At 72.0% G+C, this 55,059-nt stretch carries 62 protein-coding genes (2 of these 62 only partly in view); 30 read left to right on the plus strand and 32 right to left on the minus strand.

The features are described from left to right. Positions 1–1,188: the 3' portion of an FAD-binding protein gene (locus tag EDF48_RS08575; protein ID WP_131879369.1), read on the plus strand. It extends 60 nt beyond the left edge of the window; the window shows 1,188 of its 1,248 coding nt (coding positions 61–1,248); its start codon lies off the left edge, out of view; its stop codon occupies positions 1,186–1,188. 198 nt (positions 1,189–1,386) lie between these two features. Here the strand turns inward: EDF48_RS08575 and EDF48_RS08580 are convergent, their stop codons facing one another. Next, on the minus strand, positions 1,387–1,881 hold the full coding sequence (locus EDF48_RS08580) for a 2'-5' RNA ligase family protein (protein WP_131879371.1): 495 nt from the start codon (positions 1,879–1,881) through the stop codon (positions 1,387–1,389). A gap of 146 nt (positions 1,882–2,027) precedes the next feature. On the opposite strand from EDF48_RS08580, the gene EDF48_RS08585 reads away from it, so the two are divergent. From EDF48_RS08585 to EDF48_RS08595, 3 genes are read left to right on the plus strand one after another with little or no spacing between them, the layout of a single operon-like run. Beyond that, positions 2,028–2,981: a MetQ/NlpA family ABC transporter substrate-binding protein gene (locus EDF48_RS08585; RefSeq protein WP_123672400.1), complete on the plus strand. Its 954-nt coding sequence runs from the start codon at positions 2,028–2,030 to the stop codon at positions 2,979–2,981. Next, on the plus strand, positions 2,981–4,051 hold the full coding sequence (locus EDF48_RS08590; RefSeq protein WP_131879373.1) for a methionine ABC transporter ATP-binding protein: 1,071 nt from the start codon (positions 2,981–2,983) through the stop codon (positions 4,049–4,051). Before EDF48_RS08585 ends, EDF48_RS08590 begins: the two co-directional genes overlap by 1 nt. 50 nt (positions 4,052–4,101) lie before the next feature. Continuing rightward, positions 4,102–4,719 carry an ABC transporter permease subunit gene (locus tag EDF48_RS08595; protein WP_111084480.1) on the plus strand — a complete coding sequence of 206 codons (618 nt, stop codon included), beginning with the start codon at positions 4,102–4,104 and terminating at the stop codon, positions 4,717–4,719. Positions 4,720–5,045: 326 nt separating this feature from the next. On the opposite strand, the gene EDF48_RS08600 is transcribed toward EDF48_RS08595, so the two are convergent. Continuing rightward, positions 5,046–5,822, minus strand: a complete 777-nt coding sequence (locus tag EDF48_RS08600) for an endonuclease/exonuclease/phosphatase family protein (protein ID WP_111084345.1) — start codon at positions 5,820–5,822, stop codon at positions 5,046–5,048. A gap of 164 nt (positions 5,823–5,986) precedes the next feature. Beyond that, positions 5,987–7,396, minus strand: a complete 1,410-nt coding sequence (locus tag EDF48_RS08605) for an MFS transporter (RefSeq protein WP_207913237.1) — start codon at positions 7,394–7,396, stop codon at positions 5,987–5,989. Positions 7,397–7,555: 159 nt separating this feature from the next. On the opposite strand from EDF48_RS08605, the gene EDF48_RS08610 reads away from it, so the two are divergent. Genes EDF48_RS08610 through EDF48_RS08630 form a run of 5 tightly spaced genes read left to right on the plus strand, consistent with a single transcriptional unit; the run spans position 7,556 to position 12,980 of the window. Further along, positions 7,556–8,776 (plus strand): alanine racemase, encoded by a 1,221-nt coding sequence (locus EDF48_RS08610; protein WP_165932357.1) that lies wholly within the window; start codon positions 7,556–7,558, stop codon positions 8,774–8,776. Then, the gene (locus EDF48_RS08615; protein WP_131879380.1) at positions 8,776–9,621 is read left to right on the plus strand and encodes an IclR family transcriptional regulator; all 846 of its coding nucleotides are present in this window, start codon (positions 8,776–8,778) and stop codon (positions 9,619–9,621) included. Before EDF48_RS08610 ends, EDF48_RS08615 begins: the two co-directional genes overlap by 1 nt. Next, complete coding sequence (locus EDF48_RS08620; protein ID WP_131879382.1) at positions 9,618–10,595, plus strand: sugar kinase; 978 nt, start codon at positions 9,618–9,620, stop codon at positions 10,593–10,595. The genes EDF48_RS08615 and EDF48_RS08620 overlap by 4 nt, the downstream gene beginning before the upstream one ends. Before the next feature lie 55 nt (positions 10,596–10,650). Then, complete coding sequence (locus tag EDF48_RS08625; protein WP_123938569.1) at positions 10,651–11,310, plus strand: bifunctional 4-hydroxy-2-oxoglutarate aldolase/2-dehydro-3-deoxy-phosphogluconate aldolase; 660 nt, start codon at positions 10,651–10,653, stop codon at positions 11,308–11,310. Next, positions 11,307–12,980 carry an amidohydrolase family protein gene (locus tag EDF48_RS08630; RefSeq protein WP_131879384.1) on the plus strand — a complete coding sequence of 558 codons (1,674 nt, stop codon included), beginning with the start codon at positions 11,307–11,309 and terminating at the stop codon, positions 12,978–12,980. Before EDF48_RS08625 ends, EDF48_RS08630 begins: the two co-directional genes overlap by 4 nt. A gap of 101 nt (positions 12,981–13,081) precedes the next feature. Here EDF48_RS08630 and EDF48_RS19410 read toward each other — a convergent pair whose 3' ends face one another. Continuing rightward, a complete protein-coding gene (locus EDF48_RS19410; protein ID WP_235035960.1) occupies positions 13,082–13,483 on the minus strand; it encodes a Rid family hydrolase in 402 nt (133 codons plus the stop codon). 226 nt (positions 13,484–13,709) lie between these two features. On the opposite strand from EDF48_RS19410, the gene EDF48_RS08640 reads away from it, so the two are divergent. Further along, positions 13,710–14,951, plus strand: a complete 1,242-nt coding sequence (locus EDF48_RS08640) for a hypothetical protein (protein ID WP_131879386.1) — start codon at positions 13,710–13,712, stop codon at positions 14,949–14,951. A 133-nt stretch (positions 14,952–15,084) separates the two neighbouring features. On the opposite strand, the gene EDF48_RS08645 is transcribed toward EDF48_RS08640, so the two are convergent. The 3 genes from EDF48_RS08645 to EDF48_RS08655 form a co-directional block, all read right to left on the minus strand. Further along, positions 15,085–15,576, minus strand: a complete 492-nt coding sequence (locus EDF48_RS08645) for a pyridoxamine 5'-phosphate oxidase family protein (protein WP_123292028.1) — start codon at positions 15,574–15,576, stop codon at positions 15,085–15,087. A gap of 360 nt (positions 15,577–15,936) precedes the next feature. Then, a complete protein-coding gene (locus tag EDF48_RS08650) occupies positions 15,937–16,566 on the minus strand; it encodes a hypothetical protein (RefSeq protein ID WP_131879388.1) in 630 nt (209 codons plus the stop codon). A 149-nt stretch (positions 16,567–16,715) separates the two neighbouring features. After that, positions 16,716–17,825, minus strand: coding sequence for an LLM class flavin-dependent oxidoreductase (locus EDF48_RS08655; protein ID WP_243698067.1), 1,110 nt, complete (start codon positions 17,823–17,825; stop codon positions 16,716–16,718). Between the two features lie 88 nt (positions 17,826–17,913). Between EDF48_RS08655 and EDF48_RS08660 the strand changes: the two genes are divergently transcribed. Continuing rightward, entirely contained in the window at positions 17,914–18,822 is a 909-nt protein-coding gene (locus tag EDF48_RS08660) for an SDR family oxidoreductase (RefSeq protein ID WP_131879390.1), read from the plus strand. A gap of 50 nt (positions 18,823–18,872) precedes the next feature. On the opposite strand, the gene EDF48_RS08665 is transcribed toward EDF48_RS08660, so the two are convergent. Next, positions 18,873–19,664, minus strand: a complete 792-nt coding sequence (locus tag EDF48_RS08665; protein ID WP_131879392.1) for an NRDE family protein — start codon at positions 19,662–19,664, stop codon at positions 18,873–18,875. 63 nt (positions 19,665–19,727) lie between these two features. On the opposite strand from EDF48_RS08665, the gene EDF48_RS08670 reads away from it, so the two are divergent. The 7 genes from EDF48_RS08670 to EDF48_RS08700 all read left to right on the plus strand — a co-directional run bounded on the left by EDF48_RS08670 (position 19,728) and on the right by EDF48_RS08700 (position 26,091). Next, positions 19,728–21,002 (plus strand): bifunctional phosphopantothenoylcysteine decarboxylase/phosphopantothenate synthase, encoded by a 1,275-nt coding sequence (locus EDF48_RS08670; protein WP_131879575.1) that lies wholly within the window; start codon positions 19,728–19,730, stop codon positions 21,000–21,002. A gap of 29 nt (positions 21,003–21,031) precedes the next feature. Then, complete coding sequence (locus EDF48_RS08675; RefSeq protein WP_123938564.1) at positions 21,032–21,430, plus strand: hypothetical protein; 399 nt, start codon at positions 21,032–21,034, stop codon at positions 21,428–21,430. Beyond that, entirely contained in the window at positions 21,427–22,218 is a 792-nt protein-coding gene (locus EDF48_RS08680) for a DUF2071 domain-containing protein (protein WP_165932358.1), read from the plus strand. The genes EDF48_RS08675 and EDF48_RS08680 overlap by 4 nt, the downstream gene beginning before the upstream one ends. 141 nt (positions 22,219–22,359) lie before the next feature. After that, the gene (locus EDF48_RS08685; protein ID WP_131879396.1) at positions 22,360–23,010 is read left to right on the plus strand and encodes a GntR family transcriptional regulator; all 651 of its coding nucleotides are present in this window, start codon (positions 22,360–22,362) and stop codon (positions 23,008–23,010) included. 186 nt (positions 23,011–23,196) lie between these two features. Next, entirely contained in the window at positions 23,197–23,652 is a 456-nt protein-coding gene (locus EDF48_RS08690) for a MarR family transcriptional regulator (RefSeq protein WP_111084361.1), read from the plus strand. Positions 23,653–24,064: 412 nt separating this feature from the next. Then, positions 24,065–24,832, plus strand: coding sequence for a hypothetical protein (locus tag EDF48_RS08695; protein ID WP_131879398.1), 768 nt, complete (start codon positions 24,065–24,067; stop codon positions 24,830–24,832). 92 nt (positions 24,833–24,924) lie between these two features. Next, positions 24,925–26,091 (plus strand): low temperature requirement protein A, encoded by a 1,167-nt coding sequence (locus EDF48_RS08700; protein ID WP_243698068.1) that lies wholly within the window; start codon positions 24,925–24,927, stop codon positions 26,089–26,091. Between the two features lie 166 nt (positions 26,092–26,257). On the opposite strand, the gene EDF48_RS08705 is transcribed toward EDF48_RS08700, so the two are convergent. The 4 genes from EDF48_RS08705 to EDF48_RS19080 are packed head-to-tail and all read right to left on the minus strand — an operon-like array spanning position 26,258 to position 27,932. Then, complete coding sequence (locus tag EDF48_RS08705) at positions 26,258–26,566, minus strand: hypothetical protein (RefSeq protein ID WP_123938560.1); 309 nt, start codon at positions 26,564–26,566, stop codon at positions 26,258–26,260. Then, entirely contained in the window at positions 26,563–27,201 is a 639-nt protein-coding gene (locus tag EDF48_RS08710; protein ID WP_123938559.1) for a hypothetical protein, read from the minus strand. The genes EDF48_RS08705 and EDF48_RS08710 overlap by 4 nt, the downstream gene beginning before the upstream one ends. Further along, positions 27,198–27,752 (minus strand): RNA polymerase sigma factor, encoded by a 555-nt coding sequence (locus tag EDF48_RS08715; RefSeq protein WP_111084365.1) that lies wholly within the window; start codon positions 27,750–27,752, stop codon positions 27,198–27,200. Before EDF48_RS08715 ends, EDF48_RS08710 begins: the two co-directional genes overlap by 4 nt. A 9-nt stretch (positions 27,753–27,761) precedes the next feature. Then, positions 27,762–27,932: a hypothetical protein gene (locus EDF48_RS19080; RefSeq protein WP_165901117.1), complete on the minus strand. Its 171-nt coding sequence runs from the start codon at positions 27,930–27,932 to the stop codon at positions 27,762–27,764. 103 nt (positions 27,933–28,035) lie between these two features. On the opposite strand from EDF48_RS19080, the gene EDF48_RS08720 reads away from it, so the two are divergent. Beyond that, positions 28,036–28,701, plus strand: coding sequence for an MOSC domain-containing protein (locus EDF48_RS08720; RefSeq protein WP_123292016.1), 666 nt, complete (start codon positions 28,036–28,038; stop codon positions 28,699–28,701). On the opposite strand, the gene EDF48_RS08725 is transcribed toward EDF48_RS08720, so the two are convergent. Then, a complete protein-coding gene (locus EDF48_RS08725) occupies positions 28,702–29,076 on the minus strand; it encodes an MmcQ/YjbR family DNA-binding protein (RefSeq protein WP_123292015.1) in 375 nt (124 codons plus the stop codon). A 155-nt stretch (positions 29,077–29,231) separates the two neighbouring features. Between EDF48_RS08725 and EDF48_RS08730 the strand changes: the two genes are divergently transcribed. After that, positions 29,232–29,531, plus strand: a complete 300-nt coding sequence (locus EDF48_RS08730) for an excalibur calcium-binding domain-containing protein (protein WP_235035941.1) — start codon at positions 29,232–29,234, stop codon at positions 29,529–29,531. A gap of 64 nt (positions 29,532–29,595) precedes the next feature. Here EDF48_RS08730 and epsC read toward each other — a convergent pair whose 3' ends face one another. Continuing rightward, entirely contained in the window at positions 29,596–30,180 is a 585-nt protein-coding gene (gene epsC, locus EDF48_RS08735) for a serine O-acetyltransferase EpsC (RefSeq protein ID WP_243692431.1), read from the minus strand. Further along, complete coding sequence (gene cysK / locus EDF48_RS08740; RefSeq protein WP_123292013.1) at positions 30,177–31,115, minus strand: cysteine synthase A; 939 nt, start codon at positions 31,113–31,115, stop codon at positions 30,177–30,179. Before cysK ends, epsC begins: the two co-directional genes overlap by 4 nt. Before the next feature lie 165 nt (positions 31,116–31,280). Between cysK and EDF48_RS08745 the strand changes: the two genes are divergently transcribed. Further along, positions 31,281–31,952, plus strand: coding sequence for a DUF899 family protein (locus EDF48_RS08745; RefSeq protein ID WP_123938556.1), 672 nt, complete (start codon positions 31,281–31,283; stop codon positions 31,950–31,952). A gap of 53 nt (positions 31,953–32,005) precedes the next feature. Here the strand turns inward: EDF48_RS08745 and EDF48_RS08750 are convergent, their stop codons facing one another. Continuing rightward, entirely contained in the window at positions 32,006–33,043 is a 1,038-nt protein-coding gene (locus tag EDF48_RS08750; protein WP_131879400.1) for a dipeptidase, read from the minus strand. Between the two features lie 43 nt (positions 33,044–33,086). Between EDF48_RS08750 and EDF48_RS08755 the strand changes: the two genes are divergently transcribed. Both EDF48_RS08755 and EDF48_RS08760 read left to right on the plus strand, forming a co-directional pair. Continuing rightward, positions 33,087–33,662: a GNAT family protein gene (locus tag EDF48_RS08755; RefSeq protein WP_131879402.1), complete on the plus strand. Its 576-nt coding sequence runs from the start codon at positions 33,087–33,089 to the stop codon at positions 33,660–33,662. Continuing rightward, positions 33,659–34,165: an SRPBCC family protein gene (locus tag EDF48_RS08760; RefSeq protein WP_131879404.1), complete on the plus strand. Its 507-nt coding sequence runs from the start codon at positions 33,659–33,661 to the stop codon at positions 34,163–34,165. Before EDF48_RS08755 ends, EDF48_RS08760 begins: the two co-directional genes overlap by 4 nt. Here EDF48_RS08760 and EDF48_RS08765 read toward each other — a convergent pair. From EDF48_RS08765 to EDF48_RS08790, 6 genes are all read right to left on the minus strand, one after another. Further along, positions 34,132–34,965, minus strand: coding sequence for a MurR/RpiR family transcriptional regulator (locus EDF48_RS08765; RefSeq protein ID WP_123292009.1), 834 nt, complete (start codon positions 34,963–34,965; stop codon positions 34,132–34,134). The genes EDF48_RS08760 and EDF48_RS08765 overlap by 34 nt on opposite strands. Further along, positions 34,962–36,221: an allantoate amidohydrolase gene (locus tag EDF48_RS08770; protein ID WP_131879406.1), complete on the minus strand. Its 1,260-nt coding sequence runs from the start codon at positions 36,219–36,221 to the stop codon at positions 34,962–34,964. The genes EDF48_RS08765 and EDF48_RS08770 overlap by 4 nt, the downstream gene beginning before the upstream one ends. After that, positions 36,218–37,450 (minus strand): alanine--glyoxylate aminotransferase family protein, encoded by a 1,233-nt coding sequence (locus EDF48_RS08775; RefSeq protein WP_131879408.1) that lies wholly within the window; start codon positions 37,448–37,450, stop codon positions 36,218–36,220. The genes EDF48_RS08770 and EDF48_RS08775 overlap by 4 nt, the downstream gene beginning before the upstream one ends. Before the next feature lie 43 nt (positions 37,451–37,493). After that, positions 37,494–38,918: an allantoinase AllB gene (gene allB, locus EDF48_RS08780; protein WP_131879410.1), complete on the minus strand. Its 1,425-nt coding sequence runs from the start codon at positions 38,916–38,918 to the stop codon at positions 37,494–37,496. Beyond that, the gene (locus EDF48_RS08785; RefSeq protein WP_131879412.1) at positions 38,915–39,679 is read right to left on the minus strand and encodes an aspartate/glutamate racemase family protein; all 765 of its coding nucleotides are present in this window, start codon (positions 39,677–39,679) and stop codon (positions 38,915–38,917) included. Before EDF48_RS08785 ends, allB begins: the two co-directional genes overlap by 4 nt. Positions 39,680–39,743: 64 nt before the next feature. Beyond that, the gene (locus EDF48_RS08790) at positions 39,744–41,303 is read right to left on the minus strand and encodes an NCS1 family nucleobase:cation symporter-1 (protein WP_131879414.1); all 1,560 of its coding nucleotides are present in this window, start codon (positions 41,301–41,303) and stop codon (positions 39,744–39,746) included. Positions 41,304–41,476: 173 nt separating this feature from the next. On the opposite strand from EDF48_RS08790, the gene EDF48_RS08795 reads away from it, so the two are divergent. Both EDF48_RS08795 and EDF48_RS08800 read left to right on the plus strand, forming a co-directional pair. Continuing rightward, a complete protein-coding gene (locus tag EDF48_RS08795; protein WP_200849207.1) occupies positions 41,477–42,232 on the plus strand; it encodes an SGNH/GDSL hydrolase family protein in 756 nt (251 codons plus the stop codon). A gap of 117 nt (positions 42,233–42,349) precedes the next feature. Next, positions 42,350–42,937, plus strand: coding sequence for a VOC family protein (locus EDF48_RS08800; protein WP_123292003.1), 588 nt, complete (start codon positions 42,350–42,352; stop codon positions 42,935–42,937). Between the two features lie 4 nt (positions 42,938–42,941). Here the strand turns inward: EDF48_RS08800 and EDF48_RS08805 are convergent, their stop codons facing one another. The 3 genes from EDF48_RS08805 to EDF48_RS08815 form a co-directional block, all read right to left on the minus strand. Beyond that, positions 42,942–43,445, minus strand: a complete 504-nt coding sequence (locus EDF48_RS08805; protein WP_123938546.1) for a GNAT family N-acetyltransferase — start codon at positions 43,443–43,445, stop codon at positions 42,942–42,944. A gap of 4 nt (positions 43,446–43,449) precedes the next feature. Further along, positions 43,450–44,853 carry an LLM class flavin-dependent oxidoreductase gene (locus EDF48_RS08810; protein WP_279432381.1) on the minus strand — a complete coding sequence of 468 codons (1,404 nt, stop codon included), beginning with the start codon at positions 44,851–44,853 and terminating at the stop codon, positions 43,450–43,452. Positions 44,854–44,919: 66 nt separating this feature from the next. After that, positions 44,920–45,288, minus strand: a complete 369-nt coding sequence (locus EDF48_RS08815) for a VOC family protein (RefSeq protein WP_131879418.1) — start codon at positions 45,286–45,288, stop codon at positions 44,920–44,922. Positions 45,289–45,349: 61 nt separating this feature from the next. Here EDF48_RS08815 and EDF48_RS08820 point away from each other — a divergent pair, with 61 nt between their 5' ends. The 4 genes from EDF48_RS08820 to EDF48_RS08835 all read left to right on the plus strand — a co-directional run bounded on the left by EDF48_RS08820 (position 45,350) and on the right by EDF48_RS08835 (position 47,248). Further along, a complete protein-coding gene (locus EDF48_RS08820; protein ID WP_131879420.1) occupies positions 45,350–45,832 on the plus strand; it encodes a MarR family transcriptional regulator in 483 nt (160 codons plus the stop codon). A gap of 52 nt (positions 45,833–45,884) precedes the next feature. Beyond that, on the plus strand, positions 45,885–46,127 hold the full coding sequence (locus tag EDF48_RS08825) for a hypothetical protein (protein ID WP_131879422.1): 243 nt from the start codon (positions 45,885–45,887) through the stop codon (positions 46,125–46,127). A gap of 52 nt (positions 46,128–46,179) precedes the next feature. After that, entirely contained in the window at positions 46,180–46,755 is a 576-nt protein-coding gene (locus EDF48_RS08830; RefSeq protein WP_165918789.1) for a DUF308 domain-containing protein, read from the plus strand. 61 nt (positions 46,756–46,816) lie between these two features. Beyond that, a complete protein-coding gene (locus EDF48_RS08835; RefSeq protein WP_207906675.1) occupies positions 46,817–47,248 on the plus strand; it encodes a GNAT family N-acetyltransferase in 432 nt (143 codons plus the stop codon). A gap of 29 nt (positions 47,249–47,277) precedes the next feature. Here EDF48_RS08835 and EDF48_RS08840 read toward each other — a convergent pair whose 3' ends face one another. The 7 genes from EDF48_RS08840 to EDF48_RS08870 form a co-directional block, all read right to left on the minus strand. Continuing rightward, complete coding sequence (locus tag EDF48_RS08840; RefSeq protein ID WP_131879426.1) at positions 47,278–47,745, minus strand: GNAT family N-acetyltransferase; 468 nt, start codon at positions 47,743–47,745, stop codon at positions 47,278–47,280. Between the two features lie 123 nt (positions 47,746–47,868). After that, on the minus strand, positions 47,869–48,318 hold the full coding sequence (sufU, locus tag EDF48_RS08845) for a Fe-S cluster assembly sulfur transfer protein SufU (protein WP_123291997.1): 450 nt from the start codon (positions 48,316–48,318) through the stop codon (positions 47,869–47,871). Then, entirely contained in the window at positions 48,315–49,607 is a 1,293-nt protein-coding gene (locus tag EDF48_RS08850) for a SufS family cysteine desulfurase (protein ID WP_123938764.1), read from the minus strand. The genes sufU and EDF48_RS08850 overlap by 4 nt, the downstream gene beginning before the upstream one ends. A 134-nt stretch (positions 49,608–49,741) precedes the next feature. Next, a complete protein-coding gene (locus tag EDF48_RS08855; protein WP_123292323.1) occupies positions 49,742–49,954 on the minus strand; it encodes an antitoxin in 213 nt (70 codons plus the stop codon). Positions 49,955–50,050: 96 nt separating this feature from the next. Continuing rightward, positions 50,051–51,334: a chloride channel protein gene (locus EDF48_RS08860; RefSeq protein ID WP_123338757.1), complete on the minus strand. Its 1,284-nt coding sequence runs from the start codon at positions 51,332–51,334 to the stop codon at positions 50,051–50,053. A gap of 60 nt (positions 51,335–51,394) precedes the next feature. Further along, positions 51,395–53,509, minus strand: coding sequence for an alpha-galactosidase (locus EDF48_RS08865; protein WP_207913238.1), 2,115 nt, complete (start codon positions 53,507–53,509; stop codon positions 51,395–51,397). A gap of 14 nt (positions 53,510–53,523) precedes the next feature. Beyond that, positions 53,524–54,507 carry a magnesium and cobalt transport protein CorA gene (locus tag EDF48_RS08870; RefSeq protein ID WP_243698069.1) on the minus strand — a complete coding sequence of 328 codons (984 nt, stop codon included), beginning with the start codon at positions 54,505–54,507 and terminating at the stop codon, positions 53,524–53,526. Positions 54,508–54,671: 164 nt separating this feature from the next. On the opposite strand from EDF48_RS08870, the gene EDF48_RS08875 reads away from it, so the two are divergent. Continuing rightward, a protein-coding gene (locus tag EDF48_RS08875; protein ID WP_123292320.1) for a tryptophan-rich sensory protein crosses the window boundary here: on the plus strand, positions 54,672–55,059 show its beginning. Its footprint extends 413 nt past the window's final position; only the first 388 of its 801 coding nucleotides appear in the window; its start codon is at positions 54,672–54,674; the stop codon falls past the right edge of the window.

Consider the following 55,059-nt stretch of genomic DNA (forward strand, 5'->3'; position numbering starts at 1 on the left):
GTGCTCCGACCGGGCTCGATCGACGAAGCAGCCGAGGTCGTCGCACGCTCCCCGCGGGTGCACGGGCTCGGCACCCGGCACTCGTTCAACGACTCCGCCGACGCCCCGGGGGTCCTGCTCGACCTGACCGCGATCCCCACCGACCTGGTCGTCGACCCCGAGCGGCGGACGGCGACCCTGGGAGCCGGTACCCGCTACGGAGTCGTCGCTCCCGACCTCGACCGCGCCGGGTTCGCGCTGCACAACATGGGCTCGCTCCCGCACATCTCCGTCGGCGGCGCGGTCGCCACCGGCACCCACGGCTCCGGCACCGCCCTCGGCTCGCTGACCACCGCGGTCCGGTCCCTCGAACTGCTCGGCCCCGACGGTTCGCTCCGGACCGTCGACCGCACCGACCCGGCGTTCCCCGGCACGGTCCTGCACCTCGGGCTGTTCGGCATCGTGACCCGGGTCACGCTCGACCTCGAACCCACGTACCGGATGCGGCAGGACTCGTACGGGCCGTTCCCGTGGAGCACGTTCACCGACCACGTCGCCGCAGTCCACGCAGCCGGGTACTCGGTGTGCGCCTACACGGTCTTCGGCGACGAGATCAGCGAGGCGCTCGTGAAGTCCCGGCTGCCCGACGGCGCCGACGACACCGCCGTGCCGGACGACCTGTTCGGCGCTCCCCGGCTGCCCGGCTCCCCCGGCGACGGCCACCACACGGCGCGCGACGGCTCGGTGGGCCCCTGGTGGGACCGGCTGCCGCACTTCCCCATCGAGTCCGTGCCGAGCCACGGGTCCGAGGTGCAGAGCGAGCACTTCGTCCCGCTCCGGCACGCGGCGGCGGCGCTCGACGCCCTGCGCGGGCTGGCCGACCGCATCCAGCCGCACCTGCACGTGTGCGAGCTCCGGACGATGGCGGCCGACGACCTCTGGCTGAGCCCGACCCAGGGCGAGGACGTGCTCTGCATCGCGTTCACCTGGCAGAAGCACCCGGAGGCGGTCGCCGCGCTGCTGCCCGACCTCGAGGCGCGGCTCGCTCCGTTCGACGGGCGACCGCACTGGGGCAAGATGAGCTCGCTCGACGGCGACGCGATCGCGGAGCTGTACCCGAGGGTGGCGGACGTCCGTGAGCTGATCGCACGAGCCGACCCGGACCGGACGTTCGCATCCGCGTTCGGCGAGCGGGTGCTGCGGGCCTGACCCGCGCCTCCAGTCCGACGCCCCCGCGCCCCGCGCACCCGCGCATCCGCGCACCTGCGCCCCGGAACCAGGTTCCGGACACAGCACCACGCGATCGCGCAGTTCCGTGTCCGGAACCTGGTTCCGCGGGCCCTTGCCGACCTTGCCGACCGTGCCGACCTCGCGTCCGGGAGGCCCGGTGCCGGTCCGCAGCGCGCGTCAGCGCAGGCGGGTGACCACCTTCGCACCCCCGTCCCAGTGCCGGAGACCGCCCACGGTGAGCACCTCGGGCAGGGGCCCGTCCGCAGCGAGGACCCGGAGCGCGGCCGGCAGGTCGACGTCGCGGATCCGCCGAGCGAGGGTGACGTGCGGTGCCCACCGACCGGGCAGCGACGAATCGACCGAGCCCGGAGCGGCGGCGTCGACCGCGCGGTGGAAACAGGCCAGTGGCTCGTCGACGACCACACCGAGGCCGAGCACGTGCCGACCGGGGCCGGCGGGGAAGAGCAGGACACCGGCGACGCGCAGGGCCTCGGGCACGTCGACGTCGACGTCCGTCGGCACGGGAACGGCCTCGCCGGCCACGAGGGTGACGTGCGGGTCGTTCGTGCCCGAGTGGCCGAGGCTCGGCAGCTCCGCGGCGACGAGGGTCTGCCAGAGCGACCGGACCGCTGCGTCCGAGCGGCCGTCGAGGACGAGTTCGATGCTGCGCACGTACCGAGTGAACCAAGGCACCCCGTGACGGCGATGTAACACGGCGGAACGGAACTCGCACCGGGGACTCGCGCCCGTCACACTCGACTCCACGCCGCGGACCACCGCGGCTCCCCCGCACAGCACGGCCCACGAGGAGCACCAGCATGTCCGCAGCCCCCGCACTGCCCGAGAAGCCGAAGGGCAAGCGCCCGATCGGCTGGATCATCGCCGCCGTCATCGTCGTCGTGGCGATCGTCGTCGCCGTCATCGTCGGAGTCGTGCGCTCCGGTGGCGACAGCGGTGGCGCTGCCGCCGGTGACGCTGCGCCGAAGACCGTCACCATCGGTGTCTCGGACAAGTCGCTGCCCTACTGGAACACGTACGTGAAGGCCGCCAAGGAGCAGCTCAACGTCACCGTGAAGCTCCAGAACTTCTCGGACTACTCGCTGCCGAACCCTGCGCTCAAGGACAAGCAGATCGACATCAACCAGTTCCAGCACATCCAGTACCTGGCGAACTACAACGTCACCTCGGACGACGACCTGCAGCCGATCGGCGCGACGGCCGTCTACCCGCTGCCGCTGTACTCGACGAAGGTCTCCGACGTCGCGGACTTCGAGGACGGCGCGAAGGTCGCGATCCCGAACGACGCCATCAACGAGGCCCGTGCGCTCCTGGTCCTGCAGGCCGCTGACCTGCTCGAGCTCAAGGACGGCGGCAACGCCTTCTCGACCACGGCCGACATCACCTCGCACAAGGTCGACGTGCAGACGCTCGACGCCTCGCAGACCGCGAACGCCCTGCAGCAGGGCTCCGTCGAGGGCGCGATCGTCAACGTGAACTACGCCACCTCGGCCGGGCTCGACACCAAGGACGCGATCTTCCAGGACGACCCGAAGAGCGCCTCCGCCGCCCCGTACGTGAACGTCTTCGCCGTCCGCGACGCCGACAAGACCAACAAGACGTACCTCGACCTGGCGAAGCTGTTCCAGGACGACGCCGTGCAGAAGGTCTTCGCGAAGGACTACCCGGACGCCGTCCCGAGCGACGAGAGTGCCGCCTCGCTGCAGAAGGAGCTCACCACGGTCGAGTCCGACGCGAAGGCGGCAGCGGAGTAGTGCCGGTCCTCGTCGAACTCCGCGGCGTCTCGAAGCACTACCGCCGCGCCGACACCGGCGAGACCGTGGTGGCCGTCGAGGACGTCTCCCTGGACGTGCACCAGGGAGAGGTCCTCGGCGTCATCGGGTACTCCGGTGCCGGCAAGTCCACCCTGGTCCGTCTGGTGAACGCCCTCGAGCTCCCCAGCTCCGGGACCGTCACCGTGGCGGGCAAGGAACTGACGGCGATCCCCGAGCGGGATCGCCGTCTGGCGCGTCGCAACATCGGGATGATCTTCCAGCAGTTCAACCTGTTCCGGTCCCGCACCATCGCCGGCAACGTCGCGTACCCGCTCAAGGTCGCTGGTGTGCCGAAGGAGGAGCGGGACCGTCGCGTGGCCGAGCTGCTCGACTTCGTCGGGCTGCTCGAGCGCGCCCACGCCTACCCGGAGCAGCTGTCCGGCGGTCAGAAGCAGCGCGTCGGCATCGCGCGGGCCCTCGCGGCGTCGCCCGACCTGCTGCTCGCCGACGAGGCCACCAGCGCCCTCGACCCGGAGACCACGTCCGAGGTGCTCGGGCTGCTCCGCCGGGTGAACAAGGAACTCGGCGTGACGATCATCGTCATCACGCACGAGATGGACGCCGTCCGGCAGATCGCCGACCGCGTCGCCGTGATGGAGCAGGGACGCGTCGTCGAGGTCGGGGACGTCTACGACGTGTTCTCCGCGCCGAGGACGGGCGCTGCGCAGCGGTTCGTCCGCACCGCGCTGCACGACCGCCCCTCGGTCGACACGCTCGCTCGCCTGCGCGAACGCCACCCCGGTCGTCTGGTGACCGTGCAGATCACCGACGAGGCCGGGCTGCAGAACCGGATCGACGCGGTGTTCCGCTCCGCTGGGGTCACCGCCGAGCTCGTCTACGGCGGGGTCGGCGAGATCCGCGAGCGCCGGATCGGTTCGCTCACGTACGAGCTGACGGCCGGCGGGGTCGCCGACGCCGGTGCTGGTGCTGGTGCATCGGACGCCATCGATCGCGCCGTCGCCGCCCTGCGCGCCGACGGCGTCACGACCGACGAGGAGGCAGCAGCGTGAACAACTCGTTCCAGAGCGTGATCGACACGTTCGACGTCTTCCTCGCCGCCATGCGCGACACCATCGTGATGTCGCTCGTGTCGCTCGTCATCGCCGGCGTCATCGGGCTCGCCCTCGGGCTGCTGCTCTACGCGACCCGGCCCGGCAACCTGCTCGGCAACCGCACCGCGTACACGATCATCAACGTCGTCGTGAACCTGGTCCGGCCGATCCCGTTCGTGATCTTCCTCGCCGCGATCGCCCCGCTGTCGCGCGTCGTGGTGCAGACCACGATCGGCGTGCCCGCGGTGACCTTCGCGATCTCACTGGCAGCGGCCTTCGCGGTGTCGCGCATCGTCGAGCAGAACCTGCTCGCGGTCGACCCCGGCGTCGTCGAGGCAGCTCGCGCATCGGGTGCGCACCCGATCTCGATCCTGCTGACCGTCCTGATCCCCGAGGGCCTCGGGCCGCTCATCCTCGGCTACACGTTCATCTACATCGGCATCGTCGACATGACGGCGCAGGGTGCGTTGATCGGTGGCGGTGGACTCGGTGAGTACGCGATCACCTACGGATCGCAGCGGTACGACTGGTGGATCGTGTACGTGTCGGTGGCGGCGATCGTCGTCATCGTGCAGCTCGGCCAGTTCGTCGGCAACCGGCTGGCGCGCGCGACCCTGCGTCGCTGACTGGTCGCGACTCCCCGCTCACGTCCGCCGAGTGGTCACGACGTGTCGCTCGGCGGAACGCTGGCCGACAGTTCGTGACCACGCGACGGCGGGCGCGGCGCGTTTCGCCGCCTCGCCACGTGCTGTGGCCGCAACCGCCTGGAGGCCCGGTGCCGGTACACGAGACCGGCACCGGGCTTCCAGTGCGTTGCCGGCTCCACCGGCGCGCCCAACGTCGCCCGCCGAGCAGTCACGACTTCCCGCCGTCGCCCGCGGAGTGGTCGCGACGTGTCGTCTGCCGGACCGCCGGCCGACACTTGCTGACCAGTCGACGACATGCCCGCGGGTCAGGCGGCCGGGGACTCCACGGTCTCGATCGTGCCGGTCGCGCCGGGGTGCTCGTAGTGCGCGCGCACCAGGATCGGACGGTGGTCAGAGATGCCCGCCGGCAGGGTCTCGACGCCGGCGATGTGCAGCCCGACGCTCGTCGCGAAGTCGAAGTGGCCCGTGAACTTGCGGTACCGCAGGTACGTCGGCTGGTCGGACAGCGACAGTGCGAACCCGCCCTGCTCGATCTTCCGACGCAGGTTCGTCTGGAACCAGGGGTAGTTGAAGTCGCCGACCATGACCGCGGGGACGTCCTTCGCGAGCTCGCGGAGGAACTGGTGCGCCGCCTCGATCTGCTTGCGGCGCAGGGAGTTCGTCGCGGTCAGCGGTGAGGCGTGGAACGAGGCGACGACGACCTCGGCGTCGGCCTCGGTGTCGCGCAGGTGCATCGCGATGAGCCGTTCGTGCGCGGGTGCGAGGACCCGGTCGTGCAGGGACTTCTGCAGCGAGTGGATGCTGAAGTCCTGCACCTCGAAGCGGTCGTCGCGCTTGTAGATGGCGAGCCCGAGGCGGTTCGTGCGGGTCGACGCGGCGAGCGAGAGCCCACCGATCGACGGGGCCAGGTCGTTGCTGTCGCACTCCTGCACGCAGAGGACGTCGGCGTCGGAGGCCTCAGCCAGGGCGGCGAGTTCACCGTTCGCAGTGTGCTCCCGGAGGTTGTAGCTGACGACCCGGAGGGCAGTGGGCGGCACGCCTGCGTCGGTGGCGATCGTGCTCTGCTGTTCTGGCGCGGCCATGCTGCCTTCCTGTCCGGGTGGTCCGGGTCACCCTGCCGCGGCAACCGTACTCGGCGTTCGCAAACGGATGCTGAGACTGTAACGCCTGTCGGGTTTCGCGCGTGTGACCGTGACGGAAACGGACAGTCGCGGGCCGCGCGCAGGGCTGCGTGGAACCGCCCGGGTCAGGCGCGGACCCGGCGGGCGGGTCGGACGGTGTCCCCCGCTGTGCGGCTCATCAGGATGCCCTCGACGCACGCGACGGCGAGCAACGCCGCGATGACCCAGAACGCGACGGAGTACGGGCCGTCGCCACCGAGCCCGCCGGCCGCGCGGATCACGACCGCGGCGACGGCGACGCCGAACCCGGCGGCGGTCTGCTGCAGCGTCGACGAGAGCGTGTTGGCCGGGGTCATGTCGGCCTGCTCGACGTCGGCGAAGGCGATGGTGTTGTACGCCGTGAAGCCGACGGAGCGGGCGGCGCCGCTGACGACGAGCAGGACCGCGAGCAGCCAGAACGGGGTGTCCTCGGTCATGAACGCCATCGCGACGACGGTCAGCGCCGCGATCGCACTCGACACGACGATCACCGGGCGGTAGCCGAACCAGCGCAGGAACGGCGTCGTCATCGGCTTGATGCCGAGGTTGCCGACGAAGACCCACAGCACGGCGGACCCGGCGAGCACGGCGCTCCAGCCCCAGGCGTCCTGGAACAGCAGTGGGAGCACGAACGGCACCGCGGAGACCGCGAGGCGGAACAGGCTGCCGCCGGCGTGCGACACCCGGAACGTCTCGAGCCGGAACGCCTCGAGCCCCATGATCGGGTGCGGTGCCCGGCGGAAGTGCCGGATCGCGAACCAGCAGCAGACGGCGCCGACGACACCGGACACCACGACGGCCAGGACCGGGATGACGTCGAGCGCGAGCAGCGACGCCATCACGACGAGCGACCCGAGGCCGAAGCACGCGAGCAGCGACCCGAACCAGTCGAACGGCACACGCTGCGCGGCGCGCTCCTGCGGGACGAGCACGAGCGCGGCGACGAACGCGATGACGCCGAGCGGGATGTTGATCAGGAAGATCCAGTGCCACGTCAGGGTGTCGACGAGCACGCCGCCGATGAACGGGGCGATGATCGGCGCGGCGAGGGCGGGCCAGGTGAGGATCGCGATGGCCGTGACGAGCTGCTCGCGACCGGCGCTCCGGAGCACCACGAGCCGGCCGACGGGCACCATGAGCGCACCGCCGAGCCCTTGCAGGATGCGCCAGAGCGTCAGGTCGACGAGGCCGGTCGACATCGCGCAGAGTGCCGATGCGATCGTGAAGAGCGCGATCGCGCCCGCGAAGACGGTGCGGGACCCGATCCGGTCGGTGAGCCAGCCGGACACGGGGATGAAGACCGCCAGGGTGACCAGGTACGCGGTGATCGCGACGCCCACCGCGGCCGAGTCGACGCCGAGGTCGCGTCCCATCGCGGGCGCTGCGGTCGCCAGGATCGTGCCGTCGAGGAGCTCCATGAAGAAGGTCCCCGCCACGAGCACGGCGACCGCCGTGCTGCCCGTCCGCCGTCTGGGTGTCGTCATCGTCGTCGCCATGTCGCGTCAAAGGCTATGCCCGGTGCCGGGTCGCGGGGGGATCGTGTCAGGAGGTTCCGCGATCGTGTTGTGCATTGCAGAATGATGCGCACCAGCGCGTTGCCCTGCGGGTCCGCCGAGCGGGAGCGTGGAGGCTGCGCGACGACAGGAGGCTCACCGATGACCGACGCCGACCCGACGACCGGGACCGTGACCACGAAGGGCGCCTGGGACCCGGCAGCGGGCACTCCGCACCACGTCCTCGACCGCGCCCACCTGCCCGTGATGACCCTGCGCGAGTCCGCCCTGGCGAACAACACCGCCGTCATGCAGGCCTACGTCGACCGCCACGGGCTGCTCTTCGCACCGCACATGAAGACGCACATGGCACCCGACCTCGCCGCGCGGCAGATCGACGCCGGAGCGTGGGGTGTGACGGTCGCGTCCGTCCAGCAGGCGATGGTCGCGTGGGAGCACGGCGTGCACCGGATCCTGGTCGCGAACGAGGTCCTCGACCCCGCCGGCCTCGCCTGGCTCGCGTCGCGACGCACGGTCGACCCGGACGCCGACGTCCTCTGCTACGTCGACTCCGCCGCGGGCGTCACCGCCGCCGTCGCCGCGCAGGGCACCGTCGCCGGCGAGCTGCACGTCCTGGTCGAGCTCGGGTTCCCGGGCGGGCGCACCGGGGTCCGCTCCCCCGACGACGCGCGTGCCCTCGCGCTGCTCGCCCACGACGCCGGGCTCGTGCTCCGCGGTGTCTCCGGGTACGAGGGCGGGCTGCCCGGCGTCGACGCTGCCCGCGAGTACGTCGCCGGCGTGCTCGACGTCGCCGAGGACGTCCGCGGGCTCGTCGACGGTCGCGGGCTCCTCAGCATGGGCGGCAGCGCCTGGTTCGACGCCGTCGTGGACGCCGTGGCGCACCGCACCGACGACCTCGACGTGCTGCTGCGGTCGGGTGCGTACCTGACCCACGACGACGGCTTCTACGCCGAGCGCACGCCGTTCGGCCGGCACCCGGCCGAGGGCTCGCTCGTCGCCGCGATCGAGGTCTGGGGACGCGTGACGTCCTGCCCGGAGCCCGGGCTCGCGTTCGTCGCCGTGGGAAAGCGCGACATCTCCTTCGACGAAGGGCTGCCGGTGGTGCGGTCGGTGCGGCCGACCCTGCCAGGAGGCCCGGCGGGCGCCCCACAGGTCGTCCCGCCGCCCGGGGCGGTCACCGTCACCCGCCTCGACGACCAGCACTGCTACCTCGCGCTGGCGGACGGTGCCCCCGAGCTGACGCCCGGCGACGTCGTCGTGTTCGGCATCTCGCACCCCTGCACGGTGTTCGACAAGTGGCGACAGGTGCACGTCCTGGCCGACGACGACACCGTGCTCCGGACGATCGCGACGTGGTTCTGATGCGCGCGACCACCGCGGCCCCGGTGCCGACGGACGGCGACGGTCCTGCCCGGAACGCCGCACTGTCCCTGCGTCGCGGGCTCCGCCTGCTCGACTGCATCGCCGACCGGACCCGCAGCGGCGCGGTGTCCGTCAGCCTGTCCGTGCTGGCCGCCGAGCTCGGCACCTCGAAGTCGACGGTGCTCCGCCTGACGGCCCCGATGCTCGAGAACGACCTGCTGCGCCGCACCGCGGACGCCGGGTTCACGCTCGGCCTCGGTGCCCTGCTGCTCGGGCAGAGCTACCTCGAGGGGATCGACCTGCGCTCCGCCGCCGCACCGTTCCTGCGTCGGACGGCGGAGCAGACCGGGCTGACGTGCCACCTCGTCGTGCCGGACGGCACCGACATCGTCTACGTCGACAAGGTCGAGACCCGCGGCACCGTCCGCATGGGCTCCCGGATCGGGAACCGCCTGCCGATGCGGAACACGGCGTCCGGCAAGGCGATCGTCGCGTTCGGTGAACCGGAGCTGCTCGACCGGGTGCTCGCCGAACCGGCCCAGGTCATGACGGAGCACACCATCACCGACGACGACCGCTGGCGGCACGAGGTCGACCGCACGCACGGACGGGGGTACGGCATCGACGACCGCGAGAACGAGCCGGACATCCGGTGCGTCGCCGCCCCGGTGTTCGACCACGCGAACCAGGTGGTCGGCGCGATGAGCATCTCCGGGCTGGCCTCGCGGTTCCCCGCAGCGGCGGTCCGCGAACTCGGCGACGGCGTCGTTCGGACCGCCCACGAGATCTCCGTCGCGCTCGGGTCCTCGTCGGCGCAGCTCGCCCTCGCGCGGGGTGCCCGGTGACCGGCACGGTGCTGACGTTCGGCGAGACGATGCTGCTGCTGACCGGGCGCGACGTCGGCGCGGTGCCGGACCTCGAGCACATGCGGGTGGACACCGGCGGCGCGGAGAGCAACGTCGCGATCGGCCTGGTCCGCGCCGGGGTGCCGGCCACGTGGATCGGTCGGGTCGGCACGGACCCCGCCGGTGACCGGGTCGCCGCCGACATCGGTGGGGAGGGCGTCGACGTCCTCGCGGTCCCCGACGCCGAGCGATCCACCGGCATCATGATGAAGGAGCGGCTGCTCGACGGCCGCACCCGGGTGACCTACCACCGCCGTGGTTCGGCCGGCTCGGCGTTGGCCGCGACGGACCTGCCCGGCAGCGTCGTCGAGACCGCTGCGCTCGTGCACGTCACCGGGATCACCCTCGCGCTCTCCGAGTCCGCACACGACACCGTGACCGCAGCGCTCGACCGGGCCGCCGCCGCCGGTGTGCCGGTGTCGTTCGACGTCAACCACCGGCCGAAGCTCATCGGCGCCGACGCTGCACGAGACCGGTACCGAGCCGTCGCAGCACGGTCCGCCGTGGTGTTCGCCGGCGACGACGAGGCCCGACTCGTGCTCGACCGCGACGAACAGGACGACGACGAGGAGTCACTCGCGCACGACCTCGCCGCGCTGGCACGGGGCCGCGCGGTCGTGAAGCTCGGCTCCCGCGGCGCCGTGGCGTCGATCGACGGCGTGTTCGTCCGTCGGCCCGCGACCCCGGTGCGCGTCGTCGACCCGGTCGGTGCCGGTGACGCGTTCGTCGCGGGCTGGCTCGCGGCGAGCATGGGCGGAGCGGACGCCGCCGAGGCGCTCGACCGGGCCGCCGACGCCGGCGCCCTCGCCTGCACCGTCGAGAGCGACTGGCGCCGACCGGACCCGGCCGCGTTGCACCACGCCCCGGACCCGTCGGACACCGACCACACCGTGCACGACCACGTCGACCGCTGACACCGCGTCCGCCGACACCGTGTCCGCCGAACACCAACACTCGAGGAAGCGCACCATGACGAACGACACCACGAGCACCGAGCAGCACGCCGGCGCACGGCACCGCCACCAGGCCGGACCGGCGATCGCGATCCTCCGCGGCGGCACCGGCGACCACGTCGAGGACGTCATCGCCACCCTGGTCGAGTCCGGCGTGACGGCGATCGAGATCACCACGAACACCCCACGCTGGCGCGAGGGCATCGCGTGGGCGGTGGAGCGGTACGGTTCCGCGGCGTCCATCGGCGTCGGCACGGTGCTCGACGTCCGCCAGCTCGACGATGCCGCCGCCGCCGGCGCCTCGTTCGCCGTAAGTCCCCACCTCGACGCCGAACTCGGCGAGCGCGCGCACGAGCGTGGCCTCGGCTGGTACCCCGGTGCCGCGACCCCGACCGAGATCGTCCACGCGTGGCGGCTCGGTGCCCGCGCGGTGAAGGTGTTCCCGGCGGCGCAGCTCGGCGGCCCCGCGTTCCTGAAGCAGGTCCTGGCACCGCTCGACTTCGTCGACGTCATCCCGACCGGGGGCATCGGGGTCGACGACGCCCCGGACTACCTGGCCGCCGGTGCGGTCGCCGTCGGACTCGGGTCCCCGCTCGTCGGCGACGCGCTGACCACGGGCGACCTCGACGCCCTGCGGGAGCGGGCCGGCCGCCTCGTCGCGGCGCTCGACCGATGACCACCGGCGATCCCGAGCACGTGACGGGCTCCGAGCAGCCCACCGGCGAGCAGTCCGCCGGCGGCGGCGTCCTGCTGCGCGGCGGGTCGGTGCTCGGTGCGGACGGGGCCCCGGTGCACGCCGACGTCCTCGTCGCCGACGCTGTCATCCGCGCCGTCGGTGCCGACCTGGACGCCCCTGCCGATGCGCACGTGATCGACTGCGACGGACGCCTGGTGCTGCCGGGCTTCGTGGACGCGCACTCGCACGCCGGGTCGCTCGTGTTCGACGAGGGCGTGCAGCTCGCGCTCCTGAGCCAGGGTGTGACCACGATCGTGACCGGACAGGACGGCGTCGGACCGGCACCGGGTGACGGTTCGTACGCCGACACGTACTTCGCCGCCATCGACGGCCCGCACCCGACGTACCGCGGTGGCGGGGTCCACGGCCTGCTGACGACCTACGACGGCACGACCCCGATCAACGTCGCGACGCTCGTGCCCGCCGGCACGGTCCGGCACCAGGTCATGGGCGACGACCCCGGGCCGGCGGACAGCGCGCAGCTGGCCGCGATGCGGGAGCTCGTGCGCGACGGCCTCGCGGACGGTGCGGTCGGCCTGGCGACGGGGCTCGACTACGTCCCCGGCCTGTTCGCCGGCACTGCAGAACTCGCTGCGCTCTGCACCGAGGTCGCTGCCGTCGACGGCCTCTACGTGTCACACATGCGCGGTGGTTACGAGGGGAACGCCCGCGCCGGCCTCGACGAGATCGCCGACATCGTCCGCGCGTCGGGCGTCCGCGCACACGTCTCCCACCTGCACGCGCCCGTCGACCTCGCGGTGACGGCACTGGCCGAACTCGAGGCCGAGGGCGCCCCGATGTCGTTCGACGCCTACCCGTACTCGCGCGGCTGCACGATCCTGTCGATGCTGCTGCTGCCCGCGGCCCTCGCCCGCCCCGGCACCGAGGATCTCGCCCACGCGATCGCCGACGACGAGGGTCGCGCCGCGGTCCGGGCGGCCGTGCTCGACCGCGTGCTGTCCCGCGCCGACCTCGGCACCGGCTGGGCGGAGCAGATCACGCTGTCGCACGTGCCCGCCGCCGAGTTCCACGCGCTGCAGGGCCGCACCCTCGCCGACGCCGCCGAGGCGACCGGGACGGATCCGGTGGACCTGGCCCTGGACGTCCTGGTCGACTCGGCACTGCAGGTCACCGCCGTGATGCGCGTGCCCCGTCCCCGGACTGCCGACGACCTCGCGCCGCTCTTCCGGCTGCCCGGGCACACGGCCGGGTCCGACGGCATCTTCGTGGGAACGCATCCGCACCCGCGGGCGTACGGCACGTTCGCACGCTACCTGCAGGACTTCGCCCGCACGGGACTCCTGACGTGGCTCGAGGCCACGCGGCACCTGTCCACCACGGCGGTCGAGCGACTCGGTCTCGGTCGACGGGGCGCAGTCACCGTCGGGGCGGTCGCCGACCTGGTGGTCGTGGATCCCGATCGGGTCGCGGCGCGGTCGTCCTACGACGAACCGATGCGCCTGGCCGAGGGCATCGACGACGTCCTCGTCGCCGGCGTCCCCGTGCTGGCCGACGGCGCCCTGACGCACGAGACCCCCGGTGCCGGGCTGCGTCGCCACCCGGGTCGGATCGACCACGGGCAGGGAGCAGCGGGCACCGGGGGTCGGTGATCCAGCGCGGCCGGTGACACAGCCGAGCCGGTGACGCAGCACGGTCAGCGACGCAGCACGGTGCCGCGGCTCGGTGAGGCTTCACACAGCCTGCACCGACGTCACGAAGCGCTCGGCAGCACCGCCACGACGTCGATCTCGACCAGGATGTTCGCCAGGTGCGACTGCACGGTGGTGCGGACCGGGTACGGCTGCGAGAAGTGCTTCGCGTACTCCTCGTTGAAGGCCGGGAAGTCGCGGTCCGAGTGCTCGAGGTGCACCGTGGACTTCACGACGTCGTCGAGGGTGGCACCGTGCTCGGCCAGGACCGCTGCGACGTTGGCCAGCACCTGCGCGGTCTGACCAGCCACGTCGTCGGCGATCGCACCCGTGGCGGGGTCCTGCGGGCCGAACCCGGCGGTGTAGATGAAGCCGTTGGCGACGATGCCCTGGCTGTAGGGCCCGGCGGGCTTCGGGGCGTTGTCGGTCACGATGGCGGTCTTCGGCGCGGTGGGGTTCGGCACGGTTGCTCCTGTGGTTCGTCGGTCGTGGGCGGACTCCAGGCTAGGCGGAAGGCCGCCTCGAGAGCCGACCACGCACCCGACCGATTCCGTATTGCAGAACGCAGGGCGGGCCTCCCGTCCGGGGTGCCGCACCGACCACCCAGGTGGAGGGCGACTACCCTGGCCGGGTGCCGTCCTCCCTGCCCGAACGCCGCCGAGCGCGCACGGGCTCGCGCCGAGCACGCGCATGAGCCGGCTCGACGGCGCGGTCACCGGGACCGCCGCGACCGGACGGCGCCGCGCACTCGACACCGTGACCTCCCTGCCGGCGTGGGCGGCCGTGCTGCTCGTCTGGACCGGCGGCCGGATCGTGTCGACGCTGTGGCTGGCACTCGCGTACCCGCTCATCGGACGGGCGATGCCGGACAACGCCATCTGGGGCAACGGGCACGGCTTCACGGCGTTCCTCACCGCCTGGGACGGCCAGTACTACGAGCAGATCTCGTTGCACGGGTACCCCAACGTGCTGCCGCTCGACACCGTCGGCAACGTGGCACAGAACGCCTGGGCCTTCCTGCCGGCGTTCCCGTTCACGATCCGGATGCTCACCGCATCGACCGGGCTGCCGTTCACCGTCGGTGCCCCGCTCATCTCCGTGCTGGCCGGTCTGCTGGCGACCTACCTGCTGCACCGCCTGGTCCGCGACCGTGCGGGCAACGCCGCCGCGATGTGGGCAGTCTTCTTCTTCACGTGCGGGCCGCTGTCGTTCCTGCTGCAGGTCGGGTACGCGGAGAGCATGTTCCTCGCGCTCACGTTCGGCGCGCTGCTCGCCCTGGAGCGTCGCCGGTACGGGCTGCTCACCGTGCTCGGGGTCGCCGCTGCCTTCACCCGTCCGGGTGCGTTGGCGGTCCCGCTCGTGCTCGGGGTCATCGCCCTGGTGCGGTGGGTCCGGGCTCGCCGTGAGACCGGGCGGGTGCTCGACACCTTCCCGCTCCGCGAGCAGCTGCAGGTCGTGGCCGCCGGTGCCGTGATGGTGGCGGCGGGCCTCGCGTGGCCGGTCATCGCGTCGCACGTGACCGGCACGCCGAACGCCTACCTCGAGACCGAGATGTCGTGGTGGGTGAACTTCATCGGCCGCGTGGACTTCGTGCCCTTGTCGCCGTGGTTCCTCATCGCCGGGCGCTGGCTCGGCGTCGGCGGGGTCCTGATCGTGGTGTTCCTGCTCGTCGGGTTCCCGATCTGGCTGCTCCGCCGGTCGACGAAGCGGCTCGGGTCGACGACCGTGCTGTACTCGGCCGCCTACGCGCTCTACATCTTCGCGGTGTCGCTGCCGATGGCCTCGACCCCGCGGCTGCTCATGCCCCTGGCGCCGTTGTTCGGCTCGCCGGAGCTCGTCGCGAAGCCGTGGATGCGGTGGACCTTCGTCACCGCGGCGCTGGCCGGGCAGCCGGTGCTCGTCGCGGTGCTCTGGCTGCTCGGGCCTCCGTAGCGAGGACGGGGACGCCGGCAGCGGCCCGACGACAGCTCCGACTCCGAACGACGAGACCGACGTCGTACGACATCGGTCCGGTCGTTCGGAGTCGGTTCGAGCCGAGCCGAGCCGAGCCCGCCCCGCCCCGCCCCTACAGCTCGACGGTCCCGTGGTCCCCGGTGTCCGGCTGGCTCTGCTTGCCGAGTGCGGCCTTGAGCGTCTGCACGAGGCTGCCGACCGGGCCGGTGTCCTGCGTCCAGTACTCGACCGAGTCGCCCGACACGGTGAGGAGTCGGATCGAGGGGTCGTCGCGGCCGTCCGGGAACCAGGCCTCGGCGAACGGTGACCACAGCTCGTCGATCACGGCACTGTCCTGCGTCACCGTGGCGGTGCCGGCGATGGACAGGTAGCCGCCCTGCGACTCGATGGAGACGTTGACGTGCGGGTTCCTGGCGATGTCGTCGACCTTCTCGCTGCCGTCCTGCACCAGGAAGCGGAGGGTCCCGTTGAACGCCTTGTCCTGCACGGCGAGGGGCCGGGCGTGCAGCTGGCCGTCCTCGCTCACCGTCGTCAACAGGGCCGTGTGGGCGCCGTGGACGATGTCCGAGATGGCGGCGCGCTGGTCGGTCTGCGTGTCGGTCATGATGCTCCTTTGCGTCGTGCGCCCCACCCGTCCCGACGTTCGACCGCGGGTCCGGCGGGGCCGTACCGTTCCCGCCAGTGTGCCCCTCGACGCTGGGCGCGTCCGGCACGCGGCAGCACCACCCCGACCGGGAGGCCCGCGCCGACTCCCCCGGACACGTCCGGCCACGCAGGTGGCCGGTCCGCAGTGCCCGCACCCGGTCCGGCGCGCTCCATGCGTCCGCACACAGCGACACTCCACCAGACGATCACCGCGTGCATCGTCGGAACATGCACACGCACCGGATGCATGCGCAACGAGCGACACTCCACGAGTCGATCCGGTGGTGGATCGACGGAAGGTGCACCCGTACGGAACGCGTCAGGCGGGCTCGCGGATGGTGGTCTCGACGTCGACGACCTGCGGCACCCGCGGCATCGACGCGAAGCCGAACGCCACGGGCGGGTCGAGCGGTGCCAGGGTGCCGAGGGGCTCCCCCGCCCAGGTCCCGCGCACGCCGGTGACGTCGTGCGCGCCGGTCACGCCGTAGTACTCGCGGCGTCCGTTCCCCGCCGAGCCGGCGGTGCCGGATCCGGGCGCGACGAGCCGGGCGATCGGGTCGATCGCGGCGAGCCACCGCGGGTCGCGGGCGATCCGCTTCGGTACGACGCGCAGCACCCGGCCGAGCGGTGAGATCGTGCCGACGTCGACCGAGACCTGCAGGGCGCCGGCGTCGAGCTCCAGGCCACGGGCCGTCCGTCGGGCCCGGACGTCGACCACGGACACGGTGTCGAACCGGTAGGTGCCGGAGACGTAGGCGGCGACGATCTCGTCCGGCGCGAGCAGCACGCTGGTGCCGTCGGGGAGCTCGAGGAACACGTCGGTGAACGCCCCGAACGGCGAGCGGTCCCACATCCCGACGACGATCCGGACGCCCGAGGTGGTGCCGACGCCCATGATCCGGCCGCGGAACCGGCGCTCGACGGGTGGGGTGCTGGGGCGTGACGGCATGCCGTGGACCGTACCCGGCACGCCCGTGAGCCGGACCGACGGAGCCGACCCGCGCCTCCCGGCCGACGGGTGCGCGAAAGCGACAGATCGCCGCGAACGTTCCGCGGCGATCTGTCGCATTCGCGGGGTAGGCCCGCCGGGCTGACCGCCTACGGGACGGGGACGGGCTCGGCGAGCAGCTCGCGCACGCGCGGCGCGACCCGGGTGCCGTAGAGCTCGATGGACCGCAGCATGTCCTCGTGCGGCAGACGACCGGTCGCGTAGCGCATGTCGAACCGCGAGGCGCCGAGGATCCGCATGTTCCGGGCGATCTTCCGCGCCACGGTCTCCGGCGAGCCGACGTACAGCGAGCCACCGGCGGACAGGCCCGCGTGGTACCCGGCGACGTCGAGGGGCGGCCAGCCGCGCTCCAGGCCGAGCTGGTCGGTGACGGCCTTGTGGTACGGCCAGTAGCGCTCGGCGGCTTCCTCGTCGGTCGCCGCGACGAAGCCCGGCGAGTGCATCGCGATGGGCTGCTGCGGCAGGTCGAGCTGGGCGAGCGCCTGACGGTACAGCCGCGAGAACGGGGCGAACTGCGCCGGCTGCCCGCCGATGATGGCGAGGAAGAGCGGCAGGCCGTACGACGCCGCACGGATCACCGACTGCGGGGAACCGCCGACGCCGATCCAGGTGGGGATGGCGCCGTGCTCGAGCTTCGGGAAGACGTCCTGGTCGACCAGGCTCGCGCGCTTCGTGCCGGACCAGGTGACGGCGTCGCCGCCGCGCAGGGCCGCCCAGAGCTGCAGCTTCTCCTCGAACAGGACCTCGTAGTCGGACAGCTCGTGGCCGAACAGCGGGAACGACTCGGTGAAGGAACCGCGCCCGAGGATGACCTCGGCGCGGCCGTCCGAGATCGCGTCGACGGTGGCGAAGCGCTCGTAGACGCGCACGGGGTCGTCGGACGACAGCACCGTGACGGCGGAGCCCATCCGGATGCGGGAGGTCGAGGCGGCGATCGCGGCGAGGACGACCTCGGGTGCGCTCACCACGAAGTCGGCGCGGTGGTGCTCACCGACGCCGATGAAGTCGATGCCGACCTGGTCGGCGAGGACGGCCTGGGCGACGACGTCGCGGATGCTCTGCGCGTCGGACTTCAGGCTGCCGTCAGCGAGTTCGGTGACGTCGCCGAAGGTGTCGATGCCGAGCTCCACGCGTCCGATCCGCTCGGGTGCGGGCGGCGGGACGTCCGAGGGGCGGTCGGTGCCGAATGCGTTGCTCATGGTTCCTCCTGGTCGCACTTCCATGCGTTTGCATCAAACTAGCACGGCCGAGCCGTGATGGCCAGCGCCCGCGTGTACGGTCGCCCGCATGCCGAAGCTCCCTGACCAGACCGGACGCAGGATCGTCGTCACCGGCTCCAACAGTGGCACCGGGAAGGAAGCCGCGACCCGTCTCGCGGCCGCCGGCGCGAGCGTCGTGCTCGCCGTGCGCACGACCGCGAAGGGCGATGCCGCCGCGGCCGAGATCCGTGCAGCCCACCCGAACGCCGACGTCGAGGTGCGCGAACTCGACCTCGCGGACCTGGCGAGCGTGCGCCGCTTCGCCGACGGCATCGTCGGCGAGGACCGCCCGATCGACGTCCTGGTGAACAACGCTGGCGTCATGGCGCCGCCGCAGCGCTTCGAGACGGTCGACGGGTTCGAGCTGCAGTTCGGCACGAACTTCCTCGGTCCGTTCGCGCTGACGAACCTGCTGCTGCCCTCGCTGCTGCGTGCCGAGGCACCGCGGGTCGCGACAATGTCGAGCCTCGCCGCGATCCCCGGCCGGATCCGCTTCGGCGACCTGCAGTGGGAACGCGGGTACAACGGCTGGCGCGCCTACGGCCAGTCCAAGCTCGCCGACCTGCTCCTCGCGCTGCACCTGCACCGACTGACCGTCGAGGCGGACGTCCCCCTCGTCAGCACCGCGGCGCACCCCGGCTACACCCGCACGAACCTCCAGTCGGCCGGGCGCTCACTCGGACGCGCGAAGCCGGTGCGGTCCAACAACCGCGCGCTCCCCTTCACGCAGGCGGTCGAGCAGGGCACCGAGCCGCTGCTCTACGCCGCGGTCGGCCCGAACGCGGTCGGCGGCACCTACTACGGCCCGGCCGGCCCCTTCGGCCTGACCGGACCGACGACCACCGTCTCGATCCCCGGGTCGGCACGGAGCGCCGACCTCGCCCGCTCGCTCTGGGCCGTCGCCGAGGACCTCACCGGGACACACCCGCCCCTCTGAGCGCGGGGCGCGGCCGGGAGGCCCGTGGCGCGTCCGGTGCGCCGCCCGCGTCAGGCGCGGTGCAGCTCCACCGACCCGTCCAACCGTCCGGGTTCGGTCAGGCGGGCGTGCTGCAGGACCGTGCGGTCCGGACCGATCGCCGCGGCGACGATCGACAGCGTCGTCATGTGCCCCTCGGCCTCGTGCGCGTCACGGAGGATCGCGTCCGGGTGGTCGCTCGGCAGCACAGCAGACTCGGCCAGGACGCCGAACCAACCGCTCCACCCGTCTCCGGCGTCGTCGCCCGCGTCCACCGTCCGGAGTTCGTCGAAGGGTCCGAGCACCGGTGGCCCGACCGGGGCCTCCGCGGCGCGGAAGGCCTCGAGCCACCGCCCGATGCGCGGCGCCGCCGGGTCGTCCGGTTCGCCGTGCGTCACCATGTGCACGCCCGGGCCGAGCTCGGTCGTGCGGACCCGTGTGCCGTCCCAGGTCAGGACCGCGGCGCCGTCGGCGGTCACCCGCACCAGGTTGAACGCGCGCGTGGTCGGCAGCGTGCCGTCGTGTCCGGGCAACAGGTCGTCGGCGACGGCGTCGACCGGCACCACCCCGCGGGTCGTCCACGTGCCGTCGACACTCGGCACCGGTTCGCCGCGGTTGAGCACGACCGCCAGTCCGGCACGGTCCGAGGCAGCGAGCCACGCACCGCCGGCAGCACGGTCACGGACACCACGGACCCCGGGGTCGCGATCGGGCCACCACGCAGCAGGCGGGTCCCACGGACGCTCGGGTGACTCGTCCCGCAGGGCGAGCACGGTGACGGGCCACGCGGACCCGGGGTCGACGCGGACGACGACGGTGCACATGCCGTCGATCCTCGCACGTGCCCCGGTAGCGTGAGCGGCGTGAACGCAGCAGCAGAGCGCGGCCTGACCGTCATCGTGGGGATCACCGGGGGCATCGCCGCCTACAAGGCCGTCGGCGTGGTCCGCGACCTCGTCAAGCGCGGGCACGAGGTGCACGTCGTCCCGACCGAGGGGGCGCTGCGCTTCGTCGGGCTGCCGACGCTCGAGGCACTCAGCCGCAACCCCGTCACCACGAGCGTCTGGGACGACGTCTCCGAGGTCCGCCACGTCGCCCTCGGCCGTCGCGCGGACCTGGTCGTGGTGGCCCCGGCGACCGCGGACTCCCTGGCACGGATGGCGAACGGCCTGGCGAGCGACCTGCTCGGTACGACGCTGCTCGCCACCGACGCCCCGGTCGTCGTCGCGCCGGCGATGCACCCGCAGATGTGGGAACACCCCGCGACCCGGGCCAACGTCGCCGTCCTGCGCGAGCGGGGTGTGCACCTGGTCGGACCGGTGGTCGGCGCGCTGACGGGCGACGACGCCGGCATCGGCCGGATGGCGGAACCCGAGGACATCGTCGCCGCGGCGCTCGCCGTGCTGGACGACCCGGCCGGTGCAGGCGCGGGGCGTCGCGCCGGCACGGACGGGGGGACGCAGTCCGGCGCCGGGGCCCGTGGCGAGCAGGGCGACCTGTCCGGTGTCCGCGTGGTCGTCAGCGCGGGCGGCACCCGCGAGCCGTTCGACCCGGTGCGCTTCGTCGGCAACCGGTCGAGCGGTCGGCAGGGCCTGGCGATCGCCGCCGACGCAGCGGCGCGCGGCGCCGTCGTCACCGTCGTCGCCGCGAACGTCGAGGCCGGCCTGACCGTGGGCATCGACGCGACCGTCGTGCCGGTGGGGTCAGCGCTCGAGCTCGCCGAGGCCGTGCACGCCGCGGCGGTCGATGCCGACGTCGTCGTGATGACCGCTGCCGTCGCCGACTACCGTCCGGCCGAGGTCCTCGCCGAGAAGCTCAAGAAGGACGCCCAGGGCGAGCGGATGACGCTCGAGCTGGTGCGGAACCCCGACGTGCTCGCCGACCTGGTGGCGGCGCGGCGCACCGGGCAGGTCATCGTCGGGTTCGCCGCCGAGACCGAACCCGACCGCGACGCCCGCATTGCACTCGGGCGCGCGAAGATCGCCCGCAAGCCCGCCGACCTGCTCGTCGTGAACCACGTCGGCTGGTCGGCCGGGTTCGAGCGCGAGGAGAACGCGATCGAGGTCCTGGTGCCGGGCGGCGAGGTGGTCCGCGAGACCTCGGGCACGAAGGCCGAGGTGGCGGCGGCGGTCCTCGACCTCGTCGCGACCGCACTGACCTGATTCCGAGGACGGGCGAGCACGATGGGGGCATGCGACGACGTGAGCGGATCAAACGAGCCACCCGGACTGCCACACTGCTCGCGGTGCTGCTCGGCGGGGCCGGCGTCACCCACTTCCTGCAGCCGCGCCACTACGACCGGATCGTGCCGGACACACTGCCACCGCGGCTGACGACGGTCGCGTCCGGCGTGGCCGAACTCGGCATCGCCGCCGGGCTCGTGTTCCCGGCCACTCGCCGGGCCTCGGGGTGGGCTGCAGCTGCTCTGTTCGCCGCGGTCTTCCCCGCGAACGTGAAGATGGCGAACGACCTGCTCGACAGCCCGCGCTCGACCCGGGCGATGCGCCTCGTCTCCGTGCTGCGGCTCCCGCTGCAGGCCCCGCTCGTCCTGTGGGCCGTGCGCGTCGGTCGGCACGCACCGAAGCGGTGACCCAGCCGTCCTGGACCCGTGCGGCCGCACCACTGCTGCACCGGCCGGTGACCCAGCACGCGTGGGACGACATCGTCTTCGCGCACTGGCGACACGACCCGGGCGCACTGGCGCGACTCGTCCCGCGGGGGACGCGCCCCGACGTTGTCGACGGCAGCGCCTGGGTGGGACTGACCGCGTACGTCTTCCACGAGACGCGGGTGCCGCCGTTCCCCTCCGCCGGCCGCCTCGGCCGCATGACCGAGGTCACCGTCGAGGTCCTGACCGTGGACGACCAGGGCCGACGCGGCGTCGCGTACCGCACCGTGGACACCGCGAACGTGCCGGCGATCGTGGCCGCGCACGCGCTGCTCGGCGTGCCGTACACCTTCGCGCACGCCCGGTCGCGCCGCCGCGGCGAGGTCGTCGCGCACCGGTCGGTCCGGCACCCCGCACGTGCACTGCACCCGGTGCGCTGGGCGCGGTCGCTGCGGCAGGAACGCCCCTCGGGCACGGCCAGACCCCGGCACGCGGCCTCGATCCGGGTCACCGCCGGTGACGTCGTCGACACGCCCCTGGCCGCCGAACTCACCACCCGCGCCGGCATCCACGCCCGGTACCTGGCCCAGACGCTGTTCTGGCAGCGACAGCACCCGCCGCTGACCGTTCGGGCCGCGCACCTCGACCGGCTCGAGGGGGACCTGCCCGACGCCGTCGGCATGCCGGGGCTGTTCGACCGGGCACCCGACTCGCTGCTCGTCGTCGACGGCACCACGGTGCGGTACGCCTGGGGTGGGGTCGTGCGGTGAGCGACCACGCCACGGACGATGCCGCCCAGGACGACCTCGACCGCCCCGTGACACGCGCTGAGCCGATCGGAACGCCGGTCTCATATCAGGTACGTTGATCGGTGCGCGTGCACTGACCGCGCCCCGATCGAAGGAGAACGCATGCCGGTCCCCCGCAGCGCCCCGACCGAGCACCAGCTGCTCCGCGACACCGTCCGGCACAAGATCCACGACGCGATCATGGACGGCACGCTCGTCCCCGGCGAGCGGCTCAACGACGACGAGCTCATCGCCTGGCTCGGCGTCTCCCGCACCCCGATCCGCGAGGCACTGAGCCAGCTCTCCCGCGCCGGCCTCATCGAGATGGCGCCGAACCGGTACACGCGCGTGACGACGCCGAACCCCGCCGAGGTCATCGAGGCGATGCAGACCCTCGGGGTGCTGTTCGGTGGTGTCGTCCGCCTCGCGGTCCCGCGCCTCGGCGCGGGTGCACGGAAGAAGATCCTCGCGCAGCTCGACAAGACGATCGCCGAGCTCGAGTCGCACGACGTCCCCGCCGTCAACCACGACTCGCTCGACGTGTTCGCGCTCTACGTCGCCGAGTGCGGCAACGAGAACCTGCAGCGCGTGTGCCGCGACACCATGGACGGTCTGGCCTTCCGCCTGCGCCTGCCGAACCTCGACGAGCTCGTCGACTGGGACCGCATGACCGCGGACTTCCGTCGGCTGCGCACCGCGACCGAGTCCGGCGACAACGTCGCCGCCGAGCTCGCGACCGAGGCGATCCACCAGCTGCCGGGCGAAAAGTACTGAGTCCGGCTGTACCGCCGTACAGGAACCCGCCCGTCTCGCGCACGCGAGGCGGGCGGTCCGCGTTCCACGGGCCTCCGGGACACCCCGTCCAGGCCTGTGACGGACGCGCACGACGCTCCCAGACTGCGGCTCCGGCGAGCCGATAGCATCGCTGGCGACCACCCGATCGCCCACCCGGAGCAGCACATGAGTCCTCGATCGACGGACCGTACCGAGGTCGCCGCACGTCTGGCCGCGGCGGTCGGACGGATCAACCGGCGAGCACGGACGGACTCGGCCTCGCTCGGGTACGGGATCGTGTCCGCACTCGCCACCATCCAGCGCGAAGGACCCCTGCGCCCGGGCGACCTGTCGCGGATCGAGGTGGTCACGAAGCCCACGATGACCCGCATCCTGACCGAGCTCGAACAGCGCGGCTTCATCGAGCGCGAAGCGGACCCGAGGGACGGCCGCGCCTTCATGGTCTCAGCCACCGACGAGGGCATCGCGGCGGTCGAACGAGCACGCTCGGACCGCACCGGCATCGTCGCCGAGCTCATCGCCGAGCTCGGTGAGTCCGACGTCACCGCGATCGCCGGAGCCCTCGACGCCCTCGAACGCGTCGCCCAGGGCGACCGCACCCAGGAACCTCACACGTTCTAGGTCCGAACCGGCCGTTACCGAACCGTTACCAACGGGTGGATGGACGGTTCTGCCAGCGATCCTGGACGCGTCATCCAGTCTGACGAGTCATCGTGTCGGCTTCGCCCGACGGCGGCCTCCCCAGGGCCGGTCGCGGCGGACGGACGGGCCCCACACCACCGTCCGGTCCTCCCCGGTTCGCCGGACTCCCCTGCTGCGCGCACCTCGACGCGCGCAGAATCGCTCACCGTCCCCGACGCGTCGCGCAGCCCGGAGTCCCGCACCACGAACCGCCCGACCACCGGAACCGATGCCAGGACACACCCCCGATCTCCCCACCACCACCGCCTCGACCCGACGTGAGGCCCTGAACTCCCCCAGCCGGCGTGTGCGCCGCGCCCTCCGCCACCGTGCGCTCCGACACCGTGCGACGTTGATCGTCGGCGGCGCCGCGGTCCTCGCCGTCGCCGGCGGTGCCCTCACGATCGGCACCCAGCCCGCCATCGGCGAAGCGCTCGGCATGCCGACCGGCACCGCGAGCGCGACCGCGACGGCCCAGCCCGCCCTGCGCGGCACAGCCCTCGACCGTGCCCAGGCAGCGGCGACCATCTCGACCGCGAAGACCGTGATGACGACGGCGAACGCCAAGACCGACACGGCCTCGCTCGAGCAGCACATCGACGCGCTCAGTGACTACCCGGAGCTGTCCGGCGCCGCGCTCACGACGCGCATCTCGTCGACCGTCGAGTCGACCGCGCACGTCGCGCAGGCCAGCGCCACGCAGGACAAGCGCGACGTCGACGCGAAGGCAGCAGCCGTCGCGAAGGCCGCCGCCGAGAAGCGGGCCGCCGCAGCAGCAGCGGAGGCCGCACAGAAGCTGGCGGCGGGCAACACCGTCGCAGGCGCCAAGGCGACGGCGACCTCGCTGGCGTCGTCCGAGTACGGCTGGGGCTCCGACCAGTTCCAGTGCCTCGACAACCTGTGGACCAAGGAGTCGGGGTGGAACTACCAGGCCGTCAACGCCAACGGCGGGGCGACCGGCATCCCGCAGGCGCTGCCCGGTTCGAAGATGGCGACCATCGGCTCCGACTGGCAGACCAACGCCACGACCCAGATCAAGTGGGGCCTGCAGTACATCAGCGCCGCGTACGGCACGCCGTGCTCGGCGTGGGCGCACTCGCAGGCGAGCAACTTCTACTGAGCGGCGCGGGCCGGCCGACTGGTGGCCCACGCACCTGCAGATCGAACGGCCCCGGGTACCGCCCGGGGCCGTTCGTCCTGTAGGCATGCCGGGTGACGACGATCGGACTGCGCCGGATGGCGCCCCGCGACCCCGCCGAGGGACACCGTGCCGCGAGCCCCCTGGAACTGCTGTTCGACCTGGTGTTCGTCGTCGCGGTGGGCTTCGCCGCCACCAACCTGCACGAGATCGAGACCGAGGGGCACGTCAGCTCCGCGGTGGTGGCGTACGCCATGGTGTTCTTCGCCATCTGGTGGGCGTGGCTGAACTTCAGCTGGTTCGCGACCTCGTTCGACACCGACGACTGGCTGTACCGCGTCACGACGTTCGTGCAGATGGCCGGCGTGCTCGTGCTCGCCGCCGGGGTGCACGCCGCCATGACCGAGGGCGACTTCACGGTGCCGGTGATCGGCTACGTGGTGATGCGCCTGGCGATGGTGGCGCAGTGGCTCCGCGTCGCCGTGTCGTCCTCGCGGTACCGCCGCACCGCACTCCGGTACGCCGTGGGCATCGTCGTCGTCCAGGCGCTCTGGGTCGGCATGCTCGCGCTGCCGCAGGGATCGACGGCGTGGGCGTTCCCCGTCCTCGTCCTGCTCGAGGTCCTCGTCCCGCCGATCGCCGAGGGCACGGGCGAGACGACGCCGTGGCACACGCACCACATCGCCGAGCGGTACGCGCTGTTCACCCTCATCGTGTTGGGCGAAGGACTCGTCGCCTCGGCGAACGCGGTCATCGACGGCATCGCCCAGGCCGACCACCTCGCGTCGCTGCTCGTGCTGGCCGCCGCCGGGCTCGTCATCGTCGCCGGACTGTGGTGGATCTACTTCTCGCGTGAGCAGCACGACCACATCGGGAACCTGCCGAGCGCGCTCGTGTTCGGCTACGGCCACTACTTCGTCTTCGCCGCCGCGGGTGCGCTGCCGGCCGGGATCGAGGTCGCGGTCAGCGCGGACGCCGGCGAGGCCGACCTGTCGCACGCCACGGTTGCTGCGACCGTGGCCGTCCCGGTCGCGCTGTTCGTGCTCGCGATCTGGGCGCTCGCACTCCGCCCGTCGCTGTCCGCCGGGTGGAACGCTATCGTCGTCGTGCTCGCCGTCGCGATCCTCGCGACGATCGCGGTGCCCGACGTCTCCCTCGTCGCGACCGCGCTGCTCGTCGCCGCGATCGTCGTGGTGCTCGAGGTCGCCGAGCGGCGGCCGGGGACGCACCGCGTGCGCTGAGGACGCGACCGGGGGTCGGACGGGAGGCCCGTGGCGGTGCCGCCACGGGCCTCCCGTCCGCCGTCGCCGAAGCGACAGAATCCCGCGAACGGTTCACGGGATTCTGTCGCTTCAGCGGGACGGTCCGTGCACGGTGACGGGACTGTGTCGCGTTGACGAGCCGGGTTCACCCCACCCGCGCGACCCGCACGTCGACCCGCGTGAGCGCCAGGCCGTGCGCCGACGCCGTCGTCAGGGCGACGTCGTGCACGGCGCGGGCGACCTCGGGCGCGGGGCGGTGTCCGTCGGTGCCGATGACGACCCGCAGGACGCCGTCGTCGACCACGATGCGTGCGGGGGCCGTGCTGGACGCCATGCCGCGGACGGCGCTGACCGTGCTGGCCACGGTCGGGCGGGCACGGTAGAGGTCGGTGACGCCGGGCACGTCGACCACGGCCTGTTCGACCGCGGCGACGGTGTCGTCGGTGGTGCTCATCGGATCCCCTCGGTGTCGATCTCGGTGCCGGTGTCGGTGTGCGGGTCGTCGGCGTCGGGCTGCGGTTCGAGCAGGTCGCGGACCACCACGTCGATCGACTCGACGACCAGGTCGGTCTGCTCGGCCAGCGCCTGGGCGACCCCGGTGCGGACCAGGTCCGCCGTCGCGACGATCGACGGGCCGGACATGATCGCGACCTCGACGACCACGCGGATCGGTGCGGCGAGTTCGGTGACGTCGCCCTCGAGCCGGCACCGGGCGACGAGGACGCCGGGAACACCGTCGCCGGTCCGGCGGATGAGCGATCGGATGGCTCCCTCGGTCATCACCGGGCGCTCCGACTCGGACTGCGCGCGGAGCGGGACGTCCCGTCCGGAGCGGGACTCCAACGAGATGTTGGCGAGCACGCCGCCGATCCACGACTCGTCGGCCGGGGCTTCGTCGCGGGCGGCGGCCTCGAGGGAGCCGAGCGACGCGTGCCGCACGCGCAGGATCGCCGCGAGGGCGTTCTGGCACGCGGGTGAGCCGTCGATGGTGGGGTCCGGCGGCTGCATGCCGGCGTCCAGGTAGTCGGCGAGCTCGTCGATGGAGTGGCCGTCGAGGTCGTCGAGTTCGAGTGCGTCGAGGTCGCTCATCGCCATCCCTCCATGAGTCGGATCATGTTCTTCCTCGCTCGGGACAGGAGTCCGCGGACCGTCGAGGGAGGCAGGTCGAGTTCTGCGGCGATGTCGTCGTAGCTGTACTCGAGCACCTCCTTCATGATCCAGCAGCGTCGTTGGGCTTCGGGCAGTTCAGCGAGCGCCGTCTCCGCCGCTTCCTCGCGCGAGCGGGCCTCGGCGACCCGGTCGGGAGCGTCGTCGGCGGGTGCGGCGACCTCGAGTTCGGTGACGTCGTCGTGGAACCGGCGGGCCCGGATGCGGTCCAGGCACTTCCGGCTGAGGATCCGCATCAGCCAGGACTTCACCTTGGCGTGGTCCTCGAGCCGGTCAAGGCGGTCCCACGCGGTGATGAAGGTCTCCTGCACGACGTCGTCGAGTTCGTCGGTCGATCCCAGGGTCCGACGGGCGTAGGCGCGCAGGAGCGGCGTGTAGCGGCGGATCAGGACCTCGAAGGCCCGGACGTCGCCATCGGACGACCGGCCGGCGAGGACCGCGTCGTCGAGCTCGGCGAGGGACTGGTGGTGCACGCTTTCCTTCTACTGGTGGTGGATGGTGTTCCGCTGGACGCGCTTGCGGACGGGGACGACCCGCAGCGGGCCGACCGGTCGGGAGCTGAGCGAACGGATCCGGGCCTGCACCAACCCGTGCGTCGGTGCGTGCCTGCCATGTGAGGTCAGGCGGACGGCAACGATGTCGTCGTCGAGCATGGGAACTCCTCGGTCGGACCACCGGGCATGGTCCCTCACCGGTGTGACGCACCGAACCGGCGGATCGTCACACTTCTCGTCACACTTGCGCCAGAGTTGTGGCATGTCGCTCGTCACCGCCGTCTGCCGCGTCGACCGCCTGCTGCCTGACTCCGGCACGATCGGCGTCACCGCCATCGACAAGCGTCCGGTCGACGGGCGGGTCCGGGTCCGACCGCTCGGGCTGTACGCCGACGTCCAGGCCGACCGGAAGCACCACGGCGGCGAGGACCAGGCCGTGTACGCCTACGCCGACGAGGACGCCGCGTACTTCGCCGCGTCGTTGGAGCGCGAGATCCCGCCGGGCCTGTTCGGCGAGAACCTGCGGACCACGGGTGTCGACGTCACCGGGGCCGTGACGGGCGAGCGGTGGCGCATCGGCGAGACGTTGGAGCTCGAGGTGACGATCCCGCGGATCCCGTGCGGCACGTTCGCGCGCCGGATGGGCGTCGACAAGTGGGTCCGGCGGTTCACCGAGGAAGGCCGTCCGGGCGCGTACCTGCGGGTCGTGAAGTCCGGCCCGGTGGCAGCAGGCGACCCGGTCGTCGTGACGTACCGGCCGGAGCACGGCGTGACGATCGGCGAGGTCTTCGCGGGGCTGACCCCCGAGCGTGCCCGTGCCGTGCTCGAGTCCGGGGAGCGACTCGCGCCGAAGGTCGTCCGCGACGTGTCGAAGGTGCTCGCCCGGTCCTCGGCAGCCGCCAGCTCCTCGGCAGCCGCCAGCTCCTGATCAGTCGCCGCGTGTCGGGTCGAGGGGCCGCTTCGCTCGGGGCAACCCGGCGACGACCAGGTCGTAGGCGTTCGCGACGAGGTCCTCGACCAGGGTCTCGTCGATGCCGTCACCGGGAGCGAGCGTGATCCAGTGCCGCTTGTTCATGTGCCACCCCGGTGTGATCTCGGCGTGGTCGCGGACGAGTGCTGCCCCGTGCGGCGGCGCGCACTTCAGGTTGACGATCGGCACACCACGGAGCTCGCTCGTCATCACGAACATCTTGTCGACGACCTTGTAGACCAGGGCGCCCTCGCCGAAGGGCTCGGTCTCGAACACCGCGGGCAGGCCCATCGCGGTGCGACTCGCGATCTCGTGCAACTGCGCGCCGTCCATGCACCCAGCATGCCCCAGACGCCCGACACCGCGGCTCGCGGACCGGACCTGTTCGGGGGCATGTCATGAGCGTCGTTCACATCGTAGGATCAGGTCGCCGCGTACCCGACGCGGCGGTCGCTCCGGCGATCACCCACTCGTTCCAGGGGGAACCCGTGCGCATCATCCGTACCCTCGGCATCGCCGCCGCCACCGCAGTCCTCGCCACCACCGTCGTCGTCGGTGGGGCCTCCACCGCGCAGGCCGCCCCGAAGACCTACGCCAACTGCACCGCGGTGCACAAGGTGTACTCGGGCGGCATCGCGAAGAAGTCCGTCACGAAGAACAAGGTGGTCTCCGGCGGCAAGACCACGACCCGTGCGCTCAAGGGCACGGTGAAGAAGGACGACGCCCTGTACAAGGCGAACGCGAAGCTCGACCGCGACAAGGACGGCATCGCCTGCGAGAAGAGCTGAGGCGCTGACGCGCTGACGCACCGAACCGCTGACCCTCGAACGCCCCGTCGACCCGGCGGGGCGTTCAGAGCGTCGGGACGCCCTCGTGCCCGGACCTCGGGCGGGCGGTCCCGGCGACCCCGGTGACGACCGACCCCGCGGGGACGTCCTTCGTCACCACGGTGTTCGCACCGACGACGGAGTCCTGCCCGATGCTGATCGCCCCGATGAGGGACGATCCCGCGCCGAGCACGACGCGGTCGCCGACGACCGGATGCCGGCGGGCCCCTGGGCCGTGGTCGCCACCGCGCCCGCCCAGGGTCACCCCGTGGAACAGCACGACGTCGTCCCCGATCACCGCGGTCTCCCCGATCACGACGCCCATGCCGTGGTCGATGAAGAACCGACGGCCGATGCGGGCGCCAGGGTGGATCTCGATGCCCGTCACCGACCGTGCTGCCTGGCCGATGACCCGTGCGACGAACCGCGATCCGGGCAGGCCCCTGGCGAGCCAGAGCCGGTGCGTCACGCGGTAGGTCCAGATGGCGTGCAGCCCGGAGTAGACGATCGCGTTCTCGAGGTCACCACGGGCGGCGGGGTCGCCGCGGCGTGCTGCGGCCAGGTCCTCCCGGACCGTCCGCAGCACGCCTCGTCGGACGGAACGACTCACGCAGTGAGTCCCTCGAAGAGCACCGTCGACAGGTAGCGCTCCCCGGTGTCGCAGACGATCGCGACGACGCGCTTGCCGGCGTTCTCGGGTCGCGCTGCGATCTCGAGCGCGGCGTGGATGATCGCGCCGGACGAGATGCCGGCGAGGATGCCCTCGTCGGTCGCGAGCGCCCGCGCCACACGCAGGGCGTCGTCGAGCTCGACGTCGAACACCTCGTCGATGACGGACTGGTCGAGGACCTCGGGGATGAAGTTCGCACCGATGCCCGCGATCTTGTGCGGTCCGGCCTTGCCCTCGGTCAGGAGCGGGGAGTCCTTCGGCTCGACCGCGACGATCTGCACGCCGGGCACGCGCTCCTTGAGCACCTGGCCGACACCCGTGATCGTGCCACCGGTCCCGACGCCGGCGACGAACACGTCGACGTGCTCCTCGGTGTCGCGCAGGATCTCCTCAGCGGTGGTCTTCCGGTGGATCGCGGCGTTCGCGGCGGTCTCGAACTGGTGGGCGAGGATCGCGCCGGGCGTCTCGTCGACGATCGCGGCGGCGCGTTCGACCGCGCCCTTCATGCCCTCGGGACCGGGGGTGAGCACGATCTCGGCACCGTAGGCGCGCATCACTGCACGACGCTCGACGCTCATCGTCTCCGGCATCGTGATGATCACCTTGTACCCGCGGGCCGCACCGACGAGCGCGAGGGCGATGCCGGTGTTGCCCGACGACCCCTCGACGATGGTGCCGCCCGGCTGCAGGTCGCCGGACTGCTCGGCCGCGTCGATGATCGCGACGCCGAGGCGGTCCTTCACACTGGCGCCGGGGTTGTAGAACTCGAGCTTGGCCAGCACCTCGGCGCCACCCGCCTTCGGCAGCCGGTTCAGCTTGACGAGCGGGGTGTTGCCGAACGCCTGGGAGATGTTGTCGTAGATCGTGCCGCTCATCCGGTCCGTCCTCATCGGGTCAGGTCGCGCATCGCTCTTCCTGGAGGCGCGGTGTGCGCCCGATCCTAGCGACCGGACCCCAGGTGGTCCTGTCCACGGCATCGGCTCCCGTTGCCGTGTGGCCCACCTGGGCGTACGGTGCCGGGCAACGACGAGGAGGTCGCCATGTCCAAGCTGCAGCAACCCGAGGTCGCACCGCCCGTGGTCGACCGTGCCGCGTTCGACGAGGCACTCGCCACCCAGGTCCGCGACGAGAAGGAACTCACCCGGCACGGCGACCGTGTGTCTGCCGCCCGCCGCCGACTCCCGATGGTCCAGGTGGAGGACTACGAGTTCCAGGGCGCCGACGGCCCGGTCCGGCTCTCCGAGCTGTTCGACGGCCGCTACCTGCTCCTCGTGCAGAACGTGATGTTCGCGCCCGACTGGGACGACGGCTGCCCGAGCTGCACCTGGGCCGTGGACAACCTGCCGGCGAACACGGGTCGGCTCGACGACGAGGGCATCGCGTTCGCCATGGTCTCGCAGGCTCCGATCGAGAAGCTCGAGCGCTGGCGAGAGCTGCACGGCTGGCCGCACCGGTGGGTGTCGTCGGGCGCCACGAGCTACCACGACGACTGGGGCTGGACCCTGCACCACGACGACTACGACGGTCCGGTGCCGGGCTACTCGTACTACCTGCTGCGCGACGGCGTGCCCTACCTGACGTACGCCACCGGATCGCGTGGGACCGAGGCCATCCTGCCGGTCGCGCACATCATGGACCGCACCGCGTACGGCCGCCAGCAGGACTGGGAGGACAGCCCCGACGGCTGGCCGCAGTACCCCACCTACGGCTGACTCCGGCGCTCCATCTCGATTGGTCCGCAGCTTGTGGACCTATTGACGATGTCTCAGCGCAGGAACGCCGTCCGCGCGAACCGCTCGTCGGTCGCTTCGAGCACCCGCAGCACGTTGCCCCCGGCGAGCGCCCGCAGGTCATCCGCTCCCCACCCGCGCCGCTGCAGCTCGGCGGCGAGCACCGGGTACCGGGACACGTCACGCAGGTCCGGCGGCAGCACCGGGGTGCCGTCGTAGTCCCCGCCGAGGCCGATGTGTGCTGCGCCGGCGAGGTCGCGGGCGTGCTCGACGTGGTCGGCGACGTCCGACACCGTCACGAGCGGCGGCTCCCCCACCGAGCCGGCGTCCTCCCAGTCCGCCCAGTCGCGGGAGACGAACTTCGGCACGAACGTGATCATCACGATGCCGCCGTTGTCCGACAACCGGGCGAGCACGTCGTCCGGCACGTTGCGCGGGTGGTCGTCGACGGCGACGGTGGACGAGTGGCTGAAGACGACGGGCTGCGTGGCGACGTCGAGGGTGTCCCGCATGGTGGCCGGTGCGGTGTGCGACAGGTCGACGAGCATGCCGATCCGCTCCATCTCGGCCACCACCTGGCGGCCGCGATCGGTCAGCCCGCCGTGCGGACGCGAGCCCGTCGCCGAGTCGGCCCAGGGGGTGTCGTCGTTGTGCGTGAGCGTCATGTAGCGGACGCCGAGTCGGGCGAAGACGCGGAGCACCGCCAGGTCGTCGCCGATGGAGTGCCCGCCCTCGGCGCCGAGCAGCGACGCGATCCGACCGGACTCGACCGCCGCCCGCACCTCGGCCGCCGTCCGGGCGAGTGCGAGCGACTCCGGGTACCGCTCGATGATCCGGTGCGCCAGGTCGATCTGCTGCAGCGTCGTCCGCACGGGGTCCGGTTCGTCGACGGGCACGAAGACCGACCAGAACTGGCCGACGACCCCACCGGCGCGGAGCTTCGGCAGGTCGGTGTGCAGCGAGTCGACCTCGGTGTCGATGCCCTCGACCCCGGAGTCGTGGGCCTCGCGGCGCTCCCACGGCAGGTCGTTGTGGCCGTCGATGACCGGGAACGGGATCGCGTCGAACGTCATGCCCCGACGCTACCGCGCACGTCCCCGTGGCTAGGCTCGGTGCGTGGACCCCGTCACCCTCCGGACCGATCGCCTGGTGCTCTCCGTGCCGGAACCGTCCGATGCGGAGGACGTCATCAGGTACGCGAACGACCCCGACGTCGTCGCCTACACGCCGGTACCGGTGCCGTACGGCCACGCCGAGGCGCACCACTGGATCACCGACGTCGTGCGCGCTGGCTGGTCCACGGACTCCCGCTACGAGTTCGGCATCCGGCGGGCCGACGACCTCCGACTCCTCGGGACGATCGGACTGTTCGGGTTCGTCGACGGCGCGGCCGAGGTCGGCTACGCCGTGCACCCGGACGGTCGCGGCCACGGCTTCGTGACCGAGGCCGCAGCCGCCGTCCTGGCGTGGGCGTTCGCGCCGTCGCCCGACGGACTCGCGCTCGTCCGCGTGCAGTGGCGGGCGATCGCGGCGAACGCCCCGTCCGCGGCGATCGCGCAGCGGCTCGGGCTCCGCTACGAGGGACGGCTCCGGTCCGGCGTGTTCCACCGCGGACGACGCCACGACCAGCTCATCGCGGCTGCTCTGCGCGATGACGACCGCTCGACGCCGACGGTCTGGCCAGCCTCGTGACGGTGACGTTCCGCGTGGTGACCGAGCTCGCGGCACCGCCGGAGCGCGCGTTCGCGCTGTCGCTCGACATCGGCGCGCACGAGCGGTCGATGGCTGCGACCGACGAACGCGCCGTCGCCGGCACGACGTCCGGCACGATCGGCCTGGGCGAGTCCGTCACCTGGCGCGCGCGGCACTTCGGGATCGTCTGGCGGATGACGAGTCGGATCACTGCTCTGGAGGCTCCGCACCGCTTCGTCGATGAACAGGTGCGTGGGCCGTTCGCCCGCTTCCACCACGAGCACCGGTTCGAGCCGTCGGCCGGCAGCACGCGCATGGTCGACACCATCACGTTCCGCGCACCGTTCGGCCCGCTCGGTCGTCTGGCCGAGGTCGTCGCCCTCGAGCGCTACCTGCCGCGGCTCATCCGTGAGCGCAACGCGTCGCTCGCCACCGAGCTGCACGCCGACGGCCCCGACAGCCCCGACGGTCAGGGCGCTGCGAGCTCCCCCAGCGCGTCGTAGGCACTCGCCACCGCGTCGACCCGCGCGCGGCCGGCCGGTCCCGAGGCTTCGTACACGTCGTTCGCGATGGCCGCGACGACCGCGAACAAGGCCGCCATCGAGTCGAACGCCGCCGGTGAGTCGACCGGGCACAGGATCGCGGTGTTCGCCGGTGCCGCGATGACGGCTGCGGTCGGATCGCCCAGCACGACGACGTCGGCGCCGGTCGACACGCAGTGCCGCACGATCCGGTCGACCCCGGCAGTGTGCCGACGCACGGTCACCAGGACGACGAGGTCACGGCGGTCGAGGTCGGCGACCTCTTCGCCGAGCCGCTGCCCCGGTGCCGGACCGACCCGGACGTCGGAGCGGACCTGGGCGAGCTGCGCGCGGAGCTGCAGCGCCACCGGGTAGGCGCCGCGCTCCCCGAACACGAGCACGCGATGAGCGCGGACGATGCGGCGAGCGAGTCGCGGACGATCGGCACGGGCCAGCGAGGCGAAGGCCGCGTCGAGGTTGCGGGCCTCGACGGCGCGCTGGTCGACGTGGGCGGCGTCTTCCGCAACCCACGGCAGGCCGGAACCGCGTGCGGACATCAGGTTCTGCCGGACCTCGGCCGCGTCCTGGAACCCGAGCGACCGGACGAGCCGGGACACCGTGGCCTTCGACGTGCCCGACTCGGCGGCGAGCTCGGCCGAGGTCCCGACGAGCAGGAGTTCCGGGTCGTGCCGGACCATCGCGGCGACGCGTCGTTCGGCGGGCGAGAGCTGCTCCCAGACGGAGTCGATGCGGGCGCGGACGTCCGGTCCGGCCGTGCTCATGCCCGGGCCACCCGCTCCACCGCGACGGCGAGCGCGTCGAGCCCGAGCGCGATGTCGGGCGTCGAGACGAACTCGTCCGGGTGGTGGCTGATGCCGTCCGGGTTGCGCAGGAACAGCATCGCGACGTCGGTGACGAGCCCGAGCGACATGGCGTCGTGTCCAGCTCGCGAGAACAGCTCCATCGGCGCGGCCTCGCCCGTCGACTCGATGCCGGCGCGGACGGCGTCCATCAGCCGCGGCGCGCAGAACACCGCCGGCGCGCGGTGCACCTCGGTCGGCGTGACGCTGACCCCGCGTCGTTCCCCGATCAGCGAGAACGCCTTCGTGAGCTCGTCCCACACCGCGTCGCGGCCGTCGTCGAACTCGCCGCGCAGGTCCACCGAGAACCGTGCGAGCCCGGGGACCACGTTCACCGCGCCCGGTTCGACGGTCATCGTGCCGACGGTGCCGACGTGGTGCGACGCCCGGCAGATCCGCTCGACGGCCAAGGCGGCCTCGGCCGCGGCGAGCAGCGCGTCGTGGCGGCGCTCGTACGGCGTTCCGCCGGCGTGCCGGGCCTCGCCGACGGCCTCGACCGAGAAGCGTCGGGCGCTCGCGATGCTCGTGACGACGCCGAGCGCCTGACCGGCCTGCTCGAGGTACGGACCCTGTTCGATGTGCGCCTCGAGGTAGCCGGCGAGCGTGGTCGGGTCGGCCGCCGCGTCACCCACCCGGGCCGGGTCGAGCCCGAACCGGGTGAAGGCCTCGCGCAGGGTCACGCCGTCGCCGTCCGCCAGGTCCCACCAGGACTCGTCCCACACCCCGGCGACGGCGGACGACCCGAGCAGGGCCTTGCCGAAGCGGGTCCCCTCTTCGTCGGAGAACGCGATGACCTCGAGCGCGACGGGCAGCGGTCCCGCGGCCGTCAAGCGCGCAGCGGTGCGGATGGCCATCAGGACCCCGACGATCCCGTCGTAGCGGCCGGCGTCCACCACGGTGTCGAGGTGCGAGCCGAGCAGCAGCACGGGGGCGTCCGGCGTCGCGCCGTGGACCCGTCCGTGCAGGTTGCCGGCGGCGTCCTGCCAGGTGGTGAGTCCGGCGTCCTGCATCCACCCGGCGACGATCCCGTTGACGCGGGCGTGCTCGGGCGACAGGTACACGCGGGTGATCCGGCCGGTCTCCTCGGTGACCAGGGCCAGCTCGTCGCACCAGCGCGCCACGAGCTCGGCGTCGGCGGTGCCCAGGGCGGTGGCGGTCACGACCGGGGCCGCGCTCACGCCAGCACCCCGACCGGCGCACCGGCGAAGACGTCGAGGGCCGCGTCGACCCCACCGCCGTGCGGGACGGCGTGCCCCGCCCGGCGGAGCGCGTGCTCGAGGGCGGCGAGGGTCGTCACGACGGTGTCCTTGCGGGCGTTATAGCCCATGGTGCCGATGCGCCAGACCTTGCCGTGCAGCGGTCCGAACGAGGTGCCGATCTCGATGCCGTGGTCGTCGAGCATCGAACCACGGACCTGGTCGCCGACGACGTCGGACGGGATCTCCACCGCGACGACGTTGTGCATCTTGTGTGCGACGTCACCGAACACCCCGAGCCCGAGCGCCTGGACGCCCTGCAGCATCGCGCGGCCCGCGAGTTCGTGGCGTGCGATCGCCTGCTCGCGCCCTTCGTCGAGCAGGATGCGGGCGCACTCGTTGGCGGCGTAGAGCATCGACGCGGCCTCGGTGTGGTGGTTCAGCCGCCGCGGACCCCAGTAGTCCAGGATCATCGCGAGGTCGAGGTAGTTCGAGCGGATCGGCTCGTCGGCGACGTCGTCACCGGGTTCGCGGATGCCCGCCTCGACGCTGCGGCGCTCGTCGAGCACGGCGGTCGCACGCGGAGAGACGGTGACCGGCGCGCTGCCGGACGGCCCGCCGAGGCACTTCTGCAGGCCGGCACTGACGGCGTCGATGCCCCAGGCGTCGACCTCGAGCGGGTTACCGCCGACGGTCGCCGTGGCGTCGGTGTAGAACAGCACGCCGTGCCGCTCGCAGATCGCGCCCAGTTCGTCGAGCGGCTGGTTCATCGTGGTGGAGGTGTCGCCCTGCACGATCGCCAGCACCTTCGGCCGGACACGGACGATGGCGTCCTCGATCGCGGACGGCGTGAAGACCTGGCCCCACGCGGTCTCGATGGTGTGGACCTCGGCCCCGGCACGGCCCGCGATCTCGGCGAGCAGGTGCCCGAACCGGCCGAACACCGGCACGAGCACGCGGTCACTCGGCACGAGGAGCGACACGAGCACCGCTTCGATCCCGGCGCGCGAGGTGCCGTCGACGAGCACGGTGGCCTCGTTCGTGGTGCCGAACACACCGCGGTAGAGCTCCTGGGTGTCGTTCATGGCGGAGGTCATCCACGGGTCGTACTGCCCGACGAGCGGGGTCGACAGGGCGCGGAGCACACGCGGGTCGGCGGTGATCGGGCCGGGGCCCATGAGGAGGCGGGCTGGCGGGTTCACGGGGTGCATGGTTGGTCCTTCCGTTCCGGTCACGAGCGTACCGGAACGATCGTTACAGACGTGTTTCGGTGACCCGGGCATCCGCGGTCACGGGAGCCGCGACGAGCTGCCCCTCGACGGCGGTGACGCCGGACGCGGTGGACGCCACCACGCGCCCGCGCAGCCAGGTCTCGGTGACGCGGCCACGGGCCTCCAGGCCGGCGAACGCGGAGACCGGGTTGCGGTGTGCGAGGCCGGCCACGTCGATGACCGCCGTGGCGGACGGGTCGAACACGGCGAAGTGGGCGAGCGCACCGGGGGCGATGACCCCGCGGTCGGGGAAGCCGACGAGTGCTGCCGGACCGGTCGTGAACAGCGGCAACAGCACCTCGAGCGGGACGCCGCGGCGGAGGGCCTCGGTCCAGACGGCCCGGAAGCCGACCTGCAGGCCGGCGATCCCGCCCCAGGCGAGTCCCCAGTCGTCGACCTTGAGGTCGGCGGTCGACGGCGAGTGGTCCGACACGATCATGTCGATCGTGCCGTCGAGCACACCGGCCCACAGGGCGTCGCGGTTCGCGTCGTCACGGATCGGCGGGCAGCACTTGTACTCGGTCGCGCCGTCGGGGATGGACCCCGCTTCGAACGACAGGTAGTGCGGGCAGGTCTCGACCGTGATCCGGACGCCGTCGTCCTTCGCGGCGCGGATCATCGGGATCGCACCGGCGTCGGACAGGTGCAGGATGTGGACCCGGGCGCCGGTGGCCCGTGCGCCGTCGATGACCCGCGCGATGGCGGACCGCTCGGCGTCGACCGGGCGGGTGGCGAGGAAGTCCTCGTAGTGCCCGCCGAGCGCAGCGTGGTCGACCAGGAACTCGGGGTCCTCGGCGTGCACGATGAGCAGGGCGTCGATCCGGGCGACCTCCTCGATCGCGTCGCGCAGTTGGTCGGCGTCGAGGTGCGGGAACTCGTCGACCCCGGACGGCGCGGTGAAGCACTTGAACCCGAAGACGCCCGCGTCGTGCAGTGCGCCGAGCGAGCCGGCGTTGTCGGGGACCGCCCCGCCCCAGAACCCGACGTCGACGGCGACCCGCCCCTCGGCACTCGCGCGCTTCACGGCGAGCGCCTCGACCGTCGTCGTCGCGGGGATCGAGTTGAGCGGCATGTCGATGATGGTCGTGACCCCGCCGAGTGCGGCGGCCCGGGTCGCGGACGCGAACCCCTCCCACTCGGTGCGTCCGGGTTCGTTGACGTGCACGTGGGTGTCGACGAGGCCGGGCAGCAGGACCTGGTCGGCCGGCACGGTGCGGTCGTCGACGGCGGCCACGGCTGCGTCGACCGGCAGGACGGTGTCGACGCGGCCGTGGCGCACGACGACCGCTGCGGGGCGGAAGGCTCCGTCGATCCAGGCGCGATCTGCGCGCAGGACGAGGTCCGCGACGGTGTCGGTGTCGACGTCGGTGCGGGACTCGGTGCTGCCGTCGGCCGGGAGGCCCGTCATGCGCCCGCCCCGACCGTCGCGCCCGCCGCCGGCTGACGTTCGAAGCCCGCCAGCAGACCCGACATCGCCTTCGTCGGCGGGGTGGCGTACTCGCCGTGCTTGCCCGTCGAGAGCCCGAGCCGCACGAGCGACTCGGCGAGCACGGTCGCCGCGGCGACGCCGTCGACGACCGGTGCCCCGATCGCCCGCGAGACCTCGGCGCAGAAGTCCGCCATCCCCGCGCAGCCGAGCACGACCGCGTCGGCTCCGCCGGCGATGACGGCCCGGCACTCCTCGATCACCAGGGCGCGTGCGCCCGAAGCGGGGTCGTCGAGCTCGAGCACCGCGACCTCGCACGCCCGGATCTCGGTGACGAGCGACGCGAAGCCGTAGCGCTCGGCGAGCTCGTGGGCCCGTCCGGTCGTCCGCGCCAGGGTCGTCACGACGCCGAACCGGCGCCCGAGCATCGCCGCTGCGTGGAAGCCCGCCTCGGCGATCCCGATGACCGGCCCGGCGGCGAGCTCCCGCGCGGCGTCGAGGCCCGGGTCACCGAAGCAGGCGACGACGTAGGCGTCCACGCCGTCCTGCTCCCCGAGCGCGATCTGCTCGAGGAGCCCCGGCACCGCGAGCGCCTCTTCGTAGTGGCTCTCGATCGACGCCGGGCCCATCGTGGGGTTCACCGCCTCGACGATGGTGCCCGGGCCGGCGACCGCGGTGGCGGCGACGCCGATCGAGCGGGTCATCGAGGCGGTGGTGTTCGGGTTGACGACGCGGATGCGCATCGGGGTCCTTCCGGTGGTGCGGGCGGTGCGGGTGTCGCTGGTGGTGCGGTGTCGCTGCGGCGTCTCAGGCTCGTCCGACGGCGGCGCCGTCGTCGACCGTCGGGTCGTCCGAGGCGAGTTCCGGCATGCTCGGCCGGACCCGCTCGAGTCCCCAGAAGACCACGAGCCCCAGGCCGCAGCCGATGAACCAGCTGTAGTTGTTCAGCCCCGGCAGGATCCCGAGCGCGGGCGGGATCACCGCACTGGCGACCGAGACCACCCCGGTGACGACGAGGGTACCGATGGCGTTCGGGTTGAAGCCGCCGCGGTACCAGTACCGGGCCGAGGTGTCCTTCGTGTACATGTCGTCGACGGCGATGCGCTGCTTCCCGACGATGTAGTACCCGGCGATCAGGATGCCGAACAGCGGGCCGATGAGGGCGCCGAGCACCCCGAGCGTGTACAGGATGGCCTGGTCGTTGCCGTACCAGTTCCACGGGGTCAGCAGCACGGAGCCGACCGCGGCGATCATGCCGCCGGCTCGCCACGAGATCTTGCGCGGAGCGACGTTCGAGAAGTCGAACGCGGGGCTGATGAAGTTCGCGACGATGTTGATGCCGACCGTCGCCGTGACGAAGGTCAGGCCGCCGAGCAGGATCGCGAACGGGGCGCCGATCGCCTGCACGGTCTCGATCGGGTCGGTGATGAGCTTGCCGAACACCGGCACGGTCGCACTCGCACACAGCACGGTGAGCACCGAGAAGAACAGGAAGTTGATCGGCAGGCCCCAGAAGTTGCCCCGCTTGACGGCCGCGAAGGACTTGCCGTAGCGCGAGAAGTCACCGAAGTTGAGCATCGGGCCGGAGAAGTAGCTGACCACCAGGGCGACCGCGGAGAGCATGACCGGGATCGACGCGCCGAACGAGAGCGGCTCCCCCACCGACAGCGTGAACGAGATGTTGCCGATGCCGGCCTGGCTGACGAGGTAGATCGCCAGCGCGATCATCACGACGTACACCGCCGGGCCCGCCCAGTCGATGAACTTCTTGATGGCCTCCATGCCCATCCAGAACAGGGCCCCCTGCGCGACCCACAGGATCGCGTACGAGATCCACCCGAGCGCCGACAGCCCCAGGAACGAGTGGTCGAGCAGCCCGGCCGAGGCGGGGATGAACTTCAGGAAGATGATGTTGAGCGACTGCGCGGCGAGGAACGTCTGCACGCCGTACCAGGCCATCGCGATCAGCCCGCGGATGATCGCGGGCACGTTCGCCCCGAGCACCCCGAACACCGCACGGTTGATGACCGGGTAGGGCACGCCGGTGCGCTGCGACGGCTTGGCGACGAGGTTGGCGAAGACCTGCACGATCAGGATGCCGACCACCAGGGCGATGAGCACCTGCCAGCTCGCGATGCCGAGTGCGAAGAGCGACCCGGCGGTGACGTAGCCGCCGACCGAGTGCACGTCGGACATCCAGAAGGCGAAGAAGTTGTAGCTCGTCCAGCTCTGCTTGCGCAGCGGGGCGAGGTCCTCGTTCGTGAGCGCCGGGTCGTACCCGGGCTTGACGACGCCGGCACCAGCGGGTGCGGCGGTCGTGGTGGGGGCGTGGGGCGCTGCGACGGGTGTCACGAGATCGGTAGCCATGGCGTCCTCCGAGGGAGTGGGGTGGGGAGGCGGTGATCGCCTCCACCACAGAAGTTAGGGAGCCTCTTCGCGCCCGCCGTTTCCCTCGTGTAACGGTCGTGTGTCGTGGTCGCTGTCCTGAAACGCTCGTTCCACACCAGAACGTGCACAGACATGTGCACGATGATGGCCGCATGCCCGACACCATCCGTTACGTCGCGATCGGCGACAGCTTCTCGGAGGGCATCGGCGACGCCGGCGCCGTACCGTTCCCCGGCTGGACCGGCCGACTCGCGAGCGGCATGGCCCGTGCGCACGACGCAGACGTCCGGTACGCCAACCTCGCGGTCCGCGGGCGCCTGCTCGCCGGGGTCCTCGGAGAGCAGCTCGACGCGGCTCTCGCACTCGACCCCGCACCGACGCTGATCACGTTCTGCGCGGGCGGCAACGACCTGCTGCGGCCACGGTTCGACGCCCACGCCCTCATCGCACCACTCGAAGCGGCGGTCGACACGGTCCTGGGCCGCGGGGTCCGGCTGGCGCTGCTGAGCCCCGCCGACCCGAGCGCACGACTCCCCCTCGGACGCCTCATCAACGCGCGCGGCGACGCCTGGGCGGACGCCCTCGCCGACCTCGCCGACCGGTACGACCTGCCCTTCGTCGACGTGTCCCGTGATCCGCACCTGCGCCGTGCCGAGTTCTGGTCCGAGGACCGGCTGCACATGAACGACACCGGCCACCAGCGCGTCGCGGACCTCGCCCTGCACGCGATCGAGGACGGACCGGCACCGATCGAGCCGGCGTCCGAACAGACCGGCCGCACCCGACTCTCCGAGGAACTCCGCTACTACCGCGAGCACGTCCTGCCCTGGGTACAGCGCCGCGTCACCCGGCGGTCCTCGGGCGACGGACGCTCGGCAACCTACCCGGCGTGGACCCCCGTCGACTGATCACGCACGATCGCGGCGGTTCTCCGCACGCGTCCCGCGCTCCGCTTGTCCTCCCCCGCGAACAGCCGTTCTACTCGGGTGATCCACGTCCGAGCCGAACTCAGGGGAGACGGCACCATGCACACTGCGCCACGCCCATCCGGCACCACCGCGACACGTCCTGCAACCGTCACCACCCCGACGGGCACCCCCAGCACCGCACACGGCATCGACCACATCGGCCTCACCGTGCCCGACATCGACCAGGCCACCGACTTCTTCGTCCTGGGACTCGACGCCGTCCCCCTGTACGACCGGTTCCTCCGGAGCGAACCGCTCCGCGGTGAACCCGACGTCCAGCGGCGCCTCGGCATCCCGAAGACCATGGCCCAGGGGGCACTGCGTATGCTCGCGCTGCCGAACGGGCCGGGACTCGAGCTCTTCGAGTACCACGGCCCCGACCAGCGCCCGGCCGTCCGCGCGAGCGACCTCGGCTGGCAGCACGTGGCGTTCTACGTCGACGACATCGACCACGCGCTGTCGCACATCGAGACGGCGGGCGGCCAGCGGTACGCCGACCCGCGTGACCTCGGCGGCAACGAGGGTGGGTTCGGCAACCGGTTCGTGTACGTCGGAACGCCGTGGGGATCGACGATCGAGCTGATCACCTACCCGAGTCGGCAGTCGTACGAGGACCACGCCCCGCGACCGAAGTGGCGCGTCTGACGGTTCAGCGCGCCGGGGCCGTCGCGATGTACGTCCGCGTCGGCCCGCCCGTCAGGGCGTGCGGGAACTCGACCCCGTCCGCCCGGAACCCGCCGGCTTCGTAGAGCCGCAGCGCTCGCTCGTTGCCGGCGAGTGCGTGCAGGACCACCGCGGGGTGTCCCGCCGCCGACGCCGCGTCGACCGACGCGGCCAGGAGCGCACGCCCGACACCCCGCGCCTGCACGTCCGGGCGGACGGCGAGCAGCGACAGGTAGGCGGCGTCGGACGGGTCGGTCGACCGCCCGGACCCCGGCGCCGTCACGAGCGCGAAGCCGTCGATCGCACCGGCCGCTCCGACAGCGACGAGCAGGGCGACCCGAGGCACGGCGAACTTCGACGCCGCGCGGGCTCGCACCGCCTCGGATTCCGGCACGCCGTCCCGTGCCGCGACCGCTGCGACCCACAGGTCGACACACGCCGACACTTCGTCCGGGGCCGCTGGACGCACGGACACGGACGGTTCGATCACCCGGTCAGCCTACGACCGCGCTGCTGCCGATCCTGAACGACGCCCCACGGTGCTCGTCGGGCAGCCGGTCACCGCGGCCGTGCAGCTTGTGCCGCAGCGAACCGGGCTCGTAGCCGGTCGGGTACGCCCCGCGCGCCCGGAGTTCGGGGATGACGAACTCGATGACGTCCTCCCACGTGCCCGGCGTCACCGCGTACGCCAAGTTGAAGCCGTCGACGTCGGTGAGCTCCTGGATCTCCTCCAGGCGGTCGGCGATGGTCGCTCCCCCGCCGACGGCGACCGGCCCGAGTCCGCCGATCGCGGTGTGCCGGGCGAGGTCGCGGATCGTCCACGAGCTGCCGTCCTCGCCGGTCGCCGCCGCGATGTTGGCCGCAGCCGACTGAATCGCGTTCGACTCGACATCGCCGAGGGGCTCGTCGAGGTCCCACTGCGACAGGTCGACGCCCATCCAGCCGGAGTTGAGCACCAGGGCACCGAGCTCCGACGCGTACGACAGGTAGTCCTCGTACTTCGCCTGGGCCAGCTCGTCGGTGGCGTCCGTGATCACGGTGAGCAGTGTGTAGACGCGAGCGGCGTAGCGGTCGCGACCAGCTGCCTCCAGGGCGTCACGGACCTTCGCGACGGTCGACGCGAGCTGCTCGACGGTCGGTGCGCCCACGAAGACGGCTTCGGCGTTCTCCGCTGCGAAGCGGATGCCGCGCGGCGACGCGCCCGCCTGGTAGATGACGGGCGAACGCTGCACCGACGGCTCGGACAGGTGGATGCCCGGCACGTCGAAGTGCTTGCCGTGGTGCTCGATCGGGTGCACCTTCGCCGGGTCGGTGAAGACGCCGGACGCGCGGTCGGCGACGACCGCGTCGTCCTCCCACGAGCCCTCCCACAGCTTGTAGAGGACCTCGAGGTACTCGTCGGCCACGTCGTACCGGTCGTCGTGCGACAGCTGGTCGGTCTGGCCCATGTTGCGCGCGGCGCTCGGCAGGTAGCCGGTGACGACGTTCCAGCCGACGCGCCCCTTGGTCAGGTGGTCGAGCGTGGAGATCCGCCGGGCGAACGGGTACGGGTGCTCGTACGCCGTGCCCGCCGTGATCCCGAAGCCGAGGTGCTCGGTCACCGACGCCATCGCCGACACCAGCAGGATCGGGTCGTTGACCGGCACCTGCGAGCCCGTGCGGAGCGCGGCCTCGTTCGAGTCGCCGTACACGTCGTACGTGCCCAGCACGTCGGCGATGAAGATGCCGTCGAACGCCCCGCCTTCGAGCGTCTTCGCCAGGTCCGTCCAGTACGTCAGGTCGCGGTAGTCCCGCGATCGGTCGCGCGGGTGCCGCCACAGCCCGGAGGACTGGTGCGCGACGCAGTTCATGTCGAAGGCGTTGAAGCGGATCTGCCGGGGCTCGCTGCTGCTGGTCACGCTTGGCGACGCTACGTGCGGGGTCTGCATCCGTCATCCATCGTGACGAAGCGTGACGGCCGCAGCTCAGGCGCGGTCGTGGAGCGTGACCTGGTAGCCGTCCGGGTCGGCGAACGTGAACGTCCGGCCGAACGGGCCGTCGATCGGTGCCGACACGATCGTGTGGCCGTCGGTCACCAGGGCGTCGTGGATGGCTTGCACGTCGGTCGCGTGCAGCCAGATCGCCGCGCCGATGCCCGGCTGCGACACCGCGTCGAGGTCGGTGCCGGGGACGACGTCCCGCAGCGCGAACGCGATCGGCGTCGTCTCGAACACGACGGCGTGCGGCGGGCCGGCCTGCGAGCGGACGAGACCGAGGTACTGCTCGTAGAACGCTTGGGACGCCGTCAGGTCGCGGGTCTGCAGGGAGATGAAGTCGGGGCCGGTGACGGGCATGTGGTGCTCCTTCGGTTGTGTCAGTTTTCTGACACGGCACAACCTATGTCAGACTCCTGACATGAGTCAAGACGGCACCGACAGCAGCGACGTCATCGACCTCGAGACGTCCCTCGGGTACCTGCTCAAGGAAGCCGCGAGCGCGCTCCGCGCTGCGATGGAGGCCGTGCTGCGCCCGCTCGGCATGACGATGACGCACTACTCGTGCCTCGAACTCCTGGCACAGCGGCCCGGGCTGTCGAACTCCGAGCTCGCACGCGGCGCCTTCGTCACGCGGCAGTCGATGAACGTGCTGCTGCAGGCCCTGGAACGGGACGGCTTCGTGACGCGGGCCACCGAGGCGCCGGTGGGCAAGGCGCTCCCGACGCGGTTGACGGCGAGCGGCCGGGCGAGCCTCGAGCGGGCGAGTGCAGCCGTCCGCGGTGTCGAGGTCCGCATGCTCGACGGGTTGTCGGGTGAGCAGCAGGTGGCGGCGCGGGGGGCGCTGCGCAGCATGGTGCGCTCACTCCGCCGCACCAGCGACGACGAGGCCGGCACGGTCTGACGACGCGCTACCCTTCGACCGGTATTGATGTATCTCTCGAAGGGAACTGTTCGTGCACGAGGACTTCACCGGCCTGTACCTGTCGAGCCTCTGGCTCAGCGTCGCGACGCTCGCCGGCGGGTACGCGCGGACCCGGAACCGATCGGCGTGGACCTGGTTCCTCCTGACGCTGCTGTTCGACCCGCTCGAGGTGCTGCTGCTCGTCACGTGGCCGGCGCGCCCGCCCGGCCGGACCGACCCCGCGCGGACCGATGCGTCCGCATCGGCACCGGACACGGGCGGTTCCGAGGAGTAGCCCTGACGCAGAAGCGCGCAGGACCAGATCCTCTCAGGGAAGGGCGGACACCATGGCGCTGCAGGACGACGTCGTCACCGACGTCGGCGGGGATCGACGACTACGGACCGCGCTGCTGATCGTCGGCATCGTGGCGGTCCTCGTCGGTGTCGCCTCACTCGTGCTCCCGCACGCGACGCTGTTCGCGGTCGCGTGGGTGTTCGGCATCTACCTGCTGGTGTCCGGCCTGTCGATGATCGTCCGTGCGTTCGCCCGCGGGATCGGCACCGGCCGCCGCATCGGCTTGGTCGTCCTCGGTGCGCTGATCCTCGCCGGGGGCATCGTGGCGCTCGTCGCCCCGCCAGTCGGGGTGCGGTGGATCGCGTTCGTGATCGGCTTCGCCTGGCTGGTCGAGGGCATCACGCTGCTCTACGCCCCGACACCGACGAACCGTGCCCTGACGATCGGCGCCGCGGTGCTCAGCATCGTCATCGGCGTGCTCGTCATCAACCTGCCGTCCATCGGGGCAGCGCTGGCCGTCGTCGCCATCGCGGGCTTCCTGATCCTGTTCGGCATCGTGCAGATCGCCCTCGGGGTCACCGTCGGACGCGCTGACCGATCCGCCACGACCGCTGGTCGAGCGGCCTGAGCACGGCCGCTGCGCAGGGGCCCGTCACGGGATCGGCGCCGACGACTCCTAGGCTCGACGGGTGGACGTCACCCTGCGGAACAGCATCCCCGAGGACATCGAGTGGCTCGTGGAGCTGCGTGCGCAGGTCCTCCGTGCCGACCTGGAGCGTCTCGGCCGCTTCGACGCGGTCCGGGTTCGCGGGCGGATGCGTGATGCCTTCGCGCCCGAGCACACGCGGGTCGTCGTGGTCGACGGGCGTGATCGCGGCTCGATCACCGTGCGGCCGGACGCCGACACCCGGTGGATCGAGCACTTCTACCTCGCGCCGGACGTCCAGGGCCGAGGCGTGGGCTCGGTGGTGCTCCGGAGCGTCCTCGACGAACCACACGCCGGACCCGCGCGACTCAACGTCCTGCAGGGCAGCGCCGCGCGCCGGCTCTACGAACGGCACGGTTTCGTCGTCGACGCCGAGGACGACGTCGACGTCTTCATGACGCATCGTCACGTCTGAGCGAGACGAGTACCGCCCCTGACCAGGCCCTACAGCACCTTCGCGTACCAGCGGTCGGAGTACGGGTCGTCGTTGAACGGTGCCACCCGCACGAAGCCGAGCCGTTCGTAGAGCGCGCACGCCTCGGCGAGCTCAGCCCGGGTGTCCAGTCGCAGGGACGCGATCCCCCGCGCACGACACTCCGCCTCGAGCCGGCGCAGCAGCGCCGACCCCACGCCCTGCCCACGGTGGCTCGGCAGCGTGAACACCTTGGTGAGCTCCGCCACGTCGTCGAGGAACCGGGCGCCGGCACACGCGATCGGCCGTCCACCGTCGGACGCCACCAGGAACACGCCGCTGTCCCCCTGCAGGTCGTCGTACGGCTCGTCGGCCAGTGCGAGATCGACCTCGGCAGGCGTTGCGTCGCGCCCGTACCAGCGCGAGGCCACCTCGGTCAGGTACGTCCGCACCATCAGGTCGGACTCCGCCCCTCCGGGGCGGCGCACCTCGACGATCACCGCTGTCCTCCGTTCGTCGCTTCGGACGCTCGAGACGCTCCCGGCGACGGACGGGAGGCGCGGGGCGGGCCCGCACCGGGCCTCCTGGCCGTCACGTGGTCGCGATCGCGAGCCGCACCCGGCTCAGCGGGACGCCGTCGCCTCACGCGCAGCGGCTTCCGCCGCGACCCAGGCGAGCATGCCGCACTTGACCCGCATGACGAACTTCGAGACGCCGTGGAAGGCGATGAGGTCCTCGAGGACGTCCTCGTCGGGCTCGCCGATGCCGCGGGAGCGCATCATCGTGCGGAACTCGTCGGTCAGTGCGAGGAGCTCCGGGACCGTGCGGCCCACGGCCATGTCGGTGAGGACCGATGCCGAGGCCATCGAGATCGAGCAGCCGTCGCCCTGCCAGGCGAGACCGGCGATGCGGTCGGTGCCCGGTTCGAGACGGATGCGGACGGTGATCTCGTCGCCGCACGTGGGGTTGCGCTCGAAGTGCGAGGCGTCGGCGTCGGGCAGGTCGCCGTCGCCGTGCCGGGCCTTGGCGTGGTCGAGGATGACCTGCTGGTACAGGCTGTCGAGGGAGTTCATACGGTCGCTCCGAAGTAGCCGCGGACCTCGCCGACGGCCGCGATGAACCGGTCCACGTCGTGCTCGGTCGTGTAGACGTAGGTGCTCGCGCGGCTGGTGGCGACCAGGCCGAGTCGGCGGTGCAGGGGTTGGGCGCAGTGGTGCCCCGAGCGGACGGCGATGCCCTGCGCGTCGAGGTACTGCGACACGTCGTGGGCGTGCACACCGTCGACGTCGAACGACACCAGGCCCGATCGCGGGACGCCGACCGGCGGACCGACCACGCGGATGCCGGGGACGGCGGCCAGGCCGTCGAGCATGCGCCGGGCGAGGTGCTCCTCGTGCGCGCGGACACGCTCCATGCCGATGCCCTGCAGGTAGCGGACGGCCTCGGCCAGGGCGACGGCCTGCGAGACGGGCTGCGTGCCGGCCTCGAACCGCTCGGGTGCCGGCATGAACTCCGACGCCTCCATGGTCACGGTGGTGATCATGGACCCGCCGGTGCGGAACGGAGGCAGCGCGTTCAACAGCTCGCTGCGGCCCCAGAGCACGCCGATGCCGTTCGGGCCGAGCATCTTGTGCCCGGAGAACGCGGCGAAGTCGACGCCGAGCTCCTGCACGTCGAGCGGCCGGTGCGGCGCGGACTGGCAGGCGTCGAGGACGACCAGTGCGCCGCGGGCGTGGGCGAGACCGACGATCTGCTCGACGGGGGCGACCATGCCGGTGACGTTCGAGACGTGCGCGAACGCGACGACCTTGGTGTGGTCGGTGATCAGGGCCGCGGCATCCTCGGCGGTCCAGGTGCCGTCGTCGGCGACCGGGACCCAGCGGAGCGTCGCACCGGTCAGCGCGGCGAGTTCCTGCCAGGGCACGAGGTTCGCGTGGTGCTCGGCCTCGGTGACCAGGATCTCGTCGCCCGGTCCGATGCGGAAGCGAGCGGCGTCGACCCCGCCCCGGCCACGGCTGGCGTTCGCGATGCCGTAGGCAACGAGGTTGAGGGCGTCGGTGGCGTTCGCGGTCCACACGACCTCGCTCGGACCGGCAGCGCCGATGAAGTCGGCGACGGTGGCACGGGCGTCCTCGTAGGCATCGGTGCTCAGGGCCGCGAGCGTGTGCGCGCCGCGGTGCACGGCGGCGTTGTCGTGCTCGAGGAACCGGCGCTCGGCGTCGAGGACCTGGGTCGGGCGTTCCGCCGTCGCCCCGGAGTCCAGGTACGCCAACGGTTGCCCGTTCACGTCCTGCGCGAGGATCGGGAAGTCCGACTTGATCGTCTCGACCTCGGCCTCGGTGAGCGGCTGGTTCGGCGCCACGACTGTCACGTCTCGTCCTCCTGGTGTTGCTGTCCGGAGCAACCCGTCAATGGTGGCCGTTGTTCCCGACGGCGTCCAGTCGGCACGGGAACGGCCCAGGACCACGCCGGGTCCTGGGCCGTCGCACGGTGGGGCTACTCGTTGCCGATCTTCTTGTCCGCAGCGTCGCGGGCACCGTCGATCTTGTCGTCGTACTTGCCGCCGGTGGCCTTCTTGACCGCGTCGGCGACGCCCCCGAGGACCTTGTCGCTGATGTCCTCGGCCTTCTCGCTCTTCAGGGCGTCCTGGACCTTGTTGTCCTTCAGGAAGTCCTGGGCCTTCTTCGTGATGTCGTCGAACCCCGCCATGGCCTGCTCCTCAGCTCGGTGCGGAGCCCATCGCTCCGTCATGCCGCAGATCGTAGGCCGCAGAACCGACCTCTGTCCCGGAACGTGACGAAGTGTTCACACCATCTGTGCGCTGCGTCGACGTGCCAGGACGTACCCGACCGCGACCGCCCCGGACACCGCGAGGAGCGACGGGATGAGGATGTCGGTGCCCTCCTGGGTGAACTCGACCACCAGGACGAGCGCCGTGAACGGGGCCCGCATCGTGGTCGCCAGGAACGCCGCGGCGCCGACGAACGCGAAGGCCGCCAGGCCCGGGCCGTCGGCCGGCCAGAGCAGGAGCCACGCGCCACCGAGGCCGCCGCCGATCGCCGAACCGATCGCGATCGAGGGCGTCAGGGTGCCGCCGACCGCGCCGGCACCGATCGTGGCCGACGTGGTGATCGTGCGGACGACGCCGAGCAGCAGGAGCAGCACGATCGGCGCCAGGCCGGCGACGGTGTCGTCGTCGAGCGAGGCGTTCATCGCGACGATGCCCAGCGCCCGGCCGTTGCCGAGGATCTCGGGGAACGGCACCGCGATGAGCCCGACCATCGCGAACACCACCGGCAGCACGACGAGCAGGTGCCAGCCCTTGGGCGCGATGCCCTGCAGCCGGTTGGTGAGCTTCACGAACCCGACGCCCGCCAGGCCGAGGACGGGCCCGACGATGATCGCCCAGACGAGCAGCGACGGCGACATGTGCATCGCGGGCACGTGGTAGAGCACCTCGTCCGGGATCACGAGCCGGGCGACGAACGCGGCGACGGCACTCGTGGCGAACGCGGGCAGGGCCGTGGCGAAGCTGATCTCGCCGAGCAGGACCTCGACGGCGAACAGCGCACCACCGAGCGGGACGTCGTACACAGCGGCGAGGCCCGCTGCCGCTCCGCAGGCGACCAGGATCTTCGTCTCGCGCGGGGTCAGACCGGCACGACGGGTGACGAGCTGGGAGAGCCAGGCGCCGACCTCGCGCGGCGCGACCTCCTTGCCGATCGAGGCGCCGAGACCGACCGCCAGGATCTGCACGCCGGCGTTCGCCAGGGTCGCCAGCGCGGGCATCCGCTTGCCGCCGACCGCCGCGGTGACCGACACGATCGGACGCCCCCAGCGCCGGAGCGCCCACCAGGCGAAGCCCGTCAGGACACCGGCGGCCACGAGGGCGAGGAACCGGTTCAGCGCCGACGGTGCGTCCGCCGCCTCGAGGTGCCCACCGAAGCCGTACCCGAAGGCCACGAACTGGATGAGCTGCAGCGCGAGCCACACGGCGATGCCGGCGATGCCGCCGGAGACGCCCACCAGGGCGGTGACGACGGCGAGCTTGAGCGCCCAGACGGGGGTCGCGTGTCCGGAGCGCGGCATGTCGGAAACCCTAGCGGCTCCGATCACCGGCACCGGGCCTCCCGGTCGTCCCACCCGCCGTCAGACGGCCGTCAGACGGAACGGGACCACGCAGTCGGCGGGCATGAGCGGCGGGTGCAGGCCGACCGTGCCGAGTACGCGACCGCTGAACACCCGTGCGCCGCTCCACCAGTCCGGCCGGACGATCCCGTGCCCGTCGCCGACCACGATCGGGTCGACGCGGTACGAGGCGTCCGGGTCGAGGTCGCGGAAGGTGACCCGACCGGTGCCGGACACCTCGGACCGCCCGATGCTCGCCAGGAAGAAGACGGCCTGCTGCCGGTCCGGCGTGACCGTGCCGTACACGAGCCGGGAGTCGTCGACCTCGTCCATGCGCACCAGGTCGCCGCCGTGCAGCAGCCCGCGCAGCTCCTTGTACAGCGCGATCCACTCGGCCAGCGACGCCGACTCCTCCGCCGTCGCCTCGGTGAGGTCCCACTCGATGCCCAGGTGCCCGACGAGCGCGGTGCCGGCCCGGAAGGCCAGGTCGTGGACGCGGCCCGTCGAGTGGTTCCTGCCGCTCGCGATGTGCGCGCCGAGGAGTTCCGGGGGCAGGAGCTGCTGCGTCCACCGGTGCATCTGCTGCCGCTCGAGGGGGTCGATGTCGTCGGACACCCAGACGCGGTCGGTGTGCTCGATCACGCCGAGGTCGACCCGGGCGCCGCCCGACGCGCACGACTCGATCTCGAGCGTCGGGAAGCGCTCCTTCAGGGTCGCCATCAGCCGGTACGTCGCCAGGGTCTGCTCGTGCACCGCCGCGCCGCCACCGGGGAACCCGGCCTCCACCAGGTCGCGGTTGTGGTCCCACTTGACGTACTCGATGCCGTACTCGCCGATGATCGCCGTCATCCGCTCGAGCACGTACTCGTACGCCTCGGGGATCGCCAGGTCGAGCACCTGCTGGTCGCGGGACCGCATCGGCAGTCGGCCGTCCGCCTGCATGATCCACTCCGGGTGGGCGCGGGCGAGGTCGCTGTCCTCGTTCACCATCTCGGGTTCGAACCACAGGCCGAACTCCATGCTGAGCGCCCGGACACGGTCCACGATCGGCCCGAGCCCGTCGGGCCAGACGTCCTCGTCGACGTACCAGTCACCGAGCCCGAGGTGGTCGTTCCGGCGGCCGCGGAACCACCCGTCGTCGAGCACGTACCGCTCGACCCCGAGGGCGGCGGCGCGCTCCGCCAGGTCGGTCAGCCGGGCGAGGTCGTGGTCGAAGTACACGGCCTCCCAGACGTTGATCGTCATCGGCCGCGGCGTCGTCGGGTGCTGCGGCCGGCTGCGGAGCCACTGGTGGAACCGTCGGGCCTGGTCGTCGAGCCCGTCACCGTGGGCGAACCACACCCACGGCCCCTCGTACGTCTCGCCCGTGCCGAGTCGGACCTCGCCCGGCAGCAGCAGTTCGCCGCCGCCGATCACCTGGCGCCCGGTCGACAGGCGTTCGGCGTGGTGCCGGTGGTTCCCGCTCCACCCGGTGTGCACGCCCCAGACCCGACCGCGGGCGAAGCCGAAGCCGGGCTCCCCCACCGTCAGGACGGTCGCGGCGTCGGCACCGGTCCGGCCCTTCCGGCTCTCACGCTGGTGGGTGCCGACGACGAGTTCGCGGCGCTGCGGGGTGCGTTCCTTGCCCCATCGACCGGCGAAGTCCAGGACCTCGCGCGCCCCGGACGGGATCGGCATCGCCACCGTCAGGTCGTCCACCGTGTAGACGCCGTCGGCGGTGTTCGTGACGGCAGCCCGGGCACGGACGAGTCCGGAGCCGAGCACCTCGATCGTCACGCGGACCGCGAGCCCCGCGGTGTCGTCGGCAGCCTCGGCCCTGACGGTCGTGTCGGTCACGTCGAGCGACCGCACGGTGAACGCCGGCGACCAGTCGTGGCCGTCGCGGTGTCCGGCCAGGCCGGGTCGTCCGCTCCACCCGCGGTTCGGCTCGGGCAGCACGGCGACACGGACGGGGTCGTCCATCTCGTTCTGGGCCACGGGGGCGACGTCCGCGTCGGCGAGTGCGACGAGCGCGTCGTCGTCGAGTGGCCCGAGGGCTGCTCCCCAGTGCACCACCGCGGGCAGCGCGTGGTCACGGCAGTCGAGGACGAGGGAGACGCCCCCGGCGGTCAGGTGGACGAGGTCGTACGAGGTCACGGCCCCAGTCTTCCTCAGAACCAGCGCTTGACCTTGAACACGACCCACAGGATCGCGGCGAACAGGACCATCCCGACGATCGACAGCGGGTAGCCCCAGGTCCACGTCAGCTCGGGCATGTGCGTGAAGTTCATGCCGTAGATGGCGGCGATGAGCGTCGGGGCGAACAGGATCGCCGCCCAGCCGGAGATCCGCTTCGTGTCGTCGTTCTGCTTCTGCGCCGCCAGGGTGGAGTCGACGGTCAGCGCGTTCTGCAGCAGCTGCCGGAACGTGTCCAACCGCTCCACCGTGCGGATGGCGTGGTCGAGGACGTCGCGGAACCGGCGCTGCATCTCGATCGGCAGGTGGTACTTCTCGGCGCCGCGGTGCAGGTTCTCGATGATGTGGATGAGCGGGCGGGCCGCACGCTGGAAGTCGACGACCTCGCCGAACAGTTCGTAGATGCGCCGCGAGACCCCGGCCTCGCCCGCGAACAGCTGGTCCTCGATCTGGTTGATGTCCTCTTCCAGCCCGTCGATCACCGGCACGTAGCCGTCGACGATCGTGTCCATCAGCGCCCAGAGCTGCGCCTGCGGTCCGACCGTCACCAGGCCGGGCTTGCCGCTCATCCGCTGCAGCGCTCGCGGGACGGTCGGCTTGCCGCGCGGGTCGGCCTTCACCACGACGAGGAAGAAGTCCTCCCCGACGAAGGCGTGCACCTCGCCGAACGCCACCTCTTCCTGCCCGTCGTTGTAGAGCGCGGGCTTGAGGACCACGAAGAGCGTCGAGCCGTACCGCTCGAGCTTCGGTCGCTGGTGCCCCTCGGCGGAGTCCTCGACCGCGAGCTCGTGCAGGCCGAGCGCGACCGCGACGTCGCCGAGCTCCTGCGCGTCCGGTTGGTACAGCACGATGCACGCGCTCGCGCCCTGCTCGTCGAGCATCCGGAAGGTGTCGTCCAGCGACGGACTCGCCATCGGGGCGATCCGGTCGACGTACACGGTGTTCATCTCGACGCTCACGCGACCACCGTACGCAGGTGACCGGCTTTCGGACGGGAGGCCCGTGGCGGGCCCGCCACGGGCCTCCAGTCCGCCGTCCCCCACAGGCTGAACGCACGCTGCGCGCCCGACAGGACCGCCCGCCTACGGTGCAGGTCATCAGCATGCTGACGAAGGGAACGGTCATGAAGAGGATCTGGAAGCGCATCGCAGTCGCCGTGAGTGCCGTCGTGGCGGTCGTCGGAGCGTTCGTCGGGTCCGGCGCCGCCGGCGGGACACCGATCCAAGACGCTGCCGGCGGAGCACTGTCGGCGTCGTCGACCGCCATCGCACCGGACGGCCCGGCGTTCTCGATCTGGAGCGTCGTCTACGTCGGCCTCATCGCCTACGCCATCCGCCAGCTCTTCCGCACGTCGGACGATGACCGGCACGCGAAGCTGGCGGTGCCGGCGATCCTGTCCCTGCTGCTCAACGCGGCGTGGATCCTGTCGGTGCAGTTCGGGTTCCTGTGGGCGAGCGAGCCGATCATCGTGGCCCTGCTCGCGGTGCTGGTGTGGACGTTCACGATCCTGC

It is taken from the genome of Curtobacterium sp. PhB191 (assembly GCF_004346515.1).
Lineage (GTDB): Bacteria > Actinomycetota > Actinomycetes > Actinomycetales > Microbacteriaceae > Curtobacterium.

Bases quoted from the DNA above. Each gene is read 5' to 3' on its own strand.
- EDF48_RS08585 (WP_123672400.1), top strand. From the start codon at position 2,028: ATGTCCGCAGCCCCCGCACTGCCCGAGAAGCCGAAGGGCAAGCGCCCG.
- EDF48_RS08595 (WP_111084480.1), top strand. From the start codon at position 4,102: ATGCGCGACACCATCGTGATGTCGCTCGTGTCGCTCGTCATCGCCGGC.
- EDF48_RS08600 (WP_111084345.1), bottom strand. From the start codon at position 5,822: ATGGCCGCGCCAGAACAGCAGAGCACGATCGCCACCGACGCAGGCGTG.
- EDF48_RS08605 (WP_207913237.1), bottom strand. From the start codon at position 7,396: ATGGCGACGACGATGACGACACCCAGACGGCGGACGGGCAGCACGGCG.
- EDF48_RS08610 (WP_165932357.1), top strand. From the start codon at position 7,556: ATGACCGACGCCGACCCGACGACCGGGACCGTGACCACGAAGGGCGCC.
- EDF48_RS08615 (WP_131879380.1), top strand. From the start codon at position 8,776: ATGCGCGCGACCACCGCGGCCCCGGTGCCGACGGACGGCGACGGTCCT.
- EDF48_RS08625 (WP_123938569.1), top strand. From the start codon at position 10,651: ATGACGAACGACACCACGAGCACCGAGCAGCACGCCGGCGCACGGCAC.
- EDF48_RS08630 (WP_131879384.1), top strand. From the start codon at position 11,307: ATGACCACCGGCGATCCCGAGCACGTGACGGGCTCCGAGCAGCCCACC.
- EDF48_RS08640 (WP_131879386.1), top strand. From the start codon at position 13,710: ATGAGCCGGCTCGACGGCGCGGTCACCGGGACCGCCGCGACCGGACGG.
- EDF48_RS08645 (WP_123292028.1), bottom strand. From the start codon at position 15,576: ATGACCGACACGCAGACCGACCAGCGCGCCGCCATCTCGGACATCGTC.
- EDF48_RS08650 (WP_131879388.1), bottom strand. From the start codon at position 16,566: ATGCCGTCACGCCCCAGCACCCCACCCGTCGAGCGCCGGTTCCGCGGC.
- EDF48_RS08655 (WP_243698067.1), bottom strand. From the start codon at position 17,825: ATGAGCAACGCATTCGGCACCGACCGCCCCTCGGACGTCCCGCCGCCC.
- EDF48_RS08660 (WP_131879390.1), top strand. From the start codon at position 17,914: ATGCCGAAGCTCCCTGACCAGACCGGACGCAGGATCGTCGTCACCGGC.
- EDF48_RS08665 (WP_131879392.1), bottom strand. From the start codon at position 19,664: ATGTGCACCGTCGTCGTCCGCGTCGACCCCGGGTCCGCGTGGCCCGTC.
- EDF48_RS08675 (WP_123938564.1), top strand. From the start codon at position 21,032: ATGCGACGACGTGAGCGGATCAAACGAGCCACCCGGACTGCCACACTG.
- EDF48_RS08685 (WP_131879396.1), top strand. From the start codon at position 22,360: ATGCCGGTCCCCCGCAGCGCCCCGACCGAGCACCAGCTGCTCCGCGAC.
- EDF48_RS08690 (WP_111084361.1), top strand. From the start codon at position 23,197: ATGAGTCCTCGATCGACGGACCGTACCGAGGTCGCCGCACGTCTGGCC.
- EDF48_RS08705 (WP_123938560.1), bottom strand. From the start codon at position 26,566: ATGAGCACCACCGACGACACCGTCGCCGCGGTCGAACAGGCCGTGGTC.
- EDF48_RS08710 (WP_123938559.1), bottom strand. From the start codon at position 27,201: ATGAGCGACCTCGACGCACTCGAACTCGACGACCTCGACGGCCACTCC.
- EDF48_RS19080 (WP_165901117.1), bottom strand. From the start codon at position 27,932: ATGCTCGACGACGACATCGTTGCCGTCCGCCTGACCTCACATGGCAGG.
- EDF48_RS08720 (WP_123292016.1), top strand. From the start codon at position 28,036: ATGTCGCTCGTCACCGCCGTCTGCCGCGTCGACCGCCTGCTGCCTGAC.
- EDF48_RS08725 (WP_123292015.1), bottom strand. From the start codon at position 29,076: ATGGACGGCGCGCAGTTGCACGAGATCGCGAGTCGCACCGCGATGGGC.
- cysK (WP_123292013.1), bottom strand. From the start codon at position 31,115: ATGAGCGGCACGATCTACGACAACATCTCCCAGGCGTTCGGCAACACC.
- EDF48_RS08745 (WP_123938556.1), top strand. From the start codon at position 31,281: ATGTCCAAGCTGCAGCAACCCGAGGTCGCACCGCCCGTGGTCGACCGT.
- EDF48_RS08750 (WP_131879400.1), bottom strand. From the start codon at position 33,043: ATGACGTTCGACGCGATCCCGTTCCCGGTCATCGACGGCCACAACGAC.
- EDF48_RS08765 (WP_123292009.1), bottom strand. From the start codon at position 34,965: ATGAGCACGGCCGGACCGGACGTCCGCGCCCGCATCGACTCCGTCTGG.
- EDF48_RS08775 (WP_131879408.1), bottom strand. From the start codon at position 37,450: ATGCACCCCGTGAACCCGCCAGCCCGCCTCCTCATGGGCCCCGGCCCG.
- allB (WP_131879410.1), bottom strand. From the start codon at position 38,918: ATGACGGGCCTCCCGGCCGACGGCAGCACCGAGTCCCGCACCGACGTC.
- EDF48_RS08785 (WP_131879412.1), bottom strand. From the start codon at position 39,679: ATGCGCATCCGCGTCGTCAACCCGAACACCACCGCCTCGATGACCCGC.
- EDF48_RS08790 (WP_131879414.1), bottom strand. From the start codon at position 41,303: ATGGCTACCGATCTCGTGACACCCGTCGCAGCGCCCCACGCCCCCACC.
- EDF48_RS08795 (WP_200849207.1), top strand. From the start codon at position 41,477: ATGCCCGACACCATCCGTTACGTCGCGATCGGCGACAGCTTCTCGGAG.
- EDF48_RS08800 (WP_123292003.1), top strand. From the start codon at position 42,350: ATGCACACTGCGCCACGCCCATCCGGCACCACCGCGACACGTCCTGCA.
- EDF48_RS08815 (WP_131879418.1), bottom strand. From the start codon at position 45,288: ATGCCCGTCACCGGCCCCGACTTCATCTCCCTGCAGACCCGCGACCTG.
- EDF48_RS08820 (WP_131879420.1), top strand. From the start codon at position 45,350: ATGAGTCAAGACGGCACCGACAGCAGCGACGTCATCGACCTCGAGACG.
- EDF48_RS08830 (WP_165918789.1), top strand. From the start codon at position 46,180: ATGGCGCTGCAGGACGACGTCGTCACCGACGTCGGCGGGGATCGACGA.
- sufU (WP_123291997.1), bottom strand. From the start codon at position 48,318: ATGAACTCCCTCGACAGCCTGTACCAGCAGGTCATCCTCGACCACGCC.
- EDF48_RS08855 (WP_123292323.1), bottom strand. From the start codon at position 49,954: ATGGCGGGGTTCGACGACATCACGAAGAAGGCCCAGGACTTCCTGAAG.
- EDF48_RS08860 (WP_123338757.1), bottom strand. From the start codon at position 51,334: ATGCCGCGCTCCGGACACGCGACCCCCGTCTGGGCGCTCAAGCTCGCC.